This window comes from Psychrobacillus psychrodurans (genome assembly GCF_050209195.1).
GTDB lineage: Bacteria > Bacillota > Bacilli > Bacillales_A > Planococcaceae > Psychrobacillus > Psychrobacillus psychrodurans.
Genome location: NZ_CP189791.1, coordinates 2536684 through 2594354, shown reverse-complemented (window position 1 = coordinate 2594354; position 57671 = coordinate 2536684). Strand labels below are relative to the sequence as shown.

General features: G+C 35.8%; 52 protein-coding genes and 1 other annotated feature (2 of these 53 only partly in view). Of the genes, 37 read left to right on the top strand and 15 right to left on the bottom strand.

The genetic code is table 11. The features are described 5' to 3' along the window. Positions 1 to 172 carry the start of a cell division protein FtsA gene (locus tag ACQCPR_RS12505; protein ID WP_090564323.1) on the bottom strand. The gene continues 1964 nt to the left of window position 1, outside the view, so the window shows 172 of its 2136 coding nt (coding positions 1–172); the start codon lies at positions 170 to 172; the stop codon falls past the left edge of the window. 165 nt (positions 173 to 337) lie between these two features. On the opposite strand from ACQCPR_RS12505, the gene ACQCPR_RS12500 reads away from it, so the two are divergent. After that, positions 338 to 1423, top strand: a complete 1086-nt coding sequence (locus tag ACQCPR_RS12500) for a bifunctional 3-deoxy-7-phosphoheptulonate synthase/chorismate mutase (RefSeq protein WP_090564321.1) — start codon at positions 338 to 340, stop codon at positions 1421 to 1423. A 135-nt stretch (positions 1424 to 1558) separates the two neighbouring features. Then, the gene (ccpA, locus tag ACQCPR_RS12495) at positions 1559 to 2557 is read left to right on the top strand and encodes a catabolite control protein A (protein WP_090564510.1); all 999 of its coding nucleotides are present in this window, start codon (positions 1559 to 1561) and stop codon (positions 2555 to 2557) included. A gap of 340 nt (positions 2558 to 2897) precedes the next feature. Here ccpA and ACQCPR_RS12490 read toward each other — a convergent pair whose 3' ends face one another. The 3 genes from ACQCPR_RS12490 to ACQCPR_RS12480 are packed head-to-tail and all read right to left on the bottom strand — an operon-like array spanning position 2898 to position 5385. Beyond that, entirely contained in the window at positions 2898 to 4070 is a 1173-nt protein-coding gene (locus ACQCPR_RS12490) for an acetoin utilization protein AcuC (RefSeq protein WP_090564319.1), read from the bottom strand. Next, positions 4067 to 4714, bottom strand: a complete 648-nt coding sequence (locus ACQCPR_RS12485) for an acetoin utilization AcuB family protein (protein ID WP_090564317.1) — start codon at positions 4712 to 4714, stop codon at positions 4067 to 4069. Before ACQCPR_RS12485 ends, ACQCPR_RS12490 begins: the two co-directional genes overlap by 4 nt. A gap of 38 nt (positions 4715 to 4752) precedes the next feature. Continuing rightward, a complete protein-coding gene (locus tag ACQCPR_RS12480; RefSeq protein ID WP_090564315.1) occupies positions 4753 to 5385 on the bottom strand; it encodes a GNAT family N-acetyltransferase in 633 nt (210 codons plus the stop codon). Positions 5386 to 5558: 173 nt separating this feature from the next. On the opposite strand from ACQCPR_RS12480, the gene acsA reads away from it, so the two are divergent. After that, the gene (gene acsA / locus ACQCPR_RS12475; RefSeq protein WP_090564313.1) at positions 5559 to 7277 is read left to right on the top strand and encodes an acetate--CoA ligase; all 1719 of its coding nucleotides are present in this window, start codon (positions 5559 to 5561) and stop codon (positions 7275 to 7277) included. 401 nt (positions 7278 to 7678) lie between these two features. Next, positions 7679 to 7774 (top strand): hypothetical protein, encoded by a 96-nt coding sequence (locus ACQCPR_RS12470; protein WP_427138944.1) that lies wholly within the window; start codon positions 7679 to 7681, stop codon positions 7772 to 7774. A gap of 160 nt (positions 7775 to 7934) precedes the next feature. On the opposite strand, the gene ACQCPR_RS12465 is transcribed toward ACQCPR_RS12470, so the two are convergent. Next, positions 7935 to 8312 (bottom strand): SET domain-containing protein, encoded by a 378-nt coding sequence (locus ACQCPR_RS12465; protein WP_090564311.1) that lies wholly within the window; start codon positions 8310 to 8312, stop codon positions 7935 to 7937. A gap of 714 nt (positions 8313 to 9026) precedes the next feature. Further along, on the bottom strand, positions 9027 to 11954 hold the full coding sequence (locus ACQCPR_RS12460; protein ID WP_427137148.1) for a transglycosylase domain-containing protein: 2928 nt from the start codon (positions 11952 to 11954) through the stop codon (positions 9027 to 9029). Positions 11955 to 12053: 99 nt separating this feature from the next. After that, positions 12054 to 12249: a binding site (T-box leader), on the top strand. Between the two features lie 47 nt (positions 12250 to 12296). Here ACQCPR_RS12460 and tyrS point away from each other — a divergent pair. Next, positions 12297 to 13559 carry a tyrosine--tRNA ligase gene (gene tyrS / locus ACQCPR_RS12455; RefSeq protein WP_090564307.1) on the top strand — a complete coding sequence of 421 codons (1263 nt, stop codon included), beginning with the start codon at positions 12297 to 12299 and terminating at the stop codon, positions 13557 to 13559. A gap of 50 nt (positions 13560 to 13609) precedes the next feature. Here the strand turns inward: tyrS and ACQCPR_RS12450 are convergent, their stop codons facing one another. After that, entirely contained in the window at positions 13610 to 13774 is a 165-nt protein-coding gene (locus ACQCPR_RS12450; RefSeq protein WP_241596939.1) for a hypothetical protein, read from the bottom strand. 201 nt (positions 13775 to 13975) lie between these two features. On the opposite strand from ACQCPR_RS12450, the gene ACQCPR_RS12445 reads away from it, so the two are divergent. Then, positions 13976 to 14224: a hypothetical protein gene (locus ACQCPR_RS12445; RefSeq protein WP_241596937.1), complete on the top strand. Its 249-nt coding sequence runs from the start codon at positions 13976 to 13978 to the stop codon at positions 14222 to 14224. A 504-nt stretch (positions 14225 to 14728) separates the two neighbouring features. On the opposite strand, the gene rpsD is transcribed toward ACQCPR_RS12445, so the two are convergent. Further along, on the bottom strand, positions 14729 to 15331 hold the full coding sequence (gene rpsD / locus ACQCPR_RS12440; protein ID WP_090564303.1) for a 30S ribosomal protein S4: 603 nt from the start codon (positions 15329 to 15331) through the stop codon (positions 14729 to 14731). 362 nt (positions 15332 to 15693) lie between these two features. Here rpsD and ACQCPR_RS12435 point away from each other — a divergent pair, with 362 nt between their 5' ends. From ACQCPR_RS12435 to ACQCPR_RS12420, 4 genes are all read left to right on the top strand, one after another. Next, positions 15694 to 17559, top strand: a complete 1866-nt coding sequence (locus ACQCPR_RS12435; protein WP_427137147.1) for a diguanylate cyclase domain-containing protein — start codon at positions 15694 to 15696, stop codon at positions 17557 to 17559. Positions 17560 to 17631: 72 nt separating this feature from the next. Next, positions 17632 to 18819, top strand: coding sequence for a methionine gamma-lyase (gene megL / locus ACQCPR_RS12430; RefSeq protein ID WP_427137146.1), 1188 nt, complete (start codon positions 17632 to 17634; stop codon positions 18817 to 18819). Positions 18820 to 19101: 282 nt separating this feature from the next. Next, complete coding sequence (locus ACQCPR_RS12425; protein WP_427137145.1) at positions 19102 to 19542, top strand: GNAT family N-acetyltransferase; 441 nt, start codon at positions 19102 to 19104, stop codon at positions 19540 to 19542. 932 nt (positions 19543 to 20474) lie between these two features. Then, entirely contained in the window at positions 20475 to 22496 is a 2022-nt protein-coding gene (locus ACQCPR_RS12420; RefSeq protein ID WP_427137144.1) for a hypothetical protein, read from the top strand. A gap of 345 nt (positions 22497 to 22841) precedes the next feature. Here ACQCPR_RS12420 and ACQCPR_RS12415 read toward each other — a convergent pair whose 3' ends face one another. Together ACQCPR_RS12415 and hisJ are read right to left on the bottom strand one after the other, a co-directional pair. Beyond that, positions 22842 to 23321, bottom strand: a complete 480-nt coding sequence (locus tag ACQCPR_RS12415) for a GAF domain-containing protein (RefSeq protein WP_093496084.1) — start codon at positions 23319 to 23321, stop codon at positions 22842 to 22844. Positions 23322 to 23337: 16 nt separating this feature from the next. Further along, positions 23338 to 24135, bottom strand: a complete 798-nt coding sequence (gene hisJ / locus ACQCPR_RS12410) for a histidinol-phosphatase HisJ (protein ID WP_427137143.1) — start codon at positions 24133 to 24135, stop codon at positions 23338 to 23340. Positions 24136 to 24286: 151 nt separating this feature from the next. On the opposite strand from hisJ, the gene ezrA reads away from it, so the two are divergent. From ezrA to rarD, 6 genes are all read left to right on the top strand, one after another. Continuing rightward, positions 24287 to 25987 carry a septation ring formation regulator EzrA gene (gene ezrA, locus ACQCPR_RS12405; RefSeq protein WP_090564289.1) on the top strand — a complete coding sequence of 567 codons (1701 nt, stop codon included), beginning with the start codon at positions 24287 to 24289 and terminating at the stop codon, positions 25985 to 25987. 118 nt (positions 25988 to 26105) lie between these two features. Next, complete coding sequence (locus ACQCPR_RS12400; protein WP_427137142.1) at positions 26106 to 27239, top strand: cysteine desulfurase family protein; 1134 nt, start codon at positions 26106 to 26108, stop codon at positions 27237 to 27239. Between the two features lie 5 nt (positions 27240 to 27244). Next, positions 27245 to 28447 carry a tRNA uracil 4-sulfurtransferase ThiI gene (thiI, locus tag ACQCPR_RS12395; RefSeq protein WP_090564285.1) on the top strand — a complete coding sequence of 401 codons (1203 nt, stop codon included), beginning with the start codon at positions 27245 to 27247 and terminating at the stop codon, positions 28445 to 28447. 82 nt (positions 28448 to 28529) lie between these two features. Continuing rightward, positions 28530 to 28733, top strand: coding sequence for an alpha/beta-type small acid-soluble spore protein (locus ACQCPR_RS12390; protein ID WP_090564282.1), 204 nt, complete (start codon positions 28530 to 28532; stop codon positions 28731 to 28733). A gap of 257 nt (positions 28734 to 28990) precedes the next feature. Beyond that, the gene (gene mbcS, locus ACQCPR_RS12385) at positions 28991 to 30568 is read left to right on the top strand and encodes an acyl-CoA synthetase MbcS (protein WP_427137141.1); all 1578 of its coding nucleotides are present in this window, start codon (positions 28991 to 28993) and stop codon (positions 30566 to 30568) included. Between the two features lie 113 nt (positions 30569 to 30681). Continuing rightward, positions 30682 to 31590 carry an EamA family transporter RarD gene (rarD, locus tag ACQCPR_RS12380; protein ID WP_427137140.1) on the top strand — a complete coding sequence of 303 codons (909 nt, stop codon included), beginning with the start codon at positions 30682 to 30684 and terminating at the stop codon, positions 31588 to 31590. A 33-nt stretch (positions 31591 to 31623) separates the two neighbouring features. Here the strand turns inward: rarD and ACQCPR_RS12375 are convergent, their stop codons facing one another. Next, positions 31624 to 32424, bottom strand: a complete 801-nt coding sequence (locus tag ACQCPR_RS12375; protein WP_090564276.1) for an NAD kinase — start codon at positions 32422 to 32424, stop codon at positions 31624 to 31626. 104 nt (positions 32425 to 32528) lie between these two features. Between ACQCPR_RS12375 and sppA the strand changes: the two genes are divergently transcribed. The 6 genes from sppA (at position 32529) to ACQCPR_RS12345 (ending at position 37875) form a co-directional block, all read left to right on the top strand. After that, entirely contained in the window at positions 32529 to 33542 is a 1014-nt protein-coding gene (sppA, locus tag ACQCPR_RS12370) for a signal peptide peptidase SppA (RefSeq protein WP_090564274.1), read from the top strand. 12 nt (positions 33543 to 33554) lie between these two features. Beyond that, positions 33555 to 34133 (top strand): RDD family protein, encoded by a 579-nt coding sequence (locus tag ACQCPR_RS12365; protein ID WP_427137139.1) that lies wholly within the window; start codon positions 33555 to 33557, stop codon positions 34131 to 34133. Positions 34134 to 34167: 34 nt separating this feature from the next. Beyond that, complete coding sequence (gene tpx, locus ACQCPR_RS12360; RefSeq protein WP_427137138.1) at positions 34168 to 34674, top strand: thiol peroxidase; 507 nt, start codon at positions 34168 to 34170, stop codon at positions 34672 to 34674. Between the two features lie 49 nt (positions 34675 to 34723). Next, positions 34724 to 35668, top strand: coding sequence for a class I SAM-dependent methyltransferase (locus ACQCPR_RS12355; protein ID WP_269921603.1), 945 nt, complete (start codon positions 34724 to 34726; stop codon positions 35666 to 35668). 62 nt (positions 35669 to 35730) lie between these two features. Next, the gene (locus ACQCPR_RS12350; protein ID WP_427137137.1) at positions 35731 to 36921 is read left to right on the top strand and encodes an acetate kinase; all 1191 of its coding nucleotides are present in this window, start codon (positions 35731 to 35733) and stop codon (positions 36919 to 36921) included. 420 nt (positions 36922 to 37341) lie between these two features. Next, positions 37342 to 37875: a hypothetical protein gene (locus tag ACQCPR_RS12345; protein ID WP_427137136.1), complete on the top strand. Its 534-nt coding sequence runs from the start codon at positions 37342 to 37344 to the stop codon at positions 37873 to 37875. Positions 37876 to 38003: 128 nt separating this feature from the next. Here the strand turns inward: ACQCPR_RS12345 and ACQCPR_RS12340 are convergent, their stop codons facing one another. Then, positions 38004 to 38459: a universal stress protein gene (locus tag ACQCPR_RS12340; protein ID WP_090564266.1), complete on the bottom strand. Its 456-nt coding sequence runs from the start codon at positions 38457 to 38459 to the stop codon at positions 38004 to 38006. A gap of 226 nt (positions 38460 to 38685) precedes the next feature. On the opposite strand from ACQCPR_RS12340, the gene ald reads away from it, so the two are divergent. From ald to ACQCPR_RS12320, 4 genes are all read left to right on the top strand, one after another. After that, on the top strand, positions 38686 to 39801 hold the full coding sequence (gene ald / locus ACQCPR_RS12335) for an alanine dehydrogenase (RefSeq protein WP_090564264.1): 1116 nt from the start codon (positions 38686 to 38688) through the stop codon (positions 39799 to 39801). 67 nt (positions 39802 to 39868) lie between these two features. Next, positions 39869 to 40225 carry a fluoride efflux transporter CrcB gene (crcB, locus tag ACQCPR_RS12330; protein ID WP_090564262.1) on the top strand — a complete coding sequence of 119 codons (357 nt, stop codon included), beginning with the start codon at positions 39869 to 39871 and terminating at the stop codon, positions 40223 to 40225. After that, positions 40222 to 40563, top strand: coding sequence for a fluoride efflux transporter FluC (locus tag ACQCPR_RS12325; protein WP_090564260.1), 342 nt, complete (start codon positions 40222 to 40224; stop codon positions 40561 to 40563). Before crcB ends, ACQCPR_RS12325 begins: the two co-directional genes overlap by 4 nt. A 154-nt stretch (positions 40564 to 40717) precedes the next feature. Continuing rightward, positions 40718 to 41398 carry a YqjF family protein gene (locus ACQCPR_RS12320; RefSeq protein WP_427138943.1) on the top strand — a complete coding sequence of 227 codons (681 nt, stop codon included), beginning with the start codon at positions 40718 to 40720 and terminating at the stop codon, positions 41396 to 41398. A 79-nt stretch (positions 41399 to 41477) separates the two neighbouring features. On the opposite strand, the gene ACQCPR_RS12315 is transcribed toward ACQCPR_RS12320, so the two are convergent. After that, positions 41478 to 42569 carry a M24 family metallopeptidase gene (locus ACQCPR_RS12315; protein ID WP_427137135.1) on the bottom strand — a complete coding sequence of 364 codons (1092 nt, stop codon included), beginning with the start codon at positions 42567 to 42569 and terminating at the stop codon, positions 41478 to 41480. A 124-nt stretch (positions 42570 to 42693) separates the two neighbouring features. Here ACQCPR_RS12315 and ACQCPR_RS12310 point away from each other — a divergent pair, with 124 nt between their 5' ends. Together ACQCPR_RS12310 and ACQCPR_RS12305 are read left to right on the top strand one after the other, a co-directional pair. Further along, on the top strand, positions 42694 to 43383 hold the full coding sequence (locus ACQCPR_RS12310) for a metal-dependent hydrolase (protein WP_427137134.1): 690 nt from the start codon (positions 42694 to 42696) through the stop codon (positions 43381 to 43383). Between the two features lie 55 nt (positions 43384 to 43438). Beyond that, entirely contained in the window at positions 43439 to 44746 is a 1308-nt protein-coding gene (locus tag ACQCPR_RS12305) for a DRTGG domain-containing protein (RefSeq protein ID WP_241596902.1), read from the top strand. A 118-nt stretch (positions 44747 to 44864) separates the two neighbouring features. Here the strand turns inward: ACQCPR_RS12305 and ACQCPR_RS12300 are convergent, their stop codons facing one another. Beyond that, on the bottom strand, positions 44865 to 45170 hold the full coding sequence (locus ACQCPR_RS12300; protein WP_090564252.1) for a YtpI family protein: 306 nt from the start codon (positions 45168 to 45170) through the stop codon (positions 44865 to 44867). Between the two features lie 95 nt (positions 45171 to 45265). Between ACQCPR_RS12300 and ACQCPR_RS12295 the strand changes: the two genes are divergently transcribed. From ACQCPR_RS12295 to ACQCPR_RS12260, 8 genes are all read left to right on the top strand, one after another. Then, positions 45266 to 46195 carry a bifunctional oligoribonuclease/PAP phosphatase NrnA gene (locus tag ACQCPR_RS12295; RefSeq protein WP_340930131.1) on the top strand — a complete coding sequence of 310 codons (930 nt, stop codon included), beginning with the start codon at positions 45266 to 45268 and terminating at the stop codon, positions 46193 to 46195. 14 nt (positions 46196 to 46209) lie between these two features. Next, positions 46210 to 49269, top strand: a complete 3060-nt coding sequence (gene dnaE / locus ACQCPR_RS12290) for a DNA polymerase III subunit alpha (protein ID WP_427137133.1) — start codon at positions 46210 to 46212, stop codon at positions 49267 to 49269. A 108-nt stretch (positions 49270 to 49377) separates the two neighbouring features. Then, positions 49378 to 50022 carry a FadR/GntR family transcriptional regulator gene (locus tag ACQCPR_RS12285; protein ID WP_241596898.1) on the top strand — a complete coding sequence of 215 codons (645 nt, stop codon included), beginning with the start codon at positions 49378 to 49380 and terminating at the stop codon, positions 50020 to 50022. Beyond that, entirely contained in the window at positions 50023 to 50895 is an 873-nt protein-coding gene (gene accD / locus ACQCPR_RS12280; protein ID WP_241596885.1) for an acetyl-CoA carboxylase, carboxyltransferase subunit beta, read from the top strand. After that, positions 50889 to 51842, top strand: a complete 954-nt coding sequence (locus ACQCPR_RS12275) for an acetyl-CoA carboxylase carboxyltransferase subunit alpha (RefSeq protein WP_340930126.1) — start codon at positions 50889 to 50891, stop codon at positions 51840 to 51842. The genes accD and ACQCPR_RS12275 overlap by 7 nt, the downstream gene beginning before the upstream one ends. Positions 51843 to 51926: 84 nt before the next feature. Beyond that, positions 51927 to 52886 carry a 6-phosphofructokinase gene (pfkA, locus tag ACQCPR_RS12270; protein WP_090564242.1) on the top strand — a complete coding sequence of 320 codons (960 nt, stop codon included), beginning with the start codon at positions 51927 to 51929 and terminating at the stop codon, positions 52884 to 52886. 37 nt (positions 52887 to 52923) lie between these two features. Then, complete coding sequence (gene pyk, locus ACQCPR_RS12265; protein ID WP_427137132.1) at positions 52924 to 54684, top strand: pyruvate kinase; 1761 nt, start codon at positions 52924 to 52926, stop codon at positions 54682 to 54684. Positions 54685 to 55146: 462 nt separating this feature from the next. Further along, positions 55147 to 55539 carry an FxsA family protein gene (locus ACQCPR_RS12260; protein ID WP_427137131.1) on the top strand — a complete coding sequence of 131 codons (393 nt, stop codon included), beginning with the start codon at positions 55147 to 55149 and terminating at the stop codon, positions 55537 to 55539. On the opposite strand, the gene ACQCPR_RS12255 is transcribed toward ACQCPR_RS12260, so the two are convergent. Next, the gene (locus ACQCPR_RS12255; RefSeq protein ID WP_427137130.1) at positions 55517 to 56485 is read right to left on the bottom strand and encodes an AI-2E family transporter; all 969 of its coding nucleotides are present in this window, start codon (positions 56483 to 56485) and stop codon (positions 55517 to 55519) included. The two genes, ACQCPR_RS12260 and ACQCPR_RS12255, sit on opposite strands and share 23 nt — an antisense overlap. Positions 56486 to 56683: 198 nt before the next feature. On the opposite strand from ACQCPR_RS12255, the gene citZ reads away from it, so the two are divergent. After that, positions 56684 to 57671, top strand: partial view of a citrate synthase gene (gene citZ, locus ACQCPR_RS12250; protein ID WP_090564234.1) — the 5' portion only. The gene runs 128 nt beyond the window's last position; only the first 988 of its 1116 coding nucleotides appear in the window; the start codon lies at positions 56684 to 56686; the stop codon falls past the right edge of the window.

Sequence of the window (57671 nt, the reverse complement as noted above, 5' to 3'; positions counted from 1 at the left end):
GAATTATCTCAGCCACTTTTAGTACATTATGTATTTGACCGTCGACCATAGCGCGTTCTTTATGTTCTTCTACTAAAATATCAACTACATGAAAAGAATCCCCATGTTCTTCTAAAATGATGCCTACTACAGATCTTGTACCAATATCTAATGCAAATAATTTAGATGTCAATTTCCCACGTCCTTTTTTAGACAAATACTTTAGCGAGTTGAATCGCTAAAATAAAATGCGTGACATTTTCTCATGCATTGATTATAATATGTCTTATATCTAAAAATGTATCATAATTTTCTGTCGTTATAAAGTACCGATGGAAAGAAGAGAGGAGAATTATCTATGAGTCATGTAGATTTAGACGCTTTACGCGCACGTGTTGATGAGATTAACGTAGAAATTTTACAGTTAATCAACGAAAGAACTGGTGTTATTCAAGAGATTGGTAAAGTAAAAGAAAAACAAGGTGTTAATAGATATGATCCTCTTCGCGAAAGACATATGTTAGACCACTTGAAAGAAAATAACGCTGGACCACTTCCACAATCAACGGTTGAGCATATTTTTAAAGAAATTTTCAAAACTGCTTTGGAATTACAAGTGGATGACCAAAAGAAAGCACTTCTTGTTTCTCGTAAAAGAAAACCAGAAGACACAATAGTTAATATTAATGGGGAACAAATTGGTACAGGAACACCTTCATTTGTATTTGGTCCTTGTTCAGTTGAATCCTATACTCAAGTAGCAGAGGTAGCAGCAGCTATCCAGTCTAAAGGGTTAAAACTAATTCGAGGTGGAGCATATAAGCCACGTACCTCTCCTTATGATTTCCAAGGACTAGGATTAGAAGGTCTAAAAATATTGAAGAGAATTTCAAAAGAATTTGGTTTGTCTACAGTTTCTGAGATTGTAACGCCAAGTCACTTAGATGAAGCACTAGATTATATTGATGTAGTACAAATAGGTGCTCGGAACATGCAAAACTTTGAATTACTAAAAGCAGTTGGATCTATCAATAAACCAGTCCTTTTAAAACGAGGGATGGCTGCTACATTAGATGAATTCATCCATGCAGCAGAGTACATTATGTCGCAGGGGAACGACCAAATTATCCTATGTGAACGTGGTATTCGTACGTATGAACGAGCAACTCGAAACACATTAGATATTTCAGCTGTCCCAATTCTAAAACAAGAAACACATTTACCGGTATTTGTAGATGTAACGCATTCAACTGGACGCCGTGATATTCTACTGCCCGCTGCAAAAGCTGCAATTGCAATTGGAGCAGACGGAGTGATGGCAGAAGTACATCCAGATCCAGCGGTAGCGCTATCGGATGCTGCACAACAAATGAACTTGCAGCAATTTGATGAGTTTTATGATTCTGTACAAAAATTCTTGAAAAGTCACGAGATTCATGCCTAGTTAGTGAAAAAATTCACAAAACCGACTCTTATTTTAGGGTCGGTTTTACTATTTGATTGAAAGTTAGAAGGGTTATCAAGTATTATTGATATATATGTATTTTTAGTATGTAAAAAAGTGAAGGAGGGATATATGTTGACTATTACAATTTACGATGTTGCCAGAGAGGCAAACGTATCAATGGCAACTGTTTCACGTGTTGTGAATGGAAATCAGAATGTGAAGCCGGCTACACGTCAAAAAGTATTGGCGGTAATTGAACGATTGGATTATCGACCGAATGCTGTTGCACGGGGGTTAGCAAGTAAAAAAACAAAAACGGTCGGCGTTATCATTCCAGATATTTCGAATGTATTTTATGCAGAGCTTGTTCGTGGTATAGAAGATATTGCAACAATGTATCGTTACAACATCATATTAACCAATTCAGATCAACAAGAAGATAAAGAAGTCCAATTATTATCAACACTACTTAGTAAGCAAGTAGATGGGGTAGTTATGATGAGTGATGAAATATCCCCTGAAATGTTACATGAAATGAAAAGAGCAAGCGTTCCTATTGTATTAGCTGGAACAGTGGAAACATCTAATTCGTTTCCTTCTGTAAATATTGAATATCATGACGCAGCAGTGGATGCAGTTAATCGTTTGATTAAAAATGGTCATACTCGAATTGCATTTGTATCTGGATCCATTGATAGCACGATAACTAGGCTATACAACTTATCAGGTTATGAAAAAGCATTAAACGATGCTGGTATCGAAGTTGACGCAGATTTAATTGTTGGAGTCAATAATACATACGACGATGGACTTGTTGCTTGGGAGCAGTTACGTGAGTTAAAGGAACCTCCGACAGCCTTTTTTGCTGGTAATGATGAAATTGCTATTGGCTTGATACATGGAGCTCAAGATAATGGTTTACGTGTACCAGAAGATATCGAAGTTATAAGCTTTGAAAACTCAAAATTAACAAGAATGGTTAGACCTCAACTAACTAGTGTCGTACTACCTTTATATGATATTGGAGCAGTTTCTATGAGATTGTTGACTAAACATATGAATAAAGAGAACATTGAAGAAGACACAGTAATTCTTCCATATTGGATTGAAGAAAGAAAATCAGTTAAGTAATCAAACGTATGAAGCTATATATAATATAGGGTCGTGACAATAGTCACGACCCTATATTTTTTGAAAAAATAAAAAAATGTCCTGTGAATACTGAGTTCACATAACTTAAGAGAACGAATAGACCTATGATTTTCGTTTCATGAGTAAAATCGAAGAAGGGCGACTGACAGGAAACTGTCATAGAATTACCGAAAAAAATTGAGTATTGGTTATGACAATTGTCACAAACAATACTCACAAAAAATTCATTCGGTAATCCTCTAGCAAAATGTCTCTCGAAAGTCTTTGGAAAGCGATAGAAACAGGTAGACCTTATAACATATGTGCTTTTTTATTTGGCTTAATGATGTTTTGTAAATGATTGCTGATTCCGCAACTGGTAAAGTGCTTTATCAAGCATCTGTTTATTCTTTTCTGTAATTTCTACTTTACGAGGAATAGGTTCGTAAAGTGGTTCCGGGTCTAACCAAGTAGGGATGAGTGGGATAGGTGACTCTTTAGACCATTTATCTAACCAGTTCTTTGGTAACTCACCTACTGGAAGTTGAATGTCATTCATCACCATCCATACATAGGACCATGCACGCGGTACTACTCTCCATATATCATAACCCCCACCACCAACTGCAATCCACTTACCATTGCAGAATTCATGGGCAAGCTCATGAGCTAGTTTCGGAATCTCTTGATAGATTTTCATCGTACCATATAGATGGGTAAGTGGATCAAAATAATGAGCATCAGCACCATTTTGGCTAAGAATAACATCAGGTTTAAAGGCTTCCACAATTTCTCGAAAGCTTGTCCGATAAATTTCTAAGAAGGAATCATCTTCCGTAAAAGCGTCAATTGGAAAATTAAAGGAGGTGCCATAACCTTCTCCAGAGCCTCTTTCGGTTATATTCCCAGTCCCTGGGAATAAATATCTTCCTGTTTCATGAATAGAAATGGTACACACATTAGGATCATCGTAAAAACTCCATTGAACTCCATCGCCGTGGTGGGCATCTGTATCTATGTAAAGTACACGTGCATTGTACTTTTCTTGCATGTATTTAATAGCAACAGAGCTATCATTATATACACAAAAACCAGATGCACGTCCTCTGAAACCGTGATGAAGACCGCCACCTAAATTCACCGCATGAGAAGATTTCCCTCCCATCACATAGTCAACGGCTGTCAAAGTGCCTCCGACTAGAGTTGCACTTGCTTCATGCATATCTGGAAAGATAGGGGTATCCTCCGTGCCAATACCATAGCTTTCATATTTAGTGCTATCTGCGTTTTCCTTGCTCGCTTCTTTTACTTTTTCAATATAGTTTGCATCATGTACGAGGAGTAGTTCCTCGTCTGTAGCCATCCTTGGTGGGACTATTTCAGATAAAGATAAAGCATTAATTTCTTTTAGTAGATCAACCGTTAATGTTAATCTTTTTTGATTGAATGGATGAGTATCCGAAAACTTGTAGCCTAGCTGGTCCTCGGAAAAGACAAATACAGCATTTTTCATAGCCCTAGTCCCGGATGATTTGGCCATAGAACCTCGTAACCCTCGGCTCGAATAGCTTCAATAAGTACAAGCGGGTTTATAGTCTTTACACGGAGCACTAAGATTTTATAATCACTTTTATCTCTATCAGGATAAACTAACACACTTAACACATTAACTTTTTGATCGTGAAAAACTTTTGAAACGCCGAATAGAACTCCAGGCTTGTTAGGGACACGAATTTCAATTTGGGATCCTGGCTGATGAACACCTGTTAGTTCGATAAATTTGTAGAGCAAATCGGATTCGGTGATCATTCCTACTAGTTTTCCATGAGATACTATAGGTAAACAACCAATTCGATTATCATAAAAAATACTGGCTGTTTCCTCTACAAAATCTAGAGGATGACCCGTTATCGGATTTTTGGTCATAATTTCTTCTAATTTTCTATTATATATTTCTGGATCTGATACATTTTGTAGTGTAGAAGGAGTTGCTTCTTTTAAGTCTCGATCTGTCACGACTCCAAGTACTTGTCGTTTGTCATTAATAATTGGTAAATGACGTATTTTTTTCTCTTTGAGTAATTGTAATGCGTCATTTATCGTATGTCCTGGTGTTAAACTGGGGACGGATGTATTCATAATTTGTTCAACTAGCATGTTAAATTAACTCCTTTTGTTAGAAAGTTAGTCATTGATTAATACATAAAGCGATTCATAAAACGTAATTGGTCAAATTGCTGGATGGATTCAGTGTCTACTCTGCTACCAATCTTAGCCATTAAACAATTGGCAGGGTGGGAACTAATCTCAGGATCGTCTGTTGCAAAATACTCAAGTCCACCTGCTTGCATCATCTTTTCCATGACTTTTCTGTATTCCCAAACGTTTAAACCGGTGCCTTTTAAATCCCAGTGCCAGTAATACTCTGTCGTAATCGTAATATAATCTTCCATTGCATTATCCATCATCGATACACGGAGAAGTGTTTTTCCAACTCCAGTGCCCCTGAATTTTGGTATTACCTCTATAGCGCCTAACTCTATCAAATTTTCCATATTCCCTTGCGACCATCTCTCTAAAGGGTCTGGGTGCAAGTATGTACAATACCCTACAATTGTCTCTTGATCTCGCACAATAATTATTCTGCCTTCAGGCAACTTAGCAATTTCAATAATTGCTTTATGCTGCTGTGAGGGTGCACGAAAAGCAACTAAATCCTCGTGGAATTGTAACCTGGCAATTTCCTCGGAAGGAATAGGACCTTCAATAACGACAGTGCCCTGTATTGTTTCTTTTTGCACTGCATTATACGTCTTAGAATGAATCACGGATGCACCACCTTATAACATAATTGTAATTGTATTTATTATACATGATTTTAATTAGAGAAAGCGATTAGCTCTATTATTTTAGTTAAACATTCTAAAAAGTAAAAAGATTAGCAAAAATGAGAAAAAGTATTGTAGAATGAAATAGTATAGTTATAGAAAGGGTGAATAGGATGAAGATTGAAACATTACAAGTTGTTCAAGGGGATTTCCAGTTAAGTAATTATGATGAAACTGCAAAAAACTTTAAATGGGAAGATGCAGAAAAAGAATTCTCGTGGTATAAAACTGGAAAAGTGAATATGGCGTATGAAGCAATTGATCGTCATGCAGAAACTGATAAGAAGGATAAAGTAGCACTTCATTATCAAGATGCAGAGCGTAAAGAATCTTATACATTCGGTGATATGAAAAAATGGACGGATAAAGCTGCTAACGTATATGTAAACCATTCGAATTTGTCAAAAGGGGATCGTCTCTTTATTTTCATGCCAAGATCGCCTGAGCTATATTTTGCTCTTCTTGGTGCTACAAAATTAGGCTTAATAGTAGGTCCGCTTTTTGAAGCGTTCATGGAAGGTGCTGTTTACGATCGTTTATTGGATAGTGAAGCAAAAGCAATTGTCACAACACCAGAATTATTAAATAGAATTCCGTTGGATAAATTACCTAATCTAGAGACAGTGTTTATAGTAGGAGAAAATGTAGAGGAATCCGATAAGTTTATCGATTTCAAAACAGCATTACATAATGCCTCAGAATCCTTTGAAATCAGGTGGGTTGATAAAGAGGATGGTCTTATCTTACATTATACATCTGGTTCTACAGGCAAACCGAAAGGTATTTTACATGCTCACTATGCAATGGTACAGCATTACCAATCGATGAAATGGGTTATGGATATTAGAGAAGATGATATCTATTGGTGTACAGCAGATCCAGGCTGGGTGACTGGAACATCTTATGGAATATTTGGTCCCTGGCTAACAGGGACTACATCACTTATTCTTGGGGGTAGATTCTCACCAGATGCTTGGTATAATGCCATAGACGAATACGGTGTTACTGTTTGGTACAGTGCCCCAACGGCATTCCGTATGCTGATGGGCGCAGGAGATGCCATTGTCCAACAACATAATCTATCGTCACTTCGTCATGTGTTATCGGTTGGGGAACCCTTAAACCCAGAGGTGATCAAATGGGGAATGCAAGTGTTTAATAAACGTATCCATGATACATGGTGGATGACCGAAACTGGTGCACAGATGATTTGTAACTATGGCTGCTTACCTATTAAACCAGGGTCCATGGGTAAACCATTACCTGGAATTGAAGCAGCTATAATAGATAATCAAGGTGCTGTGGTACCGCCTTATACAATGGGAAATCTAGCACTTAAAAAGGGTTGGCCATCTATGATGCGCCAGGTGTGGAACAACAAAGAGAAATTCGAGTCTTATTTTATAAATGATGAATGGTACTTTTCGGGAGATTCAGCATACATGGATGAGGAAGGTTATTTTTGGTTCCAAGGTCGAGTGGATGACGTAATCATGACATCAGGCGAACGCGTTGGACCATTTGAAGTGGAAAGCAAATTACTAGAACATCCAGCTATTCTAGAAGCAGGAGTTATAGGAAAACCAGATCCTGTTCGAGGTGAAATCATTAAAGCATTTGTTGCATTAAACGAAGGATATGAACCATCTGACGAACTTATAACAGATATTCAACAATTTGTAAAAAAAGGCCTTGCAGCACATGCAGCACCTAGAGAAATCGAATTCAAAGATAAACTTCCAAAAACCAGAAGTGGTAAAATCATGCGCCGCGTATTAAAAGCTTGGGAGTTAAAGCTGCCAACAGGCGATTTATCTACCATGGAAGATTAATGGTCTAGGTGAATTAAAGTATTACGAAATATAAAAGTACAAAAAGCATTGCGTTTAGCAATGCTTTTTTGTACTTGATATAGGTAAGGAGGGGAAGTTGGTGTATGGATTTGACAGAATGTTTTGGCTTGATTTATTTATCTTGTTAGTTATCGTGATATCACTATTAACTTTATTTAATACTGTTATGAGAAAATGGCTAAAGGTAGAGAAAAAGGATTTTTTTTATATAACCATATGAATGCAAAATATAAAAAAATTGATTGGACGATAATTTTTAGTGAGCATGATTTCTTGGCTTATTTATTAATGCCATGAGAGATGCATTGTAAGGGTTTTGGTTTTTGGAAATCTGGTTTTTAATTATTATTTTTATAGTTGTGTCTGAAACCGATAGGGCCATGATGGATTGGAAGTATGCAGTAAACAAAAAAAGAATATATATTTACAATCAGCCAGTTAGTATTTGGTGTTATTTTGTTACTAACAGTCTTTAAGACTAATTTTTTTGGATTGATGTAAAAAAGATAGGAGGGAAATCCAAGTAACATAAAAACCATCTATCAGACTTGTGATAGATGGTCATTAAAGAACTAAAATTATAAAAATTATTGTGTTTAGGATGGAGAATCGTCACGAATTGACTCCATGTATTATTTAATCCTGATTAAACCACAGCTCATCTTTGTTATCAATCTCACCATTGTAATTAATGAGAATTTCATCTCCTGCTTTAATATTTGTGTAAGCATAGAAGTCAAATGTGTGATTTTCAAAATTAATCTCATACATTGCATTCGGTTCATAGGAATGGTTAAACAACATTCCGTAACCAAGGAGGATAGCAGAATGATTTATTCCATATTCAAAAGCGTAATCTCCAAGTATAGTTTGCTCAATGTATTGATGCTGGTCGTTTGGATATGCAATGACAGGTGCTTCATGGAAAAGCTCTCCTTTTTTTATATCACATGTAGCAAATACCCCTCTATTGAATTCTCCATCACTTAATGGAGATGTTTTTACCTCAATCATGTTTATTCGCCTACTCACTTTTAAAATATTCTTTCTAACTGTAACATTAATTTGAACATTATGCTCCTTTTATTTTGGTGTAATATCATTGCGTAATAATAGTTGACCATTTAATGGAACAAGAAAGACCTGGTAAAAAGAGGCCAGGTCCTCAAAGAACAGAAAATTAGATATGCCGTTGATTTACGCTCCGAGCGGCCGCTTACTGTGGGCACGGTTTCGGCCGCTTCCTTCGCTTCACTCAGTCCTGGGTCATCAGCTCGTGCTGTTCCCATTGAAGTTGCCGCCCTACGATCCTATCAACAATGGTCATTTAAAAAACAGATAATTGAAAACAGTATCGGCTAAATAAACGAGGATTACATTATAAAACGTCAAGATGAAGTTAACGCAATTATTTAGGAAATCTTATCATATAAGCTATATGCTTTGCCCAATCACCTAGTGGGGTAATACTCATTAAATTGATTGTAATGGAATGTGGCGACTCCAGCGGGATAAGCGAGTAAGTCGAGACCCCCAAGTAGCGTAGCGAACGAGGCTCGGCCGCGCATGCGGAAAGCGTCCACATGAAATGGCAATCAGTAGGATTATTCATCTTTTATTGTTCCATGCTCCCAGTATTCCTGGAAATTTTTTATACTTTCTTATTCCTCAAAAAGAGCCCAATTCTCAATCGAATTAGGGCTCTTCTATGTTTCATTTATACTATTTTTACACTCCCTCATCAGGAGAAGTCGGTTCTTCCTCTACGGGAGGGGTAACAGGTTCTTCTTCAATAGGTGGTGTAACTGGATCTACAACAGGAGGTGTTACTGGATCCTCCTCATTCTCTTCAGGTGTTGTAGGAGGTATTACTGGTTCAGGTGGTTCTGCAGCTTCTATGGAAACTATATTAGAAGCTCCTGATTCTAATCCAGTAATATCGACAGCAACAGCAATAAATTGCCCAGCTCGATTAACAGAAAAACTATTTTCTGCTGCCTCTTTGGTAGAAGAAAGTAGTACTCTTTGTCCATTTACGACTTCATACACTCGATATCCCACAACATCCCCAGAAGTAGACTTAGACCATGTCATAGTACCACTAGTCATTGTAGCAGTGACAGCAGCTGGTGGGCTTCCGTCAGCATTAAATACTTCCTCCGAAACAACATTACCTCCAAAGGCCGATTTTGTAGGGAATAACTTAGAAGCGTTGCCTCCAAATTTGCCAAGCATACGCTTGATAAAGTCTTCGTTTACTCCGTAGCCACCACTTACAACAAATTCGCTTGGTGTGTTATCAAGCGCTCGATATCTGTTTCCGTTAATCTCAACGTAGGATGAAGAGATTAAACTATCATCTTTTGCAGTTGGTAATAAGACAGCCGCGTTAAATAAATCAGACTTTACTAAACCTGCTTGAGAACATGCATCTGAGACCGCTAATCCCGAAATTCCACAGAATGATCTAGTAACGACTCCCTCAGGTGCCGTAAAGTTAGTAGAGGCATCTACTAATTCAGGATTCACATCATACATAGCATTCATCATATTAGACCAGAACATATTGATACGTACACTAGGGTGATTGTAGCGATTATTCATATAATATAATGTCTGTGTATCATCTCCATAACCTAACCAAACTCCTAAAGAAATATTTGGGTTATAGCCTACTAGCCATGAATCATTATGATTTTGTGTTGTACCCGTTTTTGCTCCAAAATCAGATTGAAATTTCAATCTAGAGTTTGCTAATTTTGCAGTCCCCTCGGACAGTACATCTCTTAACATATCGGTAATAATATATGAAGTAGCGCTACTAAACACGGGTACAGCTTCCACTTCATGCTGATAAATTACATTACCGTCTACATCTTCTATTTTTTCAATCATATATGCATCGATAAATTGACCATTGTTTCCAAACGTACCAAAGGCATTTGTATTTTCTTCGAGTGTTGCACCTTTTGTCATTCCACCAATAGAAAGGGCATGATTGGCATACTCTGTTTCTTCAATACTCTCAAAGCCCATTTTTGTTAAAAATTCAGTAGGTTTACGATCCATTATTAAATCGTATAAACGAATAGTTGATAAGTTTTGGGATGTTGTCAAAGCATCCCTAGCAGAAATAATACCTAGCTCCTGTGTAGTTGTATAGTTAGATGGTGATTTTGCCCAAGTGGTGCTACTTAAATTGTCCAACTTCACGTCTACTACTGGACTACCTGCACCTATTACCCCATATTCTATTGCTGGAGCATATACTAATAAGGGTTTAATCGTAGAACCAATTGGTCTGATTCCTTGTGTAGAGTAGTTTACTTTATCAAGTTTATGATCTCTTCCTCCTAAGAAGGAAAGAATCTTCCCTGTTCCATTTTCTATTAACATCCCGCCAACTTGAACAGGAAAGTCTTTTACAATGGTCTCACCGGAATCTGGATCTTTCACTTCTTTTTGGAAAGTATGTCCATAAAACTCGAATTCATCTCTAACTTTTAACATAGCCTCATACATGTCTTTATTAATAGTGGTGTGAATGCGATAACCATCTGTGCTAATAGAACGTTGTGCCAAAATATCGTATTTTTCATATAGTTTTTTCTCTTTATCTAATCTAGCAGGATCAATTGAGTCTGCCTCAGCAAACTTATCCCTTAATATATCTTTAACCCTATTTTCAATTTCGTATGTCAACCAAGGGTATTTATCCTCTGCAACAATTTCTGGCTGTCTAAAATCTTTTGTAATATCATAGCTTACCGCATTATTGTATTCTTCATCTGTAATATAACCAGTTTCATTCATACGGAATAACACAGTCTTCATTCGTTCAATACCAAGTTGTAGGGCTTCTCCTTCTTTAAGTTCGCCGCCTTGTCGAAATGGTGTATATGCAAATGGAGCTTGTGGAATACCCGCTATGTAGGCCGCTTGGGGTAAAGTAAGATCTTTTGCTTTTAAATTGAATATTCCATTTGCCGCTGTTTCTATCCCTGCAATGTTTCTCCCATTAGAGTTCCGTCCATAAGGGATAATATTTAAATATGATTCTAGTATTTCATCTTTGTTCATAAAGTGTTCTAAACGCATAGCTAATAGAATCTCTTTAGCTTTACGTTCGTAAGAAACTTCGTTTGTTAAAATTTGATTTTTGATCAATTGTTGGGTTAGTGTTGATCCACCAGTTTGTGTATCTGAGTTAGATACATCTTGAAGTAATCCGCGGAATATTGCTTTTGGTACAATGCCATTATGCACTTCAAAATACTCATCCTCAGTAGCAAGTACTGCATCAATTACATGAGGAGATACCTCTGATAACTTTGTTTCTGTTCGTTCCAAATCAGTACGTAATTTACCTAAATATACATCCCCGTCAAAATAGACTTCTGAAGTCTCATCATAATTAAATACAGCACTTCGCATTTCTTCCTTATCACGAAGAGGTTCTTCTTTTACTAATGATGCGAAATATCCAGCGCCGACGGATACGCCGAATACACCCATTGTCAGGATTCCGACCATGAGAAGTAAACATAGATTCCATAAAACACCGGAAGATATTCTTAATCCCTTAGCCCATTTCGTAGATTCCCATACATCAAATTTATCTTTATAATTCTGTATTTTTTCTAGCCATTTCTTCATTCAGTTCTCGCCCCCTAAATCTTGAATTATTATACCATACGCACATATTGTTAGACATAGTTATTGACATCCAATGTAAATTAGGTAAAATAGGTATATATTTTAACGAAGAAAAGTCCGAAGTAGTATTTATGCATACTGTGAAGAGAGCTAGCGGTTGGTGAGAGCTAGTCAGTGTATAAAAACGAATTACAGGCTTGGAGTTAAACGTACTCACAACGATACGGTGATTGAGGCGGAGGGAGTAATTCCTTCAAGCTGGGTGGTACCGCGCTAACGATTAAGCGTCCCTGCATGATTATATATCATGTAGGGACTTTTTTATTTTAAGGAGGAGATTATATGGTGAACTTATTAGATGATTTAGCTTGGAGAGGTCTTTTATATCAGCAAACAGATGCGGAAGGTATGGAACAGCTTCTAAATAAGGAGAAAATCTCATTGTACTGTGGGGTGGATCCGACTGCTGACAGTATGCATATTGGCCATATCGTACCATTATTAACGTTAAGACGGTTCCAAATGCACGGACATAAACCAATTCTTTTAGTTGGTGGAGCAACAGGGATGATTGGAGATCCTTCCGGTCGTTCAGAAGAGCGTCAATTACAAACGACAGAGCAGATTGATTTGAATGTCCAGGGGATAAAAAAACAAATGGAGCAAATTTTTGATTTTCAATCCGAAAACGGTGCACAAATGGTAAATAACCGTGATTGGATTGGCTCCATGAATGTAATTGAATTTCTAAGAGACTTTGGAAAATTAATTAACATCAATTATATGCTTGGAAAAGATTCTATTGCTTCTCGCTTAGATACAGGACTGTCTTTTACGGAATTTGCATATACGCTTATTCAGGGGATTGATTTTAATCATTTATATGACCATTTTGGATGTCGAGTTCAAGTGGGTGGATCCGACCAATGGGGGAATATTACTACTGGTTTAGAGGTGATTCGTAAAACACATGATGATAATACGAAGGCCTATGGTATTACTATTCCTTTAGTAACAAAAGCTGATGGAACAAAGTTTGGCAAATCTGCATCAGGTTCGATATGGTTAGATGCCAAAAAGACATCTCCATACGAATTTTATCAGTTCTGGATTAATACAGCAGATTCAGATGTTATTAAATATTTGAAAATCTTTACTTTCTTAGAGCGTGTAGAAATTGAGGCCTTAGAAGTAACGGTTGAAAATGAGCCGCACTTAAGAAAAGCACAAATAACGCTAGCTGAAGAAATGACTCGCTTAATCCATGGACAAGATGCATTGGACCAAGCCATTCGAATTTCCCAGGCATTATTTAGCGGTGATTTGAAGGCTTTGACTGCAGAAGAAATGAAAGATGCTTTTAAAGATGTACCTTCAGTTGAGATGTCTAAAGAGGACAAAACTATTGTAGACTTCATAGTGGAGGCCGCAGTCTCCCCATCTAAACGTCAGGCACGAGAAGATGTAACCAATGGTGCTATTTCTATTAATGGAGAAAAAATCACAGATGTTGCATACGTAGTAGGTGGAGAAGATCGATTAGAAGATGAGTTTATGATTATGCGCAGAGGTAAGAAAAACTATAAAATGATTAAGTTTGTATAAGATAAAAGCTACTTCCCAATACTCTAAAGGGGAGTAGCTTTTTAAACTGATTAAAAACCGCCACGCTCATCTATGTGGTGATTATTCTGGCCATCTTTTACTTGAAGCTGTTTCTTTTCATGCTCATTTAATTTTTGATATTCCAGATAATTTTCGCCTGTAACATTATCTTTTTTCTTCTTATTGGGTGAACTAAACGATTTAACTTTTTTCATACAAAGACCCTCCTATTTCTTAAAAGTTCCTCGTTAGTATTGACCAGTTTTGTTTAAATAGTCACAAATTTAGTAAGAAGATGAAAAAAGAAATCATTACTAGTTAAAAAAGAACTTAAAATAGTATAAAATAATAATAAGGACAAATATGTTTGCTTTTAAAACATAATTTTTTATTATTGGATTGAGGGGACGTTCGCAGTGAGTGCAAAGAGGTATATATTACATCATTTTGATGATTTTTTTGTTGTTCTATTTGAAAAGGACAATAAAGCAAATAAACTAGTCATCTTAAAAGATAAATTTACGGTAGATGCTAAAGAGGGAGATTTATTAGAGGTAGAAGTCAACCAAGATAAATCAGGTTACAATTTTAAGATGCTAGAAGAAGAAGCAGATAATACAAAACAAAGATTATTAGACTTAATAGAGAATATGAAAAAAAGTTAAGTATTAAAATAAATTCAGTTGTGGAAGCGCAAATATTTGGGGTAATAGTAAGTCGACCATAGCAGCCTTAAGTTGTAAAGAGAGAATAACCTCTAAAACAATTTAAAGCTGTTTTTCTATTGTTATAAACAAACTAACGTTATTGTGGCAAATGAGATCTTGGATTTGAAAATATTAGTTAAGGTAAAAGCATGTAATTGGAAAACTGGTAAATAATTTTAATGAAATGACAGATAATACTAAAGGGCTATTGATAAAATTGCTATACAATTTAGGTGATTAAAAGGCAATAGGCAAAATAGGTTCATTAATTTCGACATGGCCAGATGTGTATATTCAGATTTATTAGGGGCTTAATGAAGTTTTATATTGACCATCTTGAATATCATCCTGTTAATACGAAATTAGCTATTAACGTAAATGTTTAAAGGTCTCCAGTTAAAAAAAAAAGCCCCGAAAACTTGTGTTACCAAGTTTTCGAAGGCTTTTAATAGAGCAATAATATTAACGAGAGTAGAACTCAACGATTAGAGCTTCATTGATTTCAGCAGATAGTTCTCCACGTTCTGGATTACGAACGAAAGTACCTACTTTGTTGTCAGCGTTAAAAGATAAGTATTCTGGTACGAAGTTATTAACTTCGATAGATTCGTTTACAACGTCTAGGTTTTGAGATTTTTCACGAAGAGAAATTTCTTGACCTGCTTTTAGACGGTATGAAGGAATATCAACGCGTTTACCATCAACCATAACGTGACCGTGGTTTACTAATTGACGTGCTCCACGACGTGTACGAGCAAGACCTAAACGGTATACAATGTTATCAAGGCGAGTTTCAAGAAGGATCATGAAGTTTTCACCATGTTTACCTTGCATTTTACCAGCTTTATCAAATAATGTACGGAATTGACGTTCGTTTACACCATAAGTGTGACGAAGTTTTTGTTTTTCTTGTAATTGAAGACCGTACTCAGTTAATTTTTTACGTTGGTTAGGACCGTGTTGTCCTGGTGCGTAAGGGCGTTTTTCTAATTCTTTACCAGTACCGCTTAGTGAAATACCAAGACGACGTGATAATTTCCATGATGGACCTGTATAACGAGACATGTATGTCTCCTCCTCTATGTTGGTTTTATTTTTGTTGTAAAATAAGACCAGATGTATTCAGACTAGCAGACATTTTGTTTTCATGTATCATCGCCCTAGCAGCCGAGGGTTACGGGATACACCATCTATAGAATAGAGGAACAAAATGAGCAATCTAGGCCATACAACTGCTGCATTTATTTTACACAAAGTCCATTGTATCTCTATATATAGTAAAAGTCAAACGATAATCTAAACCAAAATAGCAACAAAAATATAATAGACATAGAATGGATAAATAAGATAAAATATAGTTATATTGAATTATTCGGAACTGTGAAAAAAGTATCATAGTTGCTCTTGGAAAGCTGAGAGGTGAAGTAATGGAAAGCAAAGATAAGATTATCCATCTAAAAAGTGGTATTCTAGATATTTGGAATGAAAGTGTTTTTACACACCAATCTAGTATTAAATGGTTCGAAGATTTACAAGAAATTTTATTTAATTTTTTTGGTATACAAAAAGCAAAATACTTTATATATGACGCCGAGACGTTTTTGGAACTTTCATGGAATCATTCATTTTCGAAAAAGCTCAATGCTATAAAATGGGCAGAGATTGAAACGTTTTTCTATGATAAAGATTTTATCGATGTGCACACACTACAAATAAAACATTCCTCCGATAATGACGTAGCATTATTATTAAGAGATGTGGAGCGACAGCAACCATTAGGATTAATCATAATGGAAACCACGGAAAAATGGAAAGAATTTTCACAAACACCTCAATTAGATGAATTCATAGAAACGATTACTAAATTAGTTAAAACGATTAAAAAGTCAGTATTCTTAACACAACAGGAGAACCAGTATCGAAATTTGTTTAATGTAACGAAAATGTTTAATTCAACATTAGATATCGGTCAAATTTTAGAAGGAACATTACACTCCATTCAATTAGCTTTTCCTAAATTCGAGTCAATACTTATCCTATCAAATGATCAGGAGCGTAAAACGTCTGTTCCATATAAGTTATTCGATTATACAACAGAAAGAAATACTACAGTTGAAGCATATGTATCAGGTGAAATAACGACAGAATTAGCACAGGACTTAGGTGTTCGATTACTAAATATTCCTATTGTGGGAAAACAAGGAATCTATGGTATTTTACAAATTTCTGCCCCGTTAGATTACTTATTTTCAATCAGACAAAAAGATTTTGCCATTTTGCTTGCAGAAGCAGCAGGTAATGCCTTGGAAAATGCTAAATTATATATCCAATCCCATCGATTGGTTTCCGATTTACAATTAATAAATGAAACGTCGCATAAGTTAAATATGAATTTATCCTTGGAAGAGATGCTTGTTTTCTTACGAGACCAATTAATTAAATTTTTCCAACCCGAGCACGTTGGCTTTGTATTTATAGAAAATGATGAATTTAAGATTTCTTCAGTAAGTACTGATTTATTTCATACGATTGATGGGCAGTTATATATTCAATATGTCACTAATCATTTTAAAACACAGAAGGATTCTATTTTTATTGCAGATTTCAATCGTTTAACAGATTTAAAATATGAATACCGTTCTTTAGTGGCCATACCATTAAAAGAACAAAGCAATATAACCGGATTTAGTATTATTATGCATAAGGAACCGTATTATTTTTCGTTTGACAATTACAAGTTAATGCAGTCCTTGATACAACATTCGTCTTTGGCTATTAGTAATTCGACTCTACGAAATAAGCTACAAAAAATGGTTGATCGTGATCATTTAACGAATCTTTTCGCTCGTAATTATTTGGATAGATATGTAGAAAAGGCGATGGATACTGATGACCAAGGTGTCTTTGTGCTTATTGATATTGATAATTTTAAACGGGTAAACGATACTCATGGTCATCAAATTGGTGATGACATTTTAAAGCAAATAGCAAGAGTTATTCAAGGGATGATAAAAAATAAAGGAATAAGTGCAAGGTGGGGTGGGGAAGAACTCGCCCTATACTTCTCTCATATGTCACTAGAACAAGGCATAGAAATGTGTGAACAATTGTTAGTGACCATCCCACAAGAAACTAACCCTTCTGTTACAGTTTCTATTGGTATTTCAAACTGGCACCGAAGCGATGATTTGAGTTTCAATAATCTTTTCCACAACGCAGATACAGTATTGTATAAAGCAAAAAACAATGGTAAAAACCAATTACGTGTTTATAAGGCATCTCACTCTTCCTGAGGAGGTGCCTTTTCTTTTTTTAATATTCCATGTACACTATATGTAAGCGTTTACAAAGAGGGGGGTATTTATATGAATAATTCAAGTTATTCTAAAGAGACATTGTATATTCATAAAGGATATAAAACTGGAAAGCATCAAGATAGCCTTTCGGTTCCACTTTACCAAACATCAACATTTGCATTTGACACAGCAGAGCAGGGAGAGAGAAGGTTTGCTGGAGAAGAGACTGGTGGGATTTATTCCCGATTGGGAAACCCTACCGTACAAGTATTGGAGGAACGGATTGCCACAATGGAGTTAGGGGGAGGAGCATTAGCTTTTGGTTCTGGAATGGCTGCTGTGAGTACAATATTAGTTCACCTTACTAAATCAGGTGATCATGTTCTATGTACGAGAGGAATTTATGGTTGTACGTTCGGACTACTAAAAATTTTAAATGAAAAATACAATATTACGCATGACTTAAAAGCATTAATGACAGAAGAAGAGGTAGAAAATGCAATAAAACCAAATACTACTTGTATATATATAGAAACACCTATTAACCCGACGATGGAGATTGTAGATATAGAACTAATCGCAAAAATAGCTAAGAAACATGGAATTCCGGTAGTAGTTGACAATACATTCTCCTCTCCATATTTACAAAACCCGATTGAGTTAGGGGCAGATTTCGTTCTTCACAGTGCCACAAAATATATTAATGGACACGGAGACGTTATCGCAGGGATTTTAGTAGGAAGAGACAAGGAGGAAATGGAGTCAATTCGGGGTACTGTTCAAAAGGACTTTGGCGGTATCATTTCGCCATTCGATGCATGGCTATTAATACGAGGTTTAAAAACGTTGCATATCCGTATGGACAGACATTCGGAAAATGCTAGTACAGTGTTTGACTTTTTAAAGGCACATCCATCTGTAGAAAATATTTATTATCCTTTCGATAAGGATAATCCTCAATATGATGTAGCGAAGAAACAGATGAAAGCTGGTGGTGGTCTCATTTCCTTTACTATAAAAGGGGGAGTGAAACAAGCTCAAAAGCTGATGAATGAACTTAAATTAATAAAAATTGCCGTAAGTTTAGGAGACGCTGAAACACTGATACAGCATCCATACACGATGACTCATTCGGTTGTACCTGAAAAAGAAAGATTAGAGATGGGTATAACAGAAGGGTTATTAAGACTTTCAGTTGGGCTGGAGAACTCTAGTGATATCGTAGAAGATTTACAACAGGCCTTATCTAATATGTAATAAATGGAAGGAGAAATCTCCTTCTGTTTTTTTGTGCGCCTACGTGAGCATGACGTAGTTTATTGGATATAATTCAATCTGAAGGTAGAAGATGGGGTTGCTTAGGCTAGTAATTCTTCGTTTTTATGAAATGAATAAGTTCCCATGTTAATCTTGTTGTTCCAGAAGTAGATGATTTTGTGTTAGACAGCGAATAACTACTTGTTGGATATAAAATGCAGAGTTTTAATAGCTAAATTGAAATCGATTTATTACGTAAGTGGAATGAAAGGAGAGATATAATTGAAGATTGATTATCTTATCTTTGACTCGTTACCTAATAGACTTTTATTAGATAGAATCATTGAATTGCATACAGATATTTTTGGTACTTCTGATGATTTAACGAACAAAATGGCAAATAAGCCTGGATTATTAGTTATTGCTGCTATGAGTGGTGCAAAAGTTATAGGGTACAAGATTGGATATGCAATAGATGATGCTAAATTTTATAGTTGGTTAGGCGGGGTGGCTACTAATTTTCGTGAATTTGGGATTGGTTCTACCATAATGGAAAAACAACACAACTATTTAAGGGAAAAAGGTTATAGTCTTGTACAAACAAAAACAATGAACAGATGGCGCAGTATGTTAGTTTTGAATATAAAAAATGGATTTGATGTCATTGAGACATATACCGATGAAAAAGGATTGCATAAAATTATTCTTGAAAAAAGTTTATAAAATAAGCATTAGCATTAAAAATAAGAACAGCTTATGGAATATTTTCATTGAAGAAACTTAACTACATTAAAAATAATTTGAAAGAAAGAATTGGAACTTTTTATGCTACATAGAGTCATATTAAGAAAATGACCTTGGAGGTGTATTATGGTTCCGTTCAGCATGCGGTCAATTGCCTTTATTGTATTGGGGAGTTTATTTTTTGTATTAACCTGGATAATAGAGAGCTATTTTGAACCCCTCCTACTTATAGGTGCAATAGGTTTATTAATGGGAGGTATATTTAGTTTTATAGCTATCTTTAAAGAAGAAAAAGGAAGTATGAAATACATATCCGTTATTTCTTTTTTTATTATTCTCTTTTTATTTACTTGGTTTAAACCGTTCGAGATTATTCGAATAATAACCTGGCTTAAAATTATTACTTAATATAGATAGAAACGTTAATTCGAGAAGGATTAACGTTTTTTTATAGAACTTAGTGTACTAAACAAGGAAATTAGTCTAGTCTGAGTTAATTTTTAAGATTAATTAAAGAAAAATATTGAAAGGGGAGTGTATCTTAGAAGCGTTTCTGATGTTTGGAATATTACATTCACTAATAGCAGGATATTTTTTTAGAAAATAGTACTTAGAGATTCTCTTTTTTCACCCTATCAATTTAACCACTATTTTCCTTAGGTGGTAGTGTAAGTGTCATAGAATAACTTTTAAAAATTAATTCTTAAGATTTGTTTTGGAGGAAATTATAACTTCTCTCTTTACCTTTTTATTGGAAAATGGAATATTATAACTATTAATAGATTATTAGAGGAGGTTAGAAGATTGTTCCCATTGTTTAAATAGTAACCATTCATTCTTACAAAAAATTGAATAAAAAATCGTGAAAGCCTACAGTTCTTAGAAAAATAATTTAAGGGGAGATATAAAAAATGACAAATTATACACCCAAGAAAAAATATTATATTCCAACCAATATCGAGGACAAACTTTCAAAGGATTTCCTTCAGGGGATAACACGTAATTTTGAAATGTTAGATGAAATAGAAGGTGGAACGGCTAAGACTATAAAGGCAGACACAACTGGGCGGACTAAAATACAGGATTTAATACAGTTAGCTCTTAATCATGCAAATGATGGTGATACCCTGATTTTACCTCCAGGAAATTATTGGCTAGAGAAGAATACAAAGCTAAATGATTTTCCAAACAATGATCAGCCTTGTCTGCTGCTGAGAGGTAAGAAGCGAATTCACTTAATAGGTTATGGTGCTGTTTTATTCACAAGAACTCATGCACAGGGAATATTAGAGCTTCAGCTTTGTGAGGATTGTATTATTGAAGGTATCAAGTTTGAGGGATATGGTGAGTTCCCTGAAATAGATCCTGTAACTGGTTATGGGGAAAAAGGTACTTCTGCTGGGGGCTATCCAACATCTGGATTTTGGAATTATAGAAAAAATAATAGCTTCGATACGAGTGCACGTGCTAGAAATGATGGTCAACCATTCGGATTATTTGGCGGAGGATTTATAGGGAATGTAGGAAGTGGAGTTTTAGTACATCGTGGTTGTAATAATATTATCTTCAGAGCTTGTGAAAGTAGCGGATTTAATTACTCAGGATTTTCGGTAGGACATTTAGGGGACTATCTACCAACCGATTTAGAATACGGAGATAATGCAAACATAACTTTTATAGAATGTAATGCTCATGATAATTATTCTAGCAATTATGTATTCTCGGCAGTAGAAAGACCGCGGGTAATAAATAGTATAAGTGATAGGGCAGGGCATCCGCATGCCTCCAAACAACATACTTATGTAGACCCTGGCTACGGGATCAATTCACTGGGTACGTTGTTTTCAAAAGCCAACGATCTTTTAATAAGTGGGTGTACTCTTAGGGGAAATAAACGTAAAGCTATAGATGGCCATGCTGGCGGTGGTTTAATAGCAACAGATAATCTTATATCTGATTCCATGGTTGGAGGGGTCTATTATAAGTGGACTAATGTAGAGCAATATTCAAAGGACTGTATTATAGCTAACAATAAAATCGAAAATTGTGGTTATGCTAAAAATCCATTAGGAGCTATCTATATTGGAGGAGTACAAAGGCAAACGAAAGTCAATCAAGAGACGAATGCCATAGTGACCAATAATCATGTTGAAAATTGCTTTGGTACAGACGGAGTTATTTTTGTAGGTTCATTTGATCGATTGATTGTTGATGGGAATATCATTCACGGAGTTCCAGATGAGTTGGACATTGCAAACACCATCTTTGAGCCATATGTGATTTATGCTGGATATTCCATTCCTACTCAACCAAACTTTGGTGGGAATGTGACTAATAATATAGTAGATGTAGAACATCCAAGAATAACAGGAGGAATATTAGTCCGAAATTTACAGGATGGATCGGTCCAAGGCAACACGATTAAAACTCCTAATTCTTTAACTCAATATGGGTTAAGGATATGGAATTGTAAGGATGTAGGGGTAGTTGGAAATACGATCAAGATGGGGGATGAAGGAGTACCACTCACTGCAGAAACAACTGGGTCGGTTGGACATAATACACTAGTAGGCGGTAATGCAGTATTCCAGCCTCTTCAGAGTCAGCCGATTGTATTTAGCCTGGCAGCAAATAATGGAAATGGGAGCATTCAATTTAAGAGCGGGCAACCTTATGTTTCTTTAGTTGAGAGCAATCCTAAGGGGTTAGTGGTCAAGCTTCAACATGTCTCTCCCGGCATTGTACCATTGGTAAAATTCTCTCAAACAGGAGAGAATGGACTAACATCAGATAGTCATTCAATAGATTATATTTACAGTCATCATGTTTCGAATTCAATTGTTACGATAGGTATAAAACAAACAAAAGAATCAGATCATGTTCCTTTTGAGAATATGACTCACGGTGGTTTGGAAATAGAAATTATCATATAAAGAATGTAAAAATTTTAGGATGAAGTAGCTACTGTAATTCTATTAAAGTTGAAATAGGTTATCCAAGTGAACAATAATAGTTTGTTATTTGACGAACAGTTGTTTTAATCAAAGAGGAAGAGCACCTAACGTATAGTTAAGTGCTCTTTATTTTATATAATTCCTTTTAATCACCTTGTAGAGGACATTGCTGATAGTAAAGGTCCGTAATGTCCATCTTTATCTTCTAGAAGGTATTCTGAAAGTGGATTAATAATATTTAGGCCAGTCTTGCATTGAAAAACGTAGGACCTACTAAACGGTCCTAATTCCCCTCTAATGTCAATATATTGGCACAGCCTTTGTTTATATATGCTTAACCAATATTTTAATAAATTGTTCCAAGCCTTCTGCATCCTGCTCAGTGAATCGATCTTTAATAGGACTATCGATATCTAGGACCCCTACCAGTTCACCATTTTTAACTATAGGAACTACAATTTCAGATTGTGATGCTGCATCACATGCAATATGGCCTGGATAAGCGTGTACATCTGGGACAATAACTGTTTCTTGTTTTGAAGCTGCTGCTCCACAAACACCTCTACTAAGTGGAATTCTAACACATGCAGGTAACCCTTGGAATGGTCCCAGTACAAGTTCTCCATCTTCCATTAAATAAAACCCAACCCAATTAATCTGATCGAAAAATTGATTTAATAGTGCAGAAGCATTGCTTAAATTTGCAATTGCATTTGTCTCTCCAGTTAAAAGAGCATCTAATTGTTTGGAAAGCATAGTGTAATTAGCTGTTAAATCTTCAGAGTAGATTGATTTTGTGAACATATTTACATTCTCCATTCTATAGTAAGTTACTTATTTCATTATAAAACTGATGTAAATCTTTTGCTTGGTGTGCATCAGATCCAAATACAAGAGGAATCTCGAGTTCCTTCGCTAGTTTTATATAAGGCAGAGGTGGATATATTTCTAAACAATGAGGCTTGGCTAAACCAGCAGTATTTACATCAAGTTCTAGTCGCTGTTGTTTGATTTCAATCAAAATAGCTACTATATTTTCATGGTCTTGCACTCTTTCGGTAAGGGTATGTTGGAATTTGTGGACTAACGTGATATGTCCTATCCTCTTCGGTTTAAAATGACCTAGATTACTCGTTATTGAATCCATTAGTGTTTTATAATACAATTTATACACAGACATTGGGGTACCAAGTCGGTCAACGAATTTTAAAAATGTAGATTTAGAGAAATCAATGCAAGTATAATCATCTTCATATTTTAGGAAATGAACTGATAAAATAGAGTCATCTAAGTATTTCCCATATGTATTTAAGAAAGATGTAGTATTTTGCTCAAATCCAGCTATAAAATCGATTTCTAAACCCGTAGAAATAACAATATCCTGGTTATATTCTTTTTTCAACTTTTGTAACTCGGAAATATAAAATTCCAATTGGTTCAAGCTCATCCCGCTGTCCTTATTAGGTGTAGGATCGATAAAACCTAAAGGTAAGGGAGCATGTTCAGTAAAGGTAATTGCCTCAAAGCCACTTTGAATTGCTTGTTCAATATACAAATGAAAGGAATCTTCTGTCCCATGTGGACAATAAGGTGTGTGGATATGTCCATTCCTTTTCAACAGAAATCAGCCTCCAAATTATAGAAATATAAGTTTTTTTAAGAATTAATTGCTTTTCTCTTCTTTTATGAAACAATAACATAAAAAGCATGGTAAGATATAGAGTAACATTGGAAATAGAACTTTTTGAATTTGGAACAGGGGGCTTACGATGAAGTATATCATCCCAGCAGTCATTATACTTTTAGTAATTGCAATTTTTGCATTTATCATAAGACGAAAACATAACGCAGAAATAGAGAGATTAGAACATGAGAAACATCAAATTCAAAACAAACCGATCTTAGAAGAAATGACAAAAGTAAAACAACTGAATATGAATGGTCAAACAGAGGAAATGTTTGAACGGTGGAGAAATGCATGGACAGAGGTAATGGATGTGCATATGCCCAAAATCGATGTTCTATTATTTGACGCGGAAGAAAGTATAGATAGGTTTATATTCCCAAAGGCGACTAAAATTGAAAAAGAAATTCAAACGTTAATATCTCTTTGTGATAAAAAAATGTCTGAAATTTTAACTGAACTCGAGGAACTAATCGGTAGTGAAGAAAAAAACCGTATCGAGATGGAACAATTGAAGGAACAGCATCGTGCAGCTAGAAAAACACTTCTTGCACATCAGTATTCCTTTGGAGAAGCAGTGAAGGCTTTGGAACAAAAGTTAGAATCCTTCATTCCGCAGTTTGAGGAATTTGATAGACTAACGGATACAGGAAATTATTTGAGTGCACGAGAACTTGTTATAACTGTTCAAGATGATGGCCAAAAGTTTTTCCCAAAATTACATGATATTCCTACAGTGCTTTCCGAAATTCAACATAAAATTCCAGCCATTATTCATGAATTACGTAATGGGCAAAAAGAAATGGAAGAAGGTTCTTATTACTTACAGCATCTTGAAATGAATAAAAAATTGGATTCTATAGAAACAGAACTTGTAGAGTTAAAACAAGCAATCATTGAACTGAACGTCGGTAAAACAATAAGTAGAGTAGAAGAGTTAAAAGACGAATTGGACACTTTCTATGATTTATTGGAAAAAGAAGTAATTGCAAAAAAATATGTTGATCAATACAAAGAACAAACTGGCACACGTTTACGTGAAGTTACATCTGTTACTCGTGCTGTTAGTGAAGAGGCTGCATATGTACAACAGAGCTATCGTCTACCAGAAAAAGAAGCGGAAATTCCACAAAGCTGTTTAAAAGAGCTGGAGGAATTAGAGAAGAAGTATGAATTGCTTTCTAGCCGGGTAGAAGAAGAACAATCTGCATACTCAAGCCTACAAGAAGAGTTAAATGAAATTGCTGAAGAAATTGATCGTCTATATGAAGAGCAGGACCGATTTGCAAATCGCTTGAAAAACCTTCGCATCGATGAAAATAGTGCGCGTGAAAAACTAGATGAACTTAAAGATATGTTACATGATACCGACCGCATGTTACAAAAAGCCAATATTCCTGGAATTCCAGAGGATATGGACGTTCGTTTAGAAGAAGCAGAAGAGCATATTTATGTAGCAATGCAAAGTCTCCAGGAAGTGCCTCTAAATATGTCTTTAGTAGATAATTATTTAGAAAAAGCAGAGGCATGTATGGAGGAAGTACATAACAGAGCGAAAGAAATGTTAGAAAATGTGTTACTGACAGAGAGAATCATCCAATACGGTAACCGCTATCGTGCAAGTCATCCGGAAATTCATGCGCGACTACTAGAAGCAGAGGAAGCGTTTAGACAATTACGTTATTCTAAGGCTTTAGAAGATGCAGCAACAGCAGTCGAAGAGGTAGAACCAGGAGCTTTAAAGAAAATTGATGCATTAGTGAAAGAAGACGCTTGGCGTACATAATCATACGATTTAAAAACAGTATGAAATTGTAGATGTTTGAAAATCACATTTTGTATACAAACGTGAACCACCTCACTATGTGACGGTGGTTTTTTTCCGAAAAGGAGAGGTATTGAAAATGATTTATTTTGATAATAGTGCAACGACTAAAGTACATCCAGAGGTATTAAATACATTCGTGACTGTCAACGAAAAATTTTGGGCAAATCCAGCATCCATTCATACGTTTGGACATCAGACAAATGAATTGTTACAATCTGCTAGAGAACAAATTGCAGCGATACTAAAAACCTCGAGTGAAAAAGTGTATTTTACATCTGGTGGTACAGAGTCTAATAACCTTGCGATATTTGGTTTAGCTCAAAAATATAAGCAACGAGGTAAGCATGTACTAATTTCTGAAATAGAGCATCCTTCTATTATAGAAGCAGCTAAAAAATTGAATGAACTAGGATTTGAAGTTGAGTGGATTCCCGTAGACTCGGAAGGAATCATTTTGTTGGAGTCATTTAAAAAAAGTATACGAAATGACACCGTATTGGTGAGTGTTATGCATGTGAATAATGAAACAGGGGCCATACAACCAATAGAAGAACTTTCTAATATTGTAAGGAAAAAAAGCAGAGCCCTTATTCACATGGATGCAGTTCAAAGTTTCGGGAAAATTCCAGTTAATTTTATCGATCTAGATGTAGATTCTATAACCATCTCTTCTCATAAAATACACGGATTAAAAGGCTCGGGATTACTTGCATTAAAAAAATTCATTGAAATAGAACCGATATTGTACGGTGGTGGACAGGAATCAGGTATTCGCAGTGGTACAACTTCTGTACCTTTGGCGGTCTCTACAGCAAAAGCAATGAGACTTGCTATGGAGAATCTGGGGAGTAAAGCAGTGAAATTACAATCCCTGTCGGATGATTTAATAGAATTTTTACAGTCTTTTTCCTTTATAAAAGTAATATCTCCAACTAAGAAAGCCCCTCATATCATTTCATTTTCGGTGAAAAAAATGAAGGGAGAAGTACTAATTAATGCGTTACAGCAACAAGATGTTATTGTTTCCACTAGTAGTGCATGTTCATCTAGACAAACGAAAACAAGTCATGTATTAAAAGCTATGCACATTTCAGACGATTATATTAAAGGTGTATTAAGAATAAGTCTTAGCACCATTAGTACCCAGCAAGAAGTAGACCAATTTAAAAATGTATTCAAGCATGTAATGAATGTAATTAAAGGAGATTAAAAAGCATGAAGTGGGAAAAAATATTAGTACGATACGGTGAATTATCTACCAAAGGTAAAAATAGAAAGCAATTTATATCACATTTACGCAATAATATAAGGTTTTCATTTGTAGATTTGCCTAATATTAAGATTCAAGCTGAAAGAGATCGCATGTTTCTAACATCATCAGATGATTCCGAAATTCATGCGTTAATCGAACGTTTGCCTAAAATATTTGGAATTCAATCATTTAGTCCAGTAGCTTCTTGTTCAAAAGACTTAGATGATATTCAAGCAACTGCACTCAAAATAATGGATAGCTTAGAAAGCCAAGATAAAACGTTTCGGGTTACTGTAAAACGCACTGATAAGTTTTTTCCATTAGACACTTATGAGCTGCAAAGTGTGGTAGCGAGTAATGTATTAAGACAAAACCCTACTTTAAAAGTTCAAATGAAAAAGCCAGAAATCGATTTACGAATTGAAGTGTTAAATGATGCTGTCTATATGATGGCACAGGTAATTCCTGGTGCGGGTGGAATGCCTCTAGGTTCGAACGGTCGTTCCTTATTAATGTTATCAGGTGGAATAGACAGCCCCGTTGCTGGGTATATGCTTTTAAAACGTGGGGTTCGTCTCGATGCAATACATTTTCATAGTCCTCCATTCACAAGTGAACGGTCGAAAGAGAAAGTAATGGACTTGGCCAATCAGTTAAGTCACTTTGGGGCAACTGTGAGACTTCATGTCATACCTTTTACAGATATCCAACAAAGTATACAAGCTCAAATCCCTGAAAATGTATCAATGACTACAACTAGACGTTTGATGATGAAAATTGCCGATCTAGTCCGTGCAGAAATAGGAGCATTAGGAATTGTTACTGGCGAGAGCTTAGGCCAGGTTGCAAGCCAGACATTAGAAAGCTTAACTGCCATTAATGCTGTAACATCTACACCAATTTTCAGACCACTTATTTCTATGGATAAGCTAGATATTATTGATATTGCCCGGGAAATAGGGACGTATGAAACTTCCATCTTGCCTTATGAAGACTGTTGTACTATTTTTACACCATCCTGTCCCAAAACAAAACCAAAGCTTGAGAAGGTTGAGTATTACGAAAGCTTTAAGGATTTTGACGAATTAATAACAGAAGCAGTGCAAAATAGAGAAGTTCTTTCATTCCCAATGAGAAAGTCGAATGAATTTTCAAGTCTTCTTTAACAATTAGTAAAAAATACCTTTTCCTCCCTGTGTATGAATTAGACGAAAATGAACAATCTAATTTCACAAGGAGGTGAGGAACATGCCAAACAATAATAACTCAAATCAACTTCTAGTACCTGGTGTACAACAAGCATTAGATCAAATGAAATATGAGATCGCTCAAGAGTTTGGAGTACAACTTGGTGGTGAAGCATCATCGCGTGCCAACGGATCCGTAGGCGGAGAAATTACGAAGCGATTGGTTGCCCAAGCCCAACAACAAATGAATGGATTTCAAAAATAATTGAACAAAAAAACCGGTAGCTTATGCTACCGGTTTTTCATTTAGATGGTACTCAGGATTGGAAAGTTATTTAGAGTAAACAGTAAATTGCTAAATAGTCTCCAAGGATGTGAAAATCCGCATTTGCACATTTAAGTTACATTCTAAAAAGTGAATGTCTAATTTCCATTTGCGCAAAATATCTGAAAATTTTATCTTTTGTTTACCAAAAGGGCTGATCTTCCTCTATAATTAAAATAGTAAAAGGAGGAGATCTAATGAACAAACAAGATTTAATTGCCCCCGCACATTATAACCTAGTGACAGAATTTGAAAAGTACGCAGTAGATGAAGAAAAATTAGCGTTAATATGGGAATCTGAAGATGGACAACAGAAAAAAAGTACATACAAGAATTTAATACAGAAAGCCAATAAAATTGCCAATTTGTTCACCCATAAAGGTCTTCAAAAAGGAGACGTGGTACTAATAATGGTACCCCGTTTAATCGAAGCATATGAAATATATATAGCTGCATTGAAAGCTGGTCTTGTTGTTATCCCAAGTTCTGAAATGCTTCGTGCAAAGGATATTGAATACCGTTTGACACATAGTGAAGCAAAGGCAATTATTGCCTATGAGCCATTCCTTGATCAATTTAATGAAGTTCGTAATTTAGATAAGCGACTATTATTTGCAATCGGTAATAAGAAAGACAATTGGATTTCGTTGACGGAAGAAATACAAGCTGAATCAGATGAATTTCAAACTATTGATACGTTAAAGGATGACATGGCATTCCTTTCTTATACAAGTGGTACTACTGGAAATCCAAAAGGTGTTGTGCATACACATGGATGGGCTTTTGCGCATTTACGTACTTCAGGACCAAACTGGTTGGCGATTCAAGAAGGTGATGTGGTATGGGCAACAGCAAGCCCTGGTTGGCAAAAGTGGATTTGGAGTCCCTTCTTAGCGACACTAGGTAGTGGTGCAGTCGGCTATGTATATAACGGCAAGTTTGAACCCAATACCTACTTGAGGATTATTGAAAAGAAGGAAGTGAATGTTCTTTGTTGTACACCTACTGAGTACCGAATTATGGCGAAAGTTGATACGTTAAACAATTATAATTTGTCTTCTATCCATAGTGCTGTTTCTGCTGGGGAACCATTAAATAGAGAGGTAATAGAAACCTTCGAAAAAGTATTTGGTTTAGAAGTGCGAGATGGCTATGGGCAAACTGAAAATACGTTACTTGTTGGAACGATGAAGGGCATGGAGGCAAGACCTGGATCAATGGGCAAACCAACGCCAGGAAATACAGTTGACATTATCGATGACCTTGGTCAAATTTGTCCACCTGGAGAAGTTGGAGATATAGCTGTCCATCTAGAAACACCAGCGTTATTTAAGGAATACCTAAAAGATCCTGAAAGAACCTCAATGCAATTCAGAGGGGACTACTATATTACAGGTGACCGGGCGAAAAAAGATAAGGATGGTTTCTTCTGGTTTGAAGGTCGTGGAGACGATATTATTATCAGCTCAGGCTACACGATTGGTCCATTTGAAGTAGAAGATGCATTGACGAAACATCCAGCAGTACAAGAGTGCGCTGTAGTCGGTAAACCACATCCTGAAAGAGGAAGCATTGTTAAAGCATTTGTTGTATTACGTGATACATCTACAGTGGGTTCTGAAGCTTTAATACAAGAACTACAAAATCATGTGAAACAAATAACTGCTCCATATAAATATCCAAGGGAAATTGAGTTTATCGAAGAATTACCGAAAACAACTTCTGGTAAAATTAGGAGATTGGAATTACGACAGAAAGAACAGAGTAAACAGTAAGTAATAAGAAAAGACGGAGAGAAATTATCTCTCCGTGTTTTCTTATTTACTTTAGTAATTTAAAGCAATATAATGGTTTAATGTTTCGAGTTACAAAGTAAAGAGGTGTCAAAATGGGTACAGAAGAAAAACAAGGAATTGTATTTGTAGTATTGGCATATGTTTTATGGGGGTTCATGCCAATCTACTGGAAGCTATTAGAGCATGTTTCAAGTGATGAAATACTTTCAGGTAGGGTGATTTGGTCATTTATATTTACACTAATGTTAGTAATTGTAGGTAGAAATTTTAAGCAGTTGAAAATAGATCTGAAAGACTTATGGGCAAACCAAAAATCTTTCTGGGGGCTATTTGTAGCTTCCTATCTAGTAACAGGAAATTGGTTTACATACATATATGCAGTGAATGCTGGTTTTATCGTACAGACAAGTTTAGGATATTATATAAATCCACTACTTTCCATTTTACTGGGGATAATATTTTTAAAAGAGAGATTATCAAGAGCTCAACAGTTTTCCGTACTGCTTGCTGCTATAGGTGTAATTATTTTAACTGTTTCTTATGGCGAAGTTCCATGGATAGCATTTACGCTTGCCATAACATTTGCCTTATACGGTCTAATAAAGAAAAGTATTAAAATTGATCCACTACGAGGATTAACGATTGAAACTTTTTTTGTTTTACCTTTTGCGTTAATCTATTTTGTCTATCTTGTGGTTTCAGATAAGGCAGTATTTTTTACATCAAATGCAAGTACTGTCATTCTACTCATATTCACTGGTGTTGCAACTGCTGTGCCATTAATATTATTTGCTAAGGGAACGAAAACAATGCCACTATATATGTCAGGATTTTTTCAATACATAGCACCGACAATAATGTTGCTAGTTGGGATATTATTATACGATGAAGCATTTAGCAAAATAGAATTTTTATCATTTTCTTGTATTTGGCTTGCACTAATATTGTTTACAATATCTAAGATAATGCAAGTAAGAAAAACAGATAGTTCCGTTGTATAACGGAACTATCTGTTTTTACACATCGGATTCAAATTATAAAAACGATCTTTTCACTTTTTCCCAATAACTATTATTCTTCAGTCTAACAGTTTTGATAACTTTATCACTCAAACAAATTGTTACACTTTCAACATGCTGAATACTAAGTGCCTCGTTGTCAGTGCTCATCGAAGGGTAATCATTCCAGTCCTTATGTAAGCGGAGCTCTAGTGTTCTTTCCCCACTTAATATAAAGGATGAGCCTAGAGTTCTATATTCGTTACTATTAACAGAAGCAATTTCTGCAACTTGAAAACATGGAAGAAGCGGGTCAACTACCGCACCATTCAATGATTTATTATAACCTGAGCTACCTGTTGGAGTAGATATTACAATGCCATCGCCTCGAAAGGATTCAAAATGCTTGTGGTCAATAATTAAATCTAATACAAATGCTTTAATAATGTTTGAGCGAATCGTAAATTCATTTAGACATAAAAATTTCGGGTGATTATTTACCGAAACTTCTATCAATGGATATTTCCGAACTTGAATATTCTTAGTAAGAACCGCTTCAGCCATAGCATCTATATCATCTGCTAAAAAATCACAGTACATACTGAGTGTATCCGTTGTGGAAATACCAGCATACAAACAATCCTGTCTAAATCCAGTTTTACGAACTGCTTGTAGGAAGGAGCCATCCGTACCAATGCTGACGATTATGGAAGCAAGCCCGGAGTCTTCAACAACCCTAAAACCGTGACTATGTATTGCTTCGGCGATTCTGTCTTTTCTTTGTAAAGATTTTGTGTCATTCTTAGTATATAAATATATTGCGTTTTTGGAGGCCATAAACATTCTCCTTTACTATTGTATATATTTATTTTACCATTTCGTGAAACATTTAGATATTCTTTACGTATGTAAAGAGAAGTATTAAAGGAGGAATTGTACATATGAATATGAAACGCTGGTTTGCTATTTTGGGAGCATCATTATTATTACTTATTTCGATATTCGTCAATACCGTTTCAACAGCATTTTCAACAGATTGGACATCGTATTTAGATGAATTTGCATCTGCTTCTAGCTCAGAATTCTTTGAAACCGTTGTAGAAGAAGGCAGTATGAACGAACGAATTGCACTACTTACAGTAGATGGGACAATACAAGATACAGGGAGTGCAAGTTCACTTTTTGCAGCAGAAGGATATAATCATCAATTTTTCTTACAACAACTAGAGCAAGCAAAAGTTGATGAAACGGTAAAAGCAATTGTATTACAAGTAAATTCACCTGGTGGTGGAGTTGTCGAATCAGCACAAATTTATAAAGAAATCATTGAAATTCAAGAAGAAACTGAAAAACCAATATATGTTTCAATGGGTAGTATGGCTGCCTCGGGAGGTTATTACATTTCGGCTCCTGCAGATAAAATATTTGTAAATAAAGAAACAATGACAGGGTCAATTGGTGTAATCATGCAAAGTGTTAACTATGGTAAGTTAGCAGAAAAATATGGTGTGGAATTTGTAACTATTAAATCAGGACCATACAAAGATATTATGAGTCCTACTAGAGAAATGACAGAAGAAGAAAGAACGATGCTTCAAGAAATGTTAAACGACTCGTATGAGGACTTCGTTGATATTATCGAAAAAGGTAGAAATATGACGGAAGCGGATGTTAAGAAAGTTGCTGACGGAAGAATTTTAAATGGCCGTCAAGCAATCGAATCTGGATTAGCTGATGATTATGGATTTTTAGAGGACGTTGTTCAAGCTATAAAAACGGACCATAACTTAGAGAAAGCAGAAGTATTTGAATATGGATACTCACAAAATTTCGCTTCGTTGTTTGCAGTGAAAGCACAATCTTTCTTAGGTTTAGACATGGAATCTAAGCTCATTGCACAGTTAATCACAGAAAATAGCTCCCCAAAAATGATGTATTTATACGGGAATGAATAAGGAGGGTTTTAGATGAGTGAATTTGTACAAACAGAAGAGCAGCATGTGCAAGCGAACACCTCTGCAACCCAGCAAGTAATTGTTCATCGAACTGCACAATATGAACAGAAGGCTGCAGGCTTTTGGATTCGTTTTTGGGCATATACTGTAGATATTCTCGTTTTAGCTTCAATAGGAATGTTATTGATCAAACCTATTTTTCGTTTGTTTTCATTAGAGTTAAATAATTCTGAGTGGTATGCACCCTTTACGGTCATCACAGCAGTTATCTTCTACGGGTATTTTGTGTTGATGACGAAGCTCTGTAGTCAGACTGTTGGAAAAATGGTATTTGGCATTCGTGTTATATCTAAAGATGGTGGAAAACTAAAATGGGGTACTGTATTATTTAGGGAGTGGGTTGGTCGTTTAATTTCTATAATCCCGTTGAATATCCCTTATTTAGTTATAGCTTTCACACCTAAAAAACAAGGTGTACATGATTTTATCGCTGATACATTAGTTGTACATGAATCTGTATATGATTTAAAAGAGAAAGTAGCATATGAAAATGCTGTTGCAAAAGAGTTGCATGAGCCGAACGTATTCTAGTAAGATGAAGGTATGAAAAAGGAGGCTACATATTATGGCAGAAGTAACATTTAAAAATAATCCTGTAACATTAGTTGGTAAAGAAGTGGTAGTTGGGGAAAAGGCACCTAACTTTTCAGTGCTAGCAAATGATTTATCACCCGTGACTTTACAAGATTCAACTGGTAAAATTCGTTTAATCAGTGTAGTACCTTCCCTTGATACTGGAGTTTGTTCTACACAAACTAACAAATTTAACTCAGAGGCTGCTAGTTTAGGTGATGATGTTGTAATTTTAACTGTTTCAATGGACTTACCTTTCGCTCAAAAACGTTGGTGTGGTGCTAATGCTGCTAAAGCAATCCAAACTTTATCTGACCACCGTGATGCATCATTTGGAGAATCATACGGAGTACTAATGCAAGAATTACGCTTATTAGCTCGTTCTGTATTTGTAGTAGATAAAAACGATGTTGTAACTTATGCTGAATATGTTGGAGAAGGAACAGATCATCCAAACTATGAAAAAGCATTAGAAGCAGTAAAAGCCTTAACGAATTAATTAACTAAAATAATGCAAGCCCACTCTGAAGTAAGGAGTGGGTTTTACTATGAGGGATAATACTATGCACACACATGTTGAACAAATTTTTACGTATATTGATCAAGAGAGCAGTTACATCGAGAACGAAGCTTCTGCAACGTATTTAGAAGGTGTAGTATATGCACTCGAACTTTGGTTATCTGATAAAAAAAGGCCATCTATAATAGACGCAGGCAAAGAAGAAATTCGAAAAGCTATACAATTAGCTATATTAAAAGGCATGAAGAAGTCGGCTCAGGTTAATCATCAGATGACACCAGATGCAATCGGATTATTAGTAAGTTATTTTGTAAAAGAGATGACGAAAGATAGAAAGGAATTGTCAATTCTAGACCCTGCATTAGGAACTGGCAATTTGTTATATACTATTATGAATGCATTGCCGACAGAAAACCATGCATTTGGTGTAGAAATTGATGAATTACTAATTCAATTAGCAGCGCAGACAGGTGAACTCCTTACGCATGACATACGATTATTTAGGCAAGATGCTTTAAAGCCTCTTTTAATTGATCCTGTGGATATTGTCGTAAGCGATCTACCTGTTGGATATTATCCAGATACGGAAACTTCACAGGACTACTTCCTCCACAGTACAGAAGAAATGTCGTATGCTCATCATTTATTTATGGAGCAGTCGATGAAGCATGTAAAACCGGGTGGCTATCTATTCTTTTTAGTGCCAGATACTATATTTGAATCTAAACAAGCACCGAAACTTCATGAATTCATCAAAGAGAATGGTTGGATTCAAGCTGTTATTCAATTCCCAAATTCCATTTTCAAAACAAAGGGACAAGAGAAAAGTCTTTTGATATTACAAAAGAAGAGCAGTGATTTGAAAGCTCCGAGAGAGGTACTATTAGCGAAGGTTCCGAATATGATGAACAAAGAAGCTATGGAATTATTTTTGAAAAAGATCGAAATTTGGCAAGAACAGAATACCAAGTGAGTTGCTAGCTCCTTCTTTGAACGGTACAATTAAAGTACTAGTTCAACGAAGGAGCGTTTTTTATGCCAATAATTCTAGCAATAAATGCAGGAAGCTCTTCATTAAAGTTCCAAGTTTTTGAAATGTTAAACGAACAGGTAATTGCTAAAGGACTAATAGAAAGAATTGGTCTAGGAAATCCTATTTTTACAATGTCGACAAATGATGAACGTATTAATATTATTGAACAGGTGGACAATCATGAACAAGCGGTAAAATTATTGATGAATATGCTGATAGAAAAGAATGTGATTCATTCGTTAAATGATATTCAAGGAATTGGGCACCGAGTAGTACATGGTGGTGAGGTGTATAGTGATTCTGTTTTAATAACTACAGAGGTTCTAGATACGCTAGAAGAATTATCAGAATTAGCTCCACTTCATAATCCAGCGAATATTACTGGAATAAGAGTATTTAAAAAGGAGCTTCCAAATGTTCCAGCAGTAGCAGTTTTTGATACTGCTTTTCATCAAACGATGCCAGAAAGCTCTTATCTGTACTCAATTCCTTATGACTATTACGAAAAATACGGTATAAGAAAATATGGTTTCCACGGGACTTCACATAAGTACGTATCGCAAAGAGCTGCAGTCCTCTTAAATAGACCGTTGGAAACAACTCGATTTATATCCTGTCACCTTGGAAATGGGGCAAGTATTGCAGCTATTCAACATGGTAAATCAATCGATACATCCATGGGTTTTACGCCGCTTGCGGGTGTAACAATGGGAACAAGATCTGGTAATATTGATCCTGCTTTAATCCCTTATTTGATGGAGAAAACAGGCAAAGATGCAGAGGGTATCCTAGATATTCTTAATAAAAAATCTGGAATGCTAGGTGTTTCAGGATTCTCTAGTGATTTACGAGATATTGTTGGAGAAGCTTCTAAAGGAAATGATCGTGCGCAGCTGGCACTTGACGTTTTTGCCGATCGAATTCATAAATACATGGGATCCTATGCTGCTCGTATGAATGGCGTAGATGCCATTATTTTTACAGCTGGTATCGGAGAGAATAGTGAAGTAATAAGGGAAAAAGTATTAAAAGGTCTCCAGTTTATGGGTGTTTATATGGATCCAGATTTAAATAAAATAAACGGGAAAGAAACTTTCATCAATTATCCCCACTCTCCCGTGAAAGTGATCGTCATTCCAACAAATGAAGAAATTATGATAGCTAGAGATACGGTGAGGATTGCAAAGCTGTAAGAGGTATCAGGTGACATAAAGAAGTTTTAGGGACCACTGACCAAACGAAAAACTATTGAGAATAATGCAATTCTTGTTTACATTAGATGTAAAAAACAAATATGTAAAATGTACTATTAAGTAGGACGTAGAGAATACTCTATGTCCTTTTTTTAATAAGAAAAGGCAGGAGTTATGGAAGATTTTATAGAATACCAGAAGAGAGGATGGGAGTAGAAGAAGTATAACACCCATACCCTACGAAACTTAAATAGCATTAAGTATGTTCTATTTGGTGATGGAAATTTTTATCTTTTCAAATATTAAAATGAATAATACTACTTTAAAAGATTAACAAAAGGAGGGAACAACTTAAACTTTCTGTCGTTCCACTTGGAAAAGGAAGAACTGAGATTTTTGAATTTTTATAGGGGGGATAATATGCGACCATTTGTCATTTCGATAGCTGCCGTGTCTGGTGGTGGGAAAACAACTATAGTAAGACAGCTAAGCGAAAAATTACATAATTCTAAATCACTCTTCTTTGATAACTATGATTTTGAAGGGCCGGACGACATTATAAATTGGGTAGATAGCGGTGCTATTTATGACGAGTGGAATTTATCTCCTCTCTTAAGGGACTTAGAAATACTACTTTCTGAACAACTGAACTTTATAATATTAGATTATCCATTTGCATATAAGCATTCCATGATACGTGGATTCATAGATTTTACTGTATTTATTGATACCCCTTTAGATGTTGCTCTTGTGCGTAGGTTAACTCGCGATTTTCAAAATGATACCAATAGAATTATTTTACAGGATATGGATAACTATATTTCGCGAGGAAGAAGGGGCTATCTTGAGATGTTAAAGACGATTAAACCCGATTCTGACATAATTGTGGATGGGACTTTGCCGGTATTTGAGATTGTAAATATTATATGTGATAGGATTAAAAGGTGTAAGTAAGAGAAGAGTAAATCAATATTTATAATAATACTTGAATAGAATATGAGAAGCTAGGCAATTCTATCTTAAACAAAAAAATGGTTAGTAGTGAATAGTTTCACGACCAACCATTTTTATTGATTTATATACTATGCTTCTAGTGGTTCATCAGTACGAACTACTAGTACATCGCAAGTAGCGGAACGTACAATATATTCGGATACACTACCAATTAAAAATCTTTCCATTGCATTTAGACCAGTTGCACCACAGATAATTAAATCTGCTTCTACTTTTTTAGCAATATCCTTAGAGATCATTGTTTTTGGCGAGCCGTAATCAACTACGACATTCACATTTTGTACTCCAGCGGCAAGCGCTTCTTTTTTATAACCACCTAGTAAATCCTCTGCAAACGTTTGAGCTCTTTCAGCGATAGAACGATCATAAGCCTCAATTGCTGCAAATGAACGAGTATCAATAATATTGATAAGATTTAATGTTGCATTGTTACGTGCAGCAATAGAAACAGATTTTTTAAATGCATATTCTGCTTCTTTGGATCCATCGACAGCGACTAAAATTTGATTATATTTTAATGTCATTTTAAAAACCTCCTTGTTGGTTATATATATATTATTCGAGATTGTTAGACATATTCCTCCTTATTATTCATTTTTATTAAGTCGTATTTGTGAATACTTGTAACAGAAAATTAAATTGTTGCGGTATTTTAAATATATAAATGATAGAATGGATTTGTATGAAATGATGCAAGAAAAGTATGTGTCATTTTCACAACAACATGGTTTACATAGGAGGATGCGAAATATGCGTATTGGGATTCCAAAGGAAACAAAAAACAATGAAAATCGCGTTGCAATGACACCGGCTGGTGTAGTAAGTTTAACGCATTTTAAACATGAAGTTTTTATTGAAACTGGTGCTGGTCTTGGGTCAAGCTTTACCGATGAAGACTATATAGCTGCAGGAGCAAAAATTGTATCAACGGCTAAAGAAGCATGGAATCAAGAAATGGTTATGAAAGTAAAAGAACCTACTCGTGCTGAATTTGACTTAATACGTGAAGAGTCGATTCTTTTCACATATTTACATTTAGCACCTGAAGCAGATTTAACAAAAGTATTATTAGACAAAAAAGTTACTGCAATTGCATATGAAACAGTTCAACTGCCTAATAATACATTGCCTTTATTGTCTCCGATGAGTGAGGTTGCAGGTCGTATGGCAACCCAAATTGGTGCACAGTATTTAGAGCAAATTAACGGAGGAAAAGGTATATTACTTGGAGGAGTTCCTGGAGTCCCACGTGCAAAAGTAGCAATAATAGGGGGAGGAATTGCTGGTGCAAATGCCGCTCGCGTTGCAATTGGAATGGGAGCACAGGTTACGATCATCGACCTAAACCCGGATCGTCTTCGCCAATTAGAGGATATCTTTGGATCAACCATTCAAACATTAATTTCTAGCCCGTATAATATTGCAGAAGCAGTTAAAGAAGCCGATTTAGTTATTGGTTGTGTATTAATACCTGGTGCAAAAGCTCCGAAACTGGTAACGGAAGAAATGATTAAAACGATGTCTCCAGGCTCTGTTGTTATTGATATTGCAATCGACCAAGGTGGGATCTTTGAAACTTCTGATCGCATTACAACACATGATAACCCAACATATGAAAAGCATGGGGTTGTACATTACGCTGTTGCTAATATGCCAGGTGCAGTACCAAGAACTTCTACTATGGCGCTTATAAATGCGACAATACCGTATGCATTACAAATTGCCAATAAAGGCTATAAACAAGCTTGTTTAGATAACCTTTCTTTACAAAAAGGGCTTAATACATTAGATGGTCATGTTACTTTTAAAGCAGTTGCAGAGGCGCAAGACCTACCATATGTAGACGTAGCAACACTTTTAAACTAATATTTTAAAATTAGTCACTCAAGGCAATAATGCTTTGAGTGATTTCTAGTTAATGAGGTGATCTATTATGGTGTATATGTACATAGGAATAGCAGGTGCTTTAGGCGCAATTACAAGGTATTTGGTTAATATTTTTATGGTATATGACTCAGGATTTCCATTCTCTACTTTACTAGTTAACTTGATTGGATGTTATGCATTGGCATATATAACGTCCAGAGCACTACCGATTTCTAGTAAACTAAAGATTGCTATTGGGACAGGTTTCCTTGGATCCTTTACTACCTTTTCTACATTTAGTGTGGAAACGATAACGATGATAGAGGATGGACAAGTTTATCTAGCAGTACTTTATATAATACTTAGTATTCTAGGTGGAATTTTAATGAGTAATTTTGGTTGGAAAAACGAGGTGAGTAAATGAGTTTCATCTTAGTAGGTATTGCAGGATTTATAGGAGCAAATATTCGATTTATCATTTCTGAAAAGCTGAATAAAAGCACAAGTGGTGCTTTTCCATATGGAACCCTTTCAGTTAATCTTGTTGGTGGTCTTTTACTTGGTTTATTGGTAGGTGCACAAGCAGGAGAAATTTATCTGCTACTAATTGGTATAGGATTACTAGGCTCCCTGACCACTTTCTCTACATTAAATAAAGAACTATATTCCTTGCAAAAGCATCCTAAATTATGGCTGATATATTTCCTATCTACTTATGCGGGAGGATTTGCTGTTGCTTATGTTGGATACTTGGTATTCTAGAGTTAGAAACAATTTTGAAAAAGGCATCTTGAGTGCGTATTATTTGATTTATGTGAGAAGGAGCTAAGAAATTTTGAAAGACCATCAAAAACCTAATAAAACGAATTGGGATGCTGGCCACAGATTATGGCCACTACCTAACTTGCCATGGGTAATGAAGCAAACATGGAATGATTTACTTTTTGCTCATTTTCCGGTTAAATATGAAGTTTTACGTAAACTAGTACCTGAAGTACTACCTTTAGATACATATGATGGTATGTGTTGGGTTGGAGTAGTACCATTTCATATGACTGATATTCGATTGCGTGGTTTACCTCCTGTACCAGGAACTGATAAATTTCCCGAGCTGAATGTTCGGACATACGTAATGATTGATGGAAAACCAGGAGTATACTTTTTTAGTCTAGATGCAACGAATCTTCTTGCTGTAAAAGTTGCTAGAACGTTCTATCACTTACCATATGTGCATGCACATATAAAAGTACAAAAGCATGCAGATCTGATTAAATATGAGAGTAAAAGAGTGAAGGGGGATGCACGGTTCGTAGCAGATTATCGTCCAGTTTCAAAGCCTTATTTTGCGGAGAAAGGCTCTTTTGAAGAGTGGTTAGTGGAACGTTATTGTCTGTATACTTTAAATTCAAAAGGTGTTCCATTACGATGTGATATATTACATCATCCTTGGCTGTTACAACAGGCAGAATCCGAAATAAAAGAAAACACAATGCTTAGTAGTCAAGGAATTGTGGTAGAGAATGACAGTGCAATTTTTCATTATTCCAAAATAATCGAGGTAAGAATGTGGCCGCTTGTTAAAGCGTTTGAAGACTAAAAACACCCCGAAAGTTAGATTAATAACTCTAACATTTGGGGTGCAGTTCCAGACCATCCACAGTGCTTTATAAAATATATTATAAAACTTGTAATTCTTTTGGGAACTTCGTTAACACTTCTACACCATTATCTGTCACCACTACATCATCCTCAATACGAACGCCTGTAATTTCAGGGTGATAGATACCTGGTTCAATTGTAAATACCATTCCTGTTTCAAGTTTCATATCGTTAACACCAGTAATTGATGGGAATTCGTGAACTGATATTCCTAGTCCATGGCCTAAACGATGTGTAAAATAATCTCCGTAACCAGCGGCTGTAATAATATCTCTTGCAATTTTATCAAGAGCCATAGCAGTAATACCTGGTTTCACTGCATCAACTGCTGCTTCTTCAGCTTTACGAACAGTTTCATAAATTTCACGTTTGTCTGGAGAAGGTTCTCCGAATGCAACTGTACGAGTGATGTCTGAGCAATAGCCGTTATAAACTACCCCTAAGTCGAATAGGACAAAGTCTCCTTTTTGAATTTTACGATCTCCAGGAGTTCCGTGAGGAGAAGCAGTTTTAGGTCCGCTAAGTACCATTGTGTCAAATGACATCTGTGCAGCTCCTTTTTCTTTTACAGCCAGTTCAATAGCATTTAAAATCTCAAGCTCCGTTTTACCTTCTGCAATTTCCTTGCAACCTACTTCAATTGCATAGTCTGCAAGCTCAGCTGCCTTGCGCATATTCACTAGTTCTGCTTCCGATTTAATAACACGAAGGTCATTGATTTTTTCATCGATTCTGGATACTTGAAGGTCAGTTATTCTTTCATCGAGAGCTTCTAATCTTTCCACCGTCATATGTGATTTCTCAACGGCAAGGCTTTGGATATTACCAGCTGTACTTTGGATTTTTTGTGCGAGGATGTCCCATGCATTATCGGTATCCTCATGTCCGATTATTTCTCCATCCCATCCTGCTGCTTTAGCATCTGGAATTTCCATTTTAGGACAAATTATAAATGGTGCTGAGTCTTTGAAAATTGCTACACCTAGCAGACGCTCATGTGGATTGCTTCTGAATCCAGTAAAGTAAAAAACGTTATCTGGAGTAGTGATAAATGCAGCATCAATTTGATGTTCTTGTAGATATGATTGTATTTTTTCTGTTTGTTTCATAAGGGCACCTCTTTTTAAATTTAATACTTTAAGCATACCAGAATAGAGGATTTCTGACATCTACGTTGAATGAATTATAATGAGTAATACTTTTAAAATAACTATCAAAAAGGAGAGAATACACATGCAAATCAGCTATCATGGTCATTCAGTTGTGAAAATACAAACAAACGCGCACACGATCTTAATTGATCCTTTTATTACAGGAAATGGACAAACTGATTTAGTTGCATCCGAAGAAAAAGTAGATATTATTTTATTGACGCATGGTCATAATGATCACTTAGGGGATACAGTAGACCTTGCAAAAAGAAATGGCGCCACGGTGATCGCAACTTTCGAACTTGCCAATTATATCGAATCATTTGGCATTAATGTGCATGCAATGGGTATAGGGGGAGCGTATGATTTTGAGTTTGGAAGAGTGAAGTTCACACAAGCATTCCATAGCAATTCCTATACAACAGAGAGTGGAGAAATTATTTACGGTGGAATGCCAGCGGGAGTACTGCTAACATTACAAGACAAAACAATCTATCACGCGGGGGATACAGCCTTATTTGGAGATATGAAACTAATAGGGGAACGAAATGATATTGATATTGCATTTCTCCCAATCGGAGATAATTTCACAATGGGACCGGCGGATGCAGCTTATGCTGTACAGCTATTAAAACCGCAAATTGTAGTGCCTGTACATTACAATACATTTCCTCCGATAAAACAGGATCCTCAAATATTTAAGAATCTTGTTGACACTGCAGAAGTTCAAGTGTTGAAAGCCGGAGACTCTGTTCAGTGGAATCGTGACTAGGAAATGATGCTTATGTGGTACAATAAACGTATAATAATCGTTTGGATGTGACTACATGACAACAAAACATGAACAGATTTTAGCTTACATTGAAAAACTTCCAGTTGGCGATAAAATATCTGTTAGACAAATTGCCAAGGATTTGACTGTCAGTGAGGGGACAGCCTATCGTGCGATTAAAGAAGCAGAAACAAGAAGATTAGTTAGTACAATTGAACGGGTAGGAACTATTCGGATCGAGTTAAAGAAAAAAGAGCATTTCGAGCGTTTAACCTATGCAGAAGTAGTAAATATAGTGGATGGACAAGTTTTAGGTGGTAAAACTGGATTGCATAAAACTTTAAATAAATTTGTAATTGGTGCAATGCAACTAGAAGACATGATGCGATATGTAGAACCGAGCAATCTTTTAATAGCAGGAAATCGATTGAAAGTTCATGAAACTGCTTTACAAGCCGGTGCAGCAGTATTAGTTACTGGGGGGTTTGATGTTACAGAGAGTACAAAAAGGCTAGCGGATGAACTAGAACTTCCTGTTATATCCACTAGTTATGATACATTCACTGTAGCAACGATGATTAATCGTGCGATTGACGACCAACTCATAAAAAAAGATGTATTGTTAATCGAAGATATTTATGTTCCGCTCCAAGAGACGTCGTATCTGTATGCTACAGATCAGGTCAAACAGTATCGTGTACTAAATGACATTACGACGCATGGTGTTTTCCCAGTAGTAGATGCATCGAAGAAATTAGTAGGAATTATAACTGCAAGAGATGTTATCGGCAAATCCAACAATGAACCGATTGAAAAAGTTATGACGAAAAATCCTATTTCTGTCACGATGAAAACAAGTGTATCTTCCGCTAGTCATCGAATGATTTGGGAAGGTGTAGACCTGTTGCCAGTGGTTCGGGATACGAATTATTTAGAGGGTGTCATTAGTAGACAGGATGTATTAAAAGCTTTGCAAGCAGCTGCTAGACAACCTCAAAACGGTGAAACGATTGATGATATTGTAAAGCAGCAAATAAAGATCATTTCAACTGAAGACTATATTTTTGAATTTGTAGTTACACCACAAATGACAGATCATTATGGCGCTATGTCCAACGGAGCTTTTACGATATTAGTAACGGAAACAGGGGCACAAACCTTGAAAATACGTAAGCGTGGAGAAAGTGTAGTAGAGAATATGACCATTTACTATACGAAACCGATTCAGCTAGAAAGTATTCTACGCATTCAAGCTAGAGTACTAGAACTGAGCAGAAAAGTAGCTAAGATGGATATTGAAATCTTTAATGACAAACTTTTAGTTGGAAAAGCTATGGTAACGTATCAGCTATTGGAGAGATAAAAATAGTGGAGGATTGACGAACTTGCTCGGAAAGCGTCCGACTGTTTCTGCATCACTACGCTAGCTTCGAAACATGAAAGTATCTAAAGAAAAAAATGATGCAGCTAGTATAGCTGCATCATTGATTTATAGATAATTCTTCTTCTACAAATTGACCGTAATGCTTGGCTACTTTTACATTGTGATACGTAAAATAACCTCCCAATAAGATAAACAGACCTGCAACAACATACGTTATCGAAGATTGATAAATGATTAAAAAGTTTATACCGAAAAATAACAAAAAAGAACCAAGACATACAGAAGCTTTTGCACCGAACCATTTTTTGCGAATTGGTAATGGTGTGCGGAATTGTTTCGTTTTAAAATAAAAATACCAAACAAATGTAATCACTATTGCAGCTACTAATATAATATTAATCATAATGAACCTCCAGTAAAAAGTTAACCTTCTATCTATTGTAAAGGGAAATTTTAAAAAATGCGAATAGTAAAACCAGACAAGTGAGGTAATTCCAGATGAAAAGACAAATCATAGACACAATCGAAAAGTATGACAAGATTATTTTGCATCGCCACGTTAGACCTGATCCAGATGCATATGGTTCGCAAATAGGGCTAAAAGAGCTCATTGTACTAAATTACCCATCAAAAAAAGTTTTAGCTACTGGGACTCATGATGATACATTAAATTTCCTTGCACATCCAGATAAGGTTTCCGATGAAGACTTTAAAGATGCTTTAATCATTGTTACAGATACAGCTAATACGGAAAGAATTGATGATGAACGTTATAAGCTAGGAAGTTTCCTTGTAAAAATAGATCATCATCCAAATGATGATGCATACGGCGATTTACTATGGGTAAATACAGAAGCAAGTTCGGTAAGTGAAATGATCTGTGAACTATTCGAAGAAGCAAAAAAATATAAACAATGGAAAATGGATGCATCCATCGCTCGGTTATTATTTGCAGGAATTGTAGGAGATACCGGTAGATTTATGTTCCAAAGTACAACTAAGCAGACAATGGATTTTGCAGGTGAGTTGCTTACATATGGTTTTGATAGTACAACTTTGTTTAATGGAATGTATGAAGTCGAACGAAATCTTCTTCAACTAAAAGGGTATATATATGCAAACTTTGAAATGGATGAAACTGGTGTAGGGCATGTTAAACTAACGAAAGAAATTCTCCAAGAATATCAAGTTGATCAATCAGAAGCTTCTCTGCTAGTAAGTGCCTTAGCTGATGTAAAAGGTATGAAGTGTTGGGTGTTTTTTATAGAAGATTCCTCAGAAATTCGAGTCCGTCTACGTTCCAAAGGTCCAGTTATCAATGGAATAGCTAAAAAATATGGTGGTGGGGGACATCCACTTGCTTCGGGAGCTGCTGTAAAGTCATGGGAAGAAGCCGCTTTGGTGATAAAAGATTTAAAAATGCTGTAAATTGAGGTGTTTACATGAAAACAGTATATCCACAAATTGTGACATCGGCGGATATGCTGAAAAGCACAATACAATTGGAACAACTTACTCAAAAGTTAAAACAAAATAATGCACAGGCAGCTGCCATTACAAATAGTAGATTGTATGGATTACTGCCTTTTTGGCATGCATTACATGCACAACAGATTAAACCTGTACTCGGACTCACTGTCAATGTCCAACTAGAGTCAGATATTGTAGGATTAGTGCTATATGCAAAAGATCATAATGGATATGAAAATTTGTTGAAAATATCTAGTAGTATAGAAACAAGAGAAATTACAGTTCTACCTAAAAGATGGTTAGAAGCATATAACAAAGGATTGATTGCTGTATATAAAGGAGAGTCTTCCACTTCACTTATGCAGCTGACCGAATTACAAAAGATATTTGGAGAACTTAATTTCTACTTAGCAATTGAGCGACCGAATGGTGAAAAGTTAGAACATGAAGAATTAATCATCGATTTCAGTGAACAACTATCTATACCAGTTACTGTCTTCCATATGAGTCGATACATAGAAAAAGAAGATGCTTTTGCGTATGAAGTATTAAATGCGATGGATCAATCGCTAAAAATGAATGATCATGCCCGCTTAAAACCCTCTATCAACTCTCTTCACTTACCTTCTAGTGAAGAATGGGGTGAATGGTTTTCAGATGTTCCATCCTGGATAGAAAATACAGAGTTTATGCTAAATAGCTGTAACTTATCTATCGAAAAATCAGCTTCTATTATGCCAAAGTATCCATTACCCGCAACTAAGAGTTCTAGGGATTTCTTAAGAGAACTGTGTGAAGATGGACTGAGTAAACGGATAAAGGAAGTTACTCAGCCTTATATAGAGCGTCTAAATTATGAATTGTCCATTATTAGCCAAATGAACTACGAGGACTATTTTTTAATCGTTCAGGATTTTATGAAATTTGCTAAACAGCAAGATATCCTAACTGGTCCGGGTCGTGGATCTTCCGCAAGTTCGCTTGTAGCATTTTCTTTGAATATCACTGACGTTGATCCTCTTCGATTTGGTTTACTATTTGAGCGATTTTTAAATCCAGAACGAATTACAATGCCGGATATTGATATCGATTTTGCTGATTCGAGAAGAATGGAAGTTATTCAATATGTCGTAGATAAGTATGGAAAAAACTATGCTTCCCAAATAATTACTTTTGGTACATTGTCCGCAAAAGCAGCAGCAAGAGAAGTTGCTAGAGTTTTTGGGTTTGAATCGACTACTTTGGAAGCTATTTCATCTTTTATACCTCCAAAGCCAGGTATTACGTTAAAAGAAGCATATTCAATGTCCGAAAAATTACGAGAGTTTATCCAAACCGAAGAAATTCGAAAAAAATGGTTTCAGGTAGCACTTGCTTTAGAGGGTTTACCTAGGAATGCTTCCACACACGCAGCAGGTGTAGTATTATCACCAGTTTCTTTAGTAGATGTTATACCTATTCAAAGTGGACATGACGATATCTATCTAACACAATGGCCGATGAAGGAAGTAGAACAAGTAGGATTACTTAAAATGGACTTTTTAGGGTTACGAAATTTGACGATTATTGAAAGAATTTTGAAGATCATTAATTATAAACAATCCAACCCATTTAAGTTAACAGAAATTCCGCTTCACGATGAACAGACCTTTCAGTTATTACAGCAAGGGGATACCACAGGGGTATTTCAGTTGGAATCGGCAGGAATGCGACAAGCTCTCAAACAAATCAATCCAACAAAATTTGAAGATGTAGTTGCAGTAAATGCCTTATTCCGCCCAGGTCCAATGGAAAGCATACCTCTTTATGCTCAGCGAAAAGCTGGCCATGCGCCGGTAACCTATGAACATCCAATACTAGAGCCAATATTGAAAGAAACATACGGTATAATTGTATACCAGGAGCAGATTATGCAAATTGCCTCAAAAATGGCAGGTTTTACATTCGGGGAAGCAGATTTGTTACGTAGAGCTGTGAGCAAAAAAAATCGCGAAGTTTTACAAAGTGAACGTGTACATTTTGTTCAAAAAGCTATTCAAAAGGGACACTCTGAACAGTCTGCTTCAGCTGTTTATGATTTAATCGTCCGATTTGCTGACTATGGTTTTCCAAAAAGCCATGCTGTAGCATATAGTGTTATTTCTTTTCAAATGGCATATTTAAAAGCGCATTTCCCAGTTGCTTTTTATAGTGCATTATTGAGCATAGCTACAGGAAACCAAGCGAAGATAAATGAGCTAATGATGGAAATGAAGCAAAAAGATATGGCTATTCTCGCTCCATCTATTTTTCGTAGTCAACGATTCTTCACAGTTGAAAACGGAAGAGTGCGGTTTGGTTTACAAGCTATAAAAGGAGTCTCCCATAATTTTATACAAAAATTAATACAGAAACGTATGGAACGAGAAACCAAGTGGGAAGATGTATTTGATCTGGCATCTGATTTGTCAGCTGTTCATTTTACAAGAAAAAATGTAGAGCCATTGATAAAGGCAGGTGCTCTAGATGAATTTGGTTTCGAAAGGTCGACTCTGTTAGCTACTCTAGATGCAGCTATTAAATATGCAGAATTAATAAGCCCTACAGAGGAGTCAGACTTGTTTGGTGGAGATGCTTCTCACTTTGGGAAGTCAAAGTATATACTATCAGATCCACTTCCGATTATGGTAAAGCTTCAATTTGAAAAAGAAGTCTTGGGACAATATTTTTCAGAGCATCCTACAGTATCCAAAAAGAAAACGTTAGAGGATAAATTCATTAATATCTGGGATATTTTGCAGTCAACAAGAGATATGCCTGTGAAGATAGTAGGGCTAATACAGGATATAAAACGAATTCGTACAAAAAAAGGTGAAGCAATGGCTTTTCTAACTGTACAGGATGATACTGGTAGCTTGTCCGTAACACTTTTTCCGGAGGAATACGCAAAGTACAATTTGTTATTAAAAGAACAGGAAATGCTTGTTATTACTGGAAAGTCAGAGCGAAGAAACGGTCGCTCTCAAATCATTACAAAATATATGGAAAAATAAACTGCATATTTAAGATGCAGTTTTTTCTTTACGTTTGAACAAATCTTTTGTAGACTAATAATTATTAGTGGTCAGACCACTTTGTAATTTATGGAAGAGTGAGGCGTAATGGAGCAAACGAATAATCCTAAAAAAATGTTTCTAGAAATTGTAAAGCAGTTGAGACAAATCATTACCGATGAAAATGTTACTGTTGGTGGAAAATTGCCATCTGAAAGGGAGCTAGCAGAGCGACTTCAAGTAGGTAGATCAACTGTTAGGGAAGCACTAAGGAGTTTAGAGTTACTCGGTTTAATAGAAACACGTCGAGGAGAAGGTACTTTTCTATCGGATTATCGAAAGCATCGGCTAGTCGAGCTGCTGTCTACATTTATCCTTCAAGAGTCTAAGTCGAAGGAAGATGTACATATAACGAGAGCAGCATTGGAGAGAGATGCAATTTATACGATTTGTATGTCAAAAAGACTTTATACACTACATATTTGGGATGCATTTAAAGAAAAACTAATTGTAGAAGATATGTTACGAGAAGATATAATTCGTGAAATTATTATCATTTCCAATAATCGATTGGGTTTAAAAATATGGTTTTTGTTAAAGCAGTTTGCAGGAGAGCCTTACAAAGAAAATATGAAACTGGAAGAGAAGTCCCTTTGGATTCAGCTTCTTATTGCTATGCAAAATGGAGAAGAACAACAAGCGTTATCTCTATATAATGAATGGCTTTTGTTAATTAATAGAGGAGATGTATAAATGAGCATTCGAGATATATTTAGAAAAAATCAAAAGAAAAAATATGCCACAATACCGACGGAAAAAGCAAAAAATGATGTACCAGAAGGTATTATGATGAAATGTCCTGAGTGTAGGAAAAATGTATTTACAAAAGACTTGATGAAGAATTTTAAAGTGTGTCCTACATGTGATCACCATATGAAAATGACTGCCTGGGAGCGTGTAGAAATATTCTTAGATGAGGATTCATTTGAGTCAATGGATGACCATTTAGAAACAGTTAATCCATTGAATTTCCCAAGTTATACGGAAAAAATAAAGGCTGATGCACAGAAGACAGGATTGAACGAAGCAGTTCTTACTGGACTTGGAAAGCTGGATGGTCAACAAGTAGCGGTTGCAATTATGGATTCACATTTTCGTATGGGGTCAATGGGTTCAGTTGTTGGTGAGAAAATTATGAGAGCTGTTGAGAAAGCTACAGAACTTGGCATTCCTTTTATTATTTTCACTGCAAGTGGAGGCGCAAGAATGCAAGAAGGAGTACTTTCTTTAATGCAAATGGCTAAAACGTCAGTTGCTTTGAGAAGACATAGTGATCATGGTCTATTGTATATTTCTATTCTTACGCATCCCACGACGGGTGGAGTTTCTGCGAGCTTTGCATCCGTAGGAGATATTAATATTGCCGAGCCTAAAGCTTTAATCGGCTTTGCTGGAAGACGAGTGATTGAACAGACAGTGCGGGAAAAACTACCAGAAGATTTTCAAACTGCTGAATTTTTACTGAATCATGGCCAGTTAGATGCCATTATACATCGTAAAGATATGCGAGAAAAAGTAGCTTCCATCGTTCATCTTCATACGACTAAGGAGGTCACAAAATGGTAAAAGTACTACCTTTTGAAGAACCAATTGTTCAATTAAAAACTAAAATAGAAGAATTGAAAGAGTATACAGCAAGCGCTGATGTAGATATGTCAGTAGAAATCGTTAATCTAGAAGCAAGACTAGAGAAGTTAGAGCAAGAAATTTATGAAAATATGGAGCCATGGGACCGTGTTCAGGTGGCTCGTCACCCTAGTCGCCCCACAACAAGGGATTATATAGAGTTTTTATGTACAGAATTTATTGAACTCCATGGAGATAGATTTTATGGAGACGATGCGGCAATTATAGGCGGAATAGCTTTGTTTGAAGGAAAACCAATAACAATTATTGGCCATCAAAGAGGCATAGATACGAAAGAAAATATTAAACGTAATTTTGGTATGCCTCATCCAGAGGGTTATCGAAAAGCCTTGCGATTAATGAAACAAGCAGAAAAGTTTAATCGTCCTATTATTTGTATGATTGATACAAAAGGTGCTTATCCAGGAAAAGCTGCCGAGGAACGTGGCCAAAGTGAGGCCATTGCGAGAAACTTAGTTGAAATGGCTGGATTGAAAGTGCCAGTAATAAGTGTTGTTATTGGAGAAGGTGGAAGTGGAGGAGCATTAGCATTAGGTGTAGCTAACCATATTCATATGTTAGAAAACTCTACATACTCCGTTATATCACCAGAAGGAGCTGCATCTATTCTTTGGAAGGATGCATCCTTGGCAAAACAAGCTGCCGAAGCAATGAAAATTACTGCACCTGATTTAAAAAAAATGGGTATTATTGATACTGTCATCACAGAAGTTCACGGAGGAGCTCATAAAAATATAGAGGCACAGGCTAATTATATGAGGGAGACCCTCATTACTTCATTGAAACAATTGGTGAATTTAACACCAGATGAGCTAATTGAAAACCGATATTCTAAATTTAAAAATATAGGGGAATTCAATGAATAAAATGCGTCAATAATGGCGCATTTTTTTTTAGTTCATTTCATGATAAGCTTACATTATGAAATTCATTGTATGGAGGAGAAATAGATGAAGAGAATTGGTGTATTAACAAGTGGGGGAGATGCTCCAGGCATGAACGCAGCTATTCGTGCTGTTGTAAGAAAGGCCATTTTTGAGGGGCTTGAAGTAGTTGGTATTTTCCATGGCTATCAAGGGTTAATTGATGGTAAAATGGAAGTTTTAGATTTAGGCTCTGTAGGGGACATTATTCAAAGAGGTGGAACAAAACTATTTTCTGCAAGATGCCCAGAGTTCCGAACTGAAGAAGGGCAACAAAAAGCAATAGCGCAGTTAAAGGCGCATGGTATTGACGGATTGGTAATTATCGGTGGGGATGGTTCTTATCGAGGTTCTATGAAACTAACTGAAAATGGTTTCCCTTGTGTAGGAATACCAGGAACAATCGATAATGATATACCTGGTACAGATTACACACTTGGATTTGATACAGCCTTAAATACAGTTATTGAAAGTATTGATAAAATCAGAGATACTGCCACATCGCATGAACGTACTTTTATCGTAGAAGTAATGGGAAGAGATGCCGGAGACTTGGCTTTGTGGGCTGGTCTAGCAGGTGGGGCTGAAACGATCATTATTCCTGAAGTAGAGATAAATATGGACGAGATTGTCGAGCGTCTAAAAAGCGGTTCCGAACGAGGGAAAAAGCATAGTATTATTATTGTTGCAGAAGGTGTGATGAGTGGAGCAGAATTTGCTAACAAGCTAAAGGACTTAGCGGATATTGAAACAAGGGTTTCGGTACTTGGACATATTCAACGTGGAGGTTCTCCGACGGGTCGTGATCGTGTGCTAGCAAGTTTGTTTGGAGCTAAAGCTGTGGAGGTATTACTTACTGGAAATGGTGGACGTGCTATTGGCATCCAGAATCATCAAGTGGTAGACTATGATATGAATAAAGCATTTGAAAATCATGAAGAATTTGATATGTCTATGTATCAATTATCTAAAGAATTATCCATTTAATGAGGTAATATCTTCCCATTATAGAAAGGAATGTACTATGAGAAAAACTAAAATAGTTTGTACAATTGGACCCGCAAGTGAATCGGAAGAAATGTTAGAGAAATTAATTAATGCTGGTATGAATGTTGCCAGATTGAATTTCTCACATGGAAATCATGAAGAACATTCTGCAAGAATTCAAACAATCCGTAAAGTTTCTAAAAAGATAGGTAAAGTTGTTGGGATTTTATTGGATACAAAAGGCCCAGAAATTCGCACACATAAAATGGAAAATGGTGCTATTGAGCTTCAATCTGGTAAGACAATTGAAATTTCGATGACAGAAGTGTTAGGTACATTAGAACGCTTCTCTATTTCCTATGACAAACTAATTGAAGATGTTCACGAAGGTTCTGTTATTTTATTGGATGATGGACTAATTGAGTTAATCGTTAAAAAAATTGATAAAGAAAATGGAATAATTTCCACTTATATTCAAAATGCAGGAACGTTAAAGAACAATAAAGGTGTAAATGTACCAGGAGTATCAGTGCAATTACCTGGCATGACAGAAAAAGATGCTCAGGATATCCTTTTTGGTATTGAGCAGGACATAGATTTTGTTGCTGCATCTTTCGTTCGCCGAGCTTCAGATGTGTTAGAAATCCGTAAATTATTAGAAGAAAATAATGGAGAACATATTCAAATTATTCCTAAAATCGAAAACCAAGAAGGCGTAGATAATATTGATGAAATTATTCAAGTATCTGACGGTCTAATGGTTGCTCGGGGTGATTTAGGCGTAGAAATTCCAGCAGAAGAGGTACCTTTAGTTCAAAAGAAACTAATTACTAAATGCAACGAAGCTGGAAAACCTGTTATTACAGCTACTCAAATGCTCGATTCTATGCAACGTAATCCTAGACCTACTCGCGCAGAAGCAAGTGACGTCGCAAATGCTATATTTGATGGTACAGATGCCATTATGCTTTCTGGAGAAACAGCTGCAGGACTTTATCCGTTAGAGGCTGTTCAAACGATGGATAAAATTGCTCGTCGTACAGAAAATGCAGTCGATTATCGTGAAAATGTAACGAAGATCAGTAAAGCACGTGATGTGAACTTAACTGATGCTATTGGTCAAGCTGTTGCTCATACAGCGATTAACTTAAAGGTAAAAGCAGTTATTGCACCTACTGAAAGTGGATATACTGCAAAAATGATTGCTAAATTTAGACCTGGTGTTCCGATTATTGCTGTGACTTCATCTGCTACCCCATCTAGAAAACTAACATTAGTTTGGGGGGTATATCCAATTGTTGGAAAAAAAGCTCACTCAACAGATGAGATTTTGGAAGTAGCTGTGGAGGAAAGTATTCTTCACCACTACGTAACTCATGGTGATTTAGTTGTGATTACAGCTGGTGTACCTGTTGGAGAAGCGGGCACAACAAACTTGATGAAGGTTCATATTATTGGAGACTTAGTTGCAAGAGGACAAGGTATTGGTAAGAATACTGCATTCGGAAAAGCAATAGTTGTAAATAATGCGGAAGAATTAGCCGGACAAGATACAACGGATAGCATTATTGTAACTTTAGGGTCTGACCGAGATATGGTCCCGAGTATTGAAAAATGCAGAGGTTTAATCACCGAAGAGGGTGGTTTAACTAGCCATGCTGCAGTAGTTGGACTTAGCTTAGGAGTGCCGGTTATTGTAGGTGTTAAAGATGCAACAACACTTATAAAAAATGGTCAAGAACTAACGATAGATGCCGAAAGTGGTTTTATCTATCATGGACACGCTAGTATTATTTAAAAAAAATGCCTCACCATAACGGTGGGGCTTTTATTGAATGAAAAGAAGTAGCGTATTAGAATCTATTTATTAATACTGTTCAGGTGGACGCTTCATCGCTCACGCGTCGATGTGATGTCTCATATGTCTCATATGTCTCATATGTCTCACTCATCCCGCTGGAGTCGCCACCTTGTACTACAATCAATTAAGTGAGTAGTACTTAACAGGAAGATTTTTTTCTCGAGGTAACCCAAAATGCACTAACCTCTTTCCAAAGGTTTTTGAATGGCGACGGACAGACAAACGCCATAAGATTACCGAGAAAAGGGAGGCTGGTCGTGATGTTAGTAATGACCAGCTACTTAAAAAAATATTCGATAATATTATAGCAACAAGTCTGTCCAATGCCCGATGGAAACGATTGAAATAGGTTTTGAGTTTAATTGGTGCTTAAGCTTTTTCTAAAAGGAAGGTGAAATAATGAAATGGATTATTGGTTTGTTTATTTTAATCCCAGCGGTTGAATTATATATTCTTATGCTATCGGGTAAAACTATTGGAGTAGGAAATACATTTTTATTGATCATCGCAAGTGGTATAATTGGTGGCTATTTGGCAAAAAGACAGGGCCTAAAAGCGTTTAGAGAAGTATCAGATAGCGTCAAAAACTATCAAGCGCCAGGCGAAGCTGCGATTAATGGTATTAGTATATTTATGGGAGCTATCCTAGTAGTTCTCCCAGGATTTATATCAGATATTTTTGGCTTCATGCTTTTATTTGCCCCAACTAGAAACTTATTTAAACCACTTATTTATAGATGGATACGCAAAAAAATGAAAAACGGCCAAGTTATTGTGATGAAGTCTTCGTGAAACTTTCCCATTTATGGGCAAATAGATAAATAAACGGACTAAACAAAATTCCTATAAATCCAAAGATTAAAATGGCTGCCGCGCTCAAATAAAAGACGTGGACAGCCTTTATTTGTGTCGTAGAAGACCAGAGTACAGATTCGACGATATGTCTTGTCAATTGAACGAAAAGGTATAAAAGTAAGACAATTGTACCTACCATCTGCATTTCCATTAAAAAAAAGTATATGCACAAAGGTATCAATATTAAGCCAGTACCTAAAAAAGGAACACTATCGACTAAAGAAATTAGAAACGCATATTTAATCGGATTATGTAAACCTAATATTGAGAAACCAATAGAAATTAATATAAACGTTAAAATAAATAACTTAAATTCTACATGAATAAACTGATTTATAATTGTTGAGGATTTAAGTAATGCTTTATGGCAAAGATGTCGCATTTTTTTGGGGAAATAAACTAGAAACCATTCCCGGTCCTTTATAGATTCGATTAAGGAAAAAAATAATCCAATACTAAATAAGAATATCTCAAAAAAGTAAGAGGGTAAATGAGTTACATTTAGTAATAAATCATTCAATAGCTTATTTAGTAATGTTTGAAATTTACCTTCAAACATCGTAAAAAAGGGGTGATTTTGTATTTCCATTACAGGTAGTAGAACAACATGTTCATGAATAAAAGGAATTAAATCAATTAATGTTTGAATAAGAAAAAATAATATCATTAAAAAACTAGATAAAATTAAAATTACAGTTAGTAATACACTTATAAATACTGGAATTTTAAATTTTTTATGTAAAAAATTAGTGATAGGAAATAGAAAGTAACCTCCAATTATTGCTAAAGTGAGTGGGTAAGCAACAAATGATATTAGTATAATTATTCCAAATGGTACCCATTGTGATAAAAAATCTTTTTTATTTAATTGTAGAGTAATCAAATTCATCCAATCTTTTCAATTAATTAGGAGATTTAAAGATATTTTTCAATAAACTTAAGCGTTTTCATTCACAAAAACGCCAAAATTGATTATACTGTATAAGTAAGCAATGCTAAAAACATTAATATATACATATAATTCTTCTGATTTAGTGTAGATTTAGTCAGAAGTCTTATGTTGTGAAGGGGAGACTTTGATATGACAACAACTAAAGGTTTAGAAGGAATTGTAGCGGCAGAAACGTCCATCAGTTCAATCATCGATGATACACTTACATACGTTGGATATGATATTGATGATTTAGCTAACAATGCGAGCTTTGAAGAAGTAGTTTACTTGCTTTGGCATAAACGTCTTCCAAACGCAGCTGAGCTAGCTGAATTGAAACAACAATTAGCCGACAACATGGCTGTACCACAAGAAGTTTTGAATCATTTCAAAACATTCCCAATCAATGATGTACATCCAATGACTGCCCTTAGAACAACAGTTTCTATGCTTGCATTATATGATGATGCTGCAGAAGATATGTCCGATGAGGCAAATTACTTAAAAGCAATTAAATTACAAGCAAAAATCCCGACATTAGTAACAGCTTTCTCACGTGTCCGTAAAGGACTAGAACCTGTAGCACCTAAAACAGATCTAGGTTATGCTGCTAACTTCTTGTACATGCTACATGGAAAATTACCAGAAGACATAGAAATAGAAGCGTTTGACAAAGCACTTGTTTTACACGCAGATCATGAATTGAATGCTTCGACATTCACTGCTCGCGTATGTGTAGCAACTCTTTCAGACATCTATTCTGGTGTGGTCGCAGCTATTGGAGCTTTAAAAGGACCTCTTCATGGTGGAGCAAACGAGCAAGTTATGAAAATGTTAACAGAAATTGATACACTTGATAATGTTGACGCTTATATTAACGAAAAATTAGAAAACAAAGTAAAAATTATGGGATTTGGTCACCGTGTCTATAGAAAAGGAGATCCGCGTGCAAAGCATTTACGTGAAATGTCTAAAAAATTGACTACACTTAATGGTGAATCCAAATTATATGATATGTCTATTCGTATTGATGAAATAGTTACGGGACAAAAGAATCTACCTCCAAATGTAGATTTCTATTCTGCGTCTGTATACCATTCTTTAAAAATCGATCATGATTTATTTACACCAATCTTTG

Coding starts and splice junctions, on each gene's coding strand:
- sppA (WP_090564274.1), top strand. CDS start 32,529: ATGAATATGAAACGCTGGTTTGCTATTTTGGGAGCATCATTATTATTA.
- thiI (WP_090564285.1), top strand. CDS start 27,245: ATGAAGTGGGAAAAAATATTAGTACGATACGGTGAATTATCTACCAAA.
- ACQCPR_RS12435 (WP_427137147.1), top strand. CDS start 15,694: ATGGAAAGCAAAGATAAGATTATCCATCTAAAAAGTGGTATTCTAGAT.
- accD (WP_241596885.1), top strand. CDS start 50,023: ATGAGCATTCGAGATATATTTAGAAAAAATCAAAAGAAAAAATATGCC.
- ACQCPR_RS12485 (WP_090564317.1), bottom strand. CDS start 4,714: ATGCTAGTTGAACAAATTATGAATACATCCGTCCCCAGTTTAACACCA.
- ACQCPR_RS12260 (WP_427137131.1), top strand. CDS start 55,147: ATGAAATGGATTATTGGTTTGTTTATTTTAATCCCAGCGGTTGAATTA.
- pfkA (WP_090564242.1), top strand. CDS start 51,927: ATGAAGAGAATTGGTGTATTAACAAGTGGGGGAGATGCTCCAGGCATG.
- ACQCPR_RS12365 (WP_427137139.1), top strand. CDS start 33,555: ATGAGTGAATTTGTACAAACAGAAGAGCAGCATGTGCAAGCGAACACC.
- ACQCPR_RS12325 (WP_090564260.1), top strand. CDS start 40,222: ATGAGTTTCATCTTAGTAGGTATTGCAGGATTTATAGGAGCAAATATT.
- ACQCPR_RS12400 (WP_427137142.1), top strand. CDS start 26,106: ATGATTTATTTTGATAATAGTGCAACGACTAAAGTACATCCAGAGGTA.
- ACQCPR_RS12315 (WP_427137135.1), bottom strand. CDS start 42,569: ATGAAACAAACAGAAAAAATACAATCATATCTACAAGAACATCAAATT.
- ACQCPR_RS12305 (WP_241596902.1), top strand. CDS start 43,439: ATGACAACAAAACATGAACAGATTTTAGCTTACATTGAAAAACTTCCA.
- crcB (WP_090564262.1), top strand. CDS start 39,869: ATGGTGTATATGTACATAGGAATAGCAGGTGCTTTAGGCGCAATTACA.
- ACQCPR_RS12340 (WP_090564266.1), bottom strand. CDS start 38,459: ATGACATTAAAATATAATCAAATTTTAGTCGCTGTCGATGGATCCAAA.
- pyk (WP_427137132.1), top strand. CDS start 52,924: ATGAGAAAAACTAAAATAGTTTGTACAATTGGACCCGCAAGTGAATCG.
- mbcS (WP_427137141.1), top strand. CDS start 28,991: ATGAACAAACAAGATTTAATTGCCCCCGCACATTATAACCTAGTGACA.
- ACQCPR_RS12420 (WP_427137144.1), top strand. CDS start 20,475: ATGACAAATTATACACCCAAGAAAAAATATTATATTCCAACCAATATC.
- tpx (WP_427137138.1), top strand. CDS start 34,168: ATGGCAGAAGTAACATTTAAAAATAATCCTGTAACATTAGTTGGTAAA.
- ACQCPR_RS12345 (WP_427137136.1), top strand. CDS start 37,342: ATGCGACCATTTGTCATTTCGATAGCTGCCGTGTCTGGTGGTGGGAAA.
- ACQCPR_RS12355 (WP_269921603.1), top strand. CDS start 34,724: ATGAGGGATAATACTATGCACACACATGTTGAACAAATTTTTACGTAT.
- ACQCPR_RS12460 (WP_427137148.1), bottom strand. CDS start 11,954: ATGAAGAAATGGCTAGAAAAAATACAGAATTATAAAGATAAATTTGAT.
- tyrS (WP_090564307.1), top strand. CDS start 12,297: ATGGTGAACTTATTAGATGATTTAGCTTGGAGAGGTCTTTTATATCAG.
- ACQCPR_RS12300 (WP_090564252.1), bottom strand. CDS start 45,170: ATGATTAATATTATATTAGTAGCTGCAATAGTGATTACATTTGTTTGG.
- ACQCPR_RS12285 (WP_241596898.1), top strand. CDS start 49,378: ATGGAGCAAACGAATAATCCTAAAAAAATGTTTCTAGAAATTGTAAAG.
- ACQCPR_RS12390 (WP_090564282.1), top strand. CDS start 28,530: ATGCCAAACAATAATAACTCAAATCAACTTCTAGTACCTGGTGTACAA.
- ACQCPR_RS12470 (WP_427138944.1), top strand. CDS start 7,679: ATGATGGATTGGAAGTATGCAGTAAACAAAAAAAGAATATATATTTAC.
- ACQCPR_RS12465 (WP_090564311.1), bottom strand. CDS start 8,312: ATGATTGAGGTAAAAACATCTCCATTAAGTGATGGAGAATTCAATAGA.
- ACQCPR_RS12350 (WP_427137137.1), top strand. CDS start 35,731: ATGCCAATAATTCTAGCAATAAATGCAGGAAGCTCTTCATTAAAGTTC.
- rarD (WP_427137140.1), top strand. CDS start 30,682: ATGGGTACAGAAGAAAAACAAGGAATTGTATTTGTAGTATTGGCATAT.
- rpsD (WP_090564303.1), bottom strand. CDS start 15,331: ATGTCTCGTTATACAGGTCCATCATGGAAATTATCACGTCGTCTTGGT.
- acsA (WP_090564313.1), top strand. CDS start 5,559: ATGAAGATTGAAACATTACAAGTTGTTCAAGGGGATTTCCAGTTAAGT.
- ACQCPR_RS12275 (WP_340930126.1), top strand. CDS start 50,889: ATGGTAAAAGTACTACCTTTTGAAGAACCAATTGTTCAATTAAAAACT.
- ACQCPR_RS12490 (WP_090564319.1), bottom strand. CDS start 4,070: ATGAAAAATGCTGTATTTGTCTTTTCCGAGGACCAGCTAGGCTACAAG.
- dnaE (WP_427137133.1), top strand. CDS start 46,210: ATGAAAACAGTATATCCACAAATTGTGACATCGGCGGATATGCTGAAA.
- ACQCPR_RS12320 (WP_427138943.1), top strand. CDS start 40,718: ATGAAGCAAACATGGAATGATTTACTTTTTGCTCATTTTCCGGTTAAA.
- ACQCPR_RS12375 (WP_090564276.1), bottom strand. CDS start 32,424: ATGGCCTCCAAAAACGCAATATATTTATATACTAAGAATGACACAAAA.
- ald (WP_090564264.1), top strand. CDS start 38,686: ATGCGTATTGGGATTCCAAAGGAAACAAAAAACAATGAAAATCGCGTT.
- ACQCPR_RS12310 (WP_427137134.1), top strand. CDS start 42,694: ATGCAAATCAGCTATCATGGTCATTCAGTTGTGAAAATACAAACAAAC.
- ezrA (WP_090564289.1), top strand. CDS start 24,287: ATGAAGTATATCATCCCAGCAGTCATTATACTTTTAGTAATTGCAATT.
- ACQCPR_RS12500 (WP_090564321.1), top strand. CDS start 338: ATGAGTCATGTAGATTTAGACGCTTTACGCGCACGTGTTGATGAGATT.
- ACQCPR_RS12295 (WP_340930131.1), top strand. CDS start 45,266: ATGAAAAGACAAATCATAGACACAATCGAAAAGTATGACAAGATTATT.
- ACQCPR_RS12450 (WP_241596939.1), bottom strand. CDS start 13,774: ATGAAAAAAGTTAAATCGTTTAGTTCACCCAATAAGAAGAAAAAAGAT.
- megL (WP_427137146.1), top strand. CDS start 17,632: ATGAATAATTCAAGTTATTCTAAAGAGACATTGTATATTCATAAAGGA.
- ACQCPR_RS12415 (WP_093496084.1), bottom strand. CDS start 23,321: ATGTTCACAAAATCAATCTACTCTGAAGATTTAACAGCTAATTACACT.